The organism is Rheinheimera nanhaiensis E407-8 (assembly GCF_000296695.1).
GTDB classification, from domain to species: Bacteria; Pseudomonadota; Gammaproteobacteria; order Enterobacterales; family Alteromonadaceae; genus Alishewanella; species Alishewanella nanhaiensis.
In genome coordinates, this window is sequence record NZ_BAFK01000007.1 from 57,672 (window position 1) to 115,342 (window position 57,671).

At 50.1% G+C, this 57,671-nt stretch carries 50 protein-coding genes (2 of these 50 cut by a window edge); 19 read left to right on the top strand and 31 right to left on the bottom strand.

Annotated elements, in window-relative coordinates; genetic code table 11:
• The 3 genes from RNAN_RS07445 to RNAN_RS07455 all read right to left on the bottom strand — a co-directional run.
• Positions 1–379: the 5' portion of a GH36-type glycosyl hydrolase domain-containing protein gene (locus RNAN_RS07445; protein WP_008220372.1), read on the bottom strand. 2,075 nt of this gene lie to the left of the window's left edge; only the first 379 of its 2,454 coding nucleotides appear in the window; it begins with the start codon at positions 377–379; the stop codon falls past the left edge of the window.
• 27 nt (positions 380–406) lie between these two features.
• On the bottom strand, positions 407–1,795 hold the full coding sequence (locus RNAN_RS07450; RefSeq protein ID WP_008220373.1) for an MFS transporter: 1,389 nt from the start codon (positions 1,793–1,795) through the stop codon (positions 407–409).
• 76 nt (positions 1,796–1,871) lie between these two features.
• A complete protein-coding gene (locus RNAN_RS07455; protein WP_008220375.1) occupies positions 1,872–2,384 on the bottom strand; it encodes a gluconokinase in 513 nt (170 codons plus the stop codon).
• Positions 2,385–2,515: 131 nt separating this feature from the next.
• Between RNAN_RS07455 and RNAN_RS07460 the strand changes: the two genes are divergently transcribed.
• Complete coding sequence (locus RNAN_RS07460; RefSeq protein ID WP_008220378.1) at positions 2,516–3,517, top strand: LacI family DNA-binding transcriptional regulator; 1,002 nt, start codon at positions 2,516–2,518, stop codon at positions 3,515–3,517.
• Between the two features lie 84 nt (positions 3,518–3,601).
• Here the strand turns inward: RNAN_RS07460 and RNAN_RS07465 are convergent, their stop codons facing one another.
• Both RNAN_RS07465 and RNAN_RS07470 read right to left on the bottom strand, forming a co-directional pair.
• Entirely contained in the window at positions 3,602–6,076 is a 2,475-nt protein-coding gene (locus RNAN_RS07465) for a TonB-dependent receptor (protein ID WP_040551861.1), read from the bottom strand.
• A 309-nt stretch (positions 6,077–6,385) separates the two neighbouring features.
• The gene (locus RNAN_RS07470) at positions 6,386–8,095 is read right to left on the bottom strand and encodes an esterase/lipase family protein (RefSeq protein ID WP_008220381.1); all 1,710 of its coding nucleotides are present in this window, start codon (positions 8,093–8,095) and stop codon (positions 6,386–6,388) included.
• An 83-nt stretch (positions 8,096–8,178) separates the two neighbouring features.
• Between RNAN_RS07470 and RNAN_RS07475 the strand changes: the two genes are divergently transcribed.
• Positions 8,179–9,114 carry a GGDEF domain-containing protein gene (locus RNAN_RS07475; protein ID WP_008220382.1) on the top strand — a complete coding sequence of 312 codons (936 nt, stop codon included), beginning with the start codon at positions 8,179–8,181 and terminating at the stop codon, positions 9,112–9,114.
• A gap of 14 nt (positions 9,115–9,128) precedes the next feature.
• Here the strand turns inward: RNAN_RS07475 and miaE are convergent, their stop codons facing one another.
• Positions 9,129–9,893: a tRNA isopentenyl-2-thiomethyl-A-37 hydroxylase MiaE gene (gene miaE / locus RNAN_RS07480; RefSeq protein WP_008220383.1), complete on the bottom strand. Its 765-nt coding sequence runs from the start codon at positions 9,891–9,893 to the stop codon at positions 9,129–9,131.
• A 195-nt stretch (positions 9,894–10,088) separates the two neighbouring features.
• Between miaE and RNAN_RS07485 the strand changes: the two genes are divergently transcribed.
• Positions 10,089–10,688, top strand: coding sequence for a Yip1 family protein (locus RNAN_RS07485; RefSeq protein ID WP_008220384.1), 600 nt, complete (start codon positions 10,089–10,091; stop codon positions 10,686–10,688).
• 73 nt (positions 10,689–10,761) lie between these two features.
• Here the strand turns inward: RNAN_RS07485 and purF are convergent, their stop codons facing one another.
• The 10 genes from purF to cysB form a co-directional block, all read right to left on the bottom strand.
• Positions 10,762–12,273 carry an amidophosphoribosyltransferase gene (gene purF / locus RNAN_RS07490; protein WP_008220385.1) on the bottom strand — a complete coding sequence of 504 codons (1,512 nt, stop codon included), beginning with the start codon at positions 12,271–12,273 and terminating at the stop codon, positions 10,762–10,764.
• A gap of 21 nt (positions 12,274–12,294) precedes the next feature.
• On the bottom strand, positions 12,295–12,783 hold the full coding sequence (locus RNAN_RS07495) for a CvpA family protein (protein WP_008220386.1): 489 nt from the start codon (positions 12,781–12,783) through the stop codon (positions 12,295–12,297).
• A gap of 59 nt (positions 12,784–12,842) precedes the next feature.
• Positions 12,843–13,499: an SPOR domain-containing protein gene (locus RNAN_RS07500; protein WP_008220387.1), complete on the bottom strand. Its 657-nt coding sequence runs from the start codon at positions 13,497–13,499 to the stop codon at positions 12,843–12,845.
• Entirely contained in the window at positions 13,496–14,773 is a 1,278-nt protein-coding gene (gene folC, locus RNAN_RS07505) for a bifunctional tetrahydrofolate synthase/dihydrofolate synthase (RefSeq protein WP_008220388.1), read from the bottom strand. Before folC ends, RNAN_RS07500 begins: the two co-directional genes overlap by 4 nt.
• A gap of 7 nt (positions 14,774–14,780) precedes the next feature.
• Positions 14,781–15,656 carry an acetyl-CoA carboxylase, carboxyltransferase subunit beta gene (gene accD / locus RNAN_RS07510; RefSeq protein ID WP_040551862.1) on the bottom strand — a complete coding sequence of 292 codons (876 nt, stop codon included), beginning with the start codon at positions 15,654–15,656 and terminating at the stop codon, positions 14,781–14,783.
• Positions 15,657–15,783: 127 nt separating this feature from the next.
• A complete protein-coding gene (gene truA, locus RNAN_RS07515) occupies positions 15,784–16,572 on the bottom strand; it encodes a tRNA pseudouridine(38-40) synthase TruA (RefSeq protein ID WP_008220392.1) in 789 nt (262 codons plus the stop codon).
• 70 nt (positions 16,573–16,642) lie between these two features.
• Complete coding sequence (locus RNAN_RS07520; protein WP_008220394.1) at positions 16,643–19,285, bottom strand: FimV/HubP family polar landmark protein; 2,643 nt, start codon at positions 19,283–19,285, stop codon at positions 16,643–16,645.
• A gap of 309 nt (positions 19,286–19,594) precedes the next feature.
• Positions 19,595–20,617 carry an aspartate-semialdehyde dehydrogenase gene (locus RNAN_RS07525; protein WP_202802277.1) on the bottom strand — a complete coding sequence of 341 codons (1,023 nt, stop codon included), beginning with the start codon at positions 20,615–20,617 and terminating at the stop codon, positions 19,595–19,597.
• Between the two features lie 11 nt (positions 20,618–20,628).
• Positions 20,629–21,753 (bottom strand): 4-phosphoerythronate dehydrogenase, encoded by a 1,125-nt coding sequence (locus RNAN_RS07530; protein WP_008220396.1) that lies wholly within the window; start codon positions 21,751–21,753, stop codon positions 20,629–20,631.
• A 27-nt stretch (positions 21,754–21,780) separates the two neighbouring features.
• Entirely contained in the window at positions 21,781–22,758 is a 978-nt protein-coding gene (gene cysB / locus RNAN_RS07535; protein ID WP_008220398.1) for an HTH-type transcriptional regulator CysB, read from the bottom strand.
• A 140-nt stretch (positions 22,759–22,898) separates the two neighbouring features.
• Here cysB and RNAN_RS07540 point away from each other — a divergent pair, with 140 nt between their 5' ends.
• The gene (locus tag RNAN_RS07540; protein ID WP_008220399.1) at positions 22,899–23,591 is read left to right on the top strand and encodes a sensor histidine kinase; all 693 of its coding nucleotides are present in this window, start codon (positions 22,899–22,901) and stop codon (positions 23,589–23,591) included.
• Positions 23,592–23,664: 73 nt separating this feature from the next.
• A complete protein-coding gene (locus RNAN_RS07545; protein ID WP_008220401.1) occupies positions 23,665–24,429 on the top strand; it encodes a hypothetical protein in 765 nt (254 codons plus the stop codon).
• Positions 24,430–24,483: 54 nt separating this feature from the next.
• On the opposite strand, the gene topA is transcribed toward RNAN_RS07545, so the two are convergent.
• Entirely contained in the window at positions 24,484–27,069 is a 2,586-nt protein-coding gene (topA, locus tag RNAN_RS07550) for a type I DNA topoisomerase (RefSeq protein ID WP_008220403.1), read from the bottom strand.
• Between the two features lie 224 nt (positions 27,070–27,293).
• On the opposite strand from topA, the gene astB reads away from it, so the two are divergent.
• Positions 27,294–28,637: an N-succinylarginine dihydrolase gene (gene astB, locus RNAN_RS07555; RefSeq protein WP_008220406.1), complete on the top strand. Its 1,344-nt coding sequence runs from the start codon at positions 27,294–27,296 to the stop codon at positions 28,635–28,637.
• A gap of 61 nt (positions 28,638–28,698) precedes the next feature.
• Here the strand turns inward: astB and RNAN_RS07560 are convergent, their stop codons facing one another.
• Positions 28,699–30,984 (bottom strand): Ig-like domain-containing protein, encoded by a 2,286-nt coding sequence (locus RNAN_RS07560; RefSeq protein ID WP_008220407.1) that lies wholly within the window; start codon positions 30,982–30,984, stop codon positions 28,699–28,701.
• A 172-nt stretch (positions 30,985–31,156) separates the two neighbouring features.
• Between RNAN_RS07560 and RNAN_RS07565 the strand changes: the two genes are divergently transcribed.
• Positions 31,157–32,491 carry a dicarboxylate/amino acid:cation symporter gene (locus tag RNAN_RS07565; protein ID WP_040551863.1) on the top strand — a complete coding sequence of 445 codons (1,335 nt, stop codon included), beginning with the start codon at positions 31,157–31,159 and terminating at the stop codon, positions 32,489–32,491.
• Between the two features lie 18 nt (positions 32,492–32,509).
• Here RNAN_RS07565 and RNAN_RS07570 read toward each other — a convergent pair whose 3' ends face one another.
• From RNAN_RS07570 to RNAN_RS07580, 3 genes are all read right to left on the bottom strand, one after another.
• The gene (locus RNAN_RS07570; RefSeq protein ID WP_008220411.1) at positions 32,510–33,157 is read right to left on the bottom strand and encodes a thiopurine S-methyltransferase; all 648 of its coding nucleotides are present in this window, start codon (positions 33,155–33,157) and stop codon (positions 32,510–32,512) included.
• A gap of 1 nt (position 33,158) precedes the next feature.
• Positions 33,159–34,157 carry a protease SohB gene (sohB, locus tag RNAN_RS07575; RefSeq protein ID WP_008220412.1) on the bottom strand — a complete coding sequence of 333 codons (999 nt, stop codon included), beginning with the start codon at positions 34,155–34,157 and terminating at the stop codon, positions 33,159–33,161.
• A gap of 108 nt (positions 34,158–34,265) precedes the next feature.
• Entirely contained in the window at positions 34,266–36,650 is a 2,385-nt protein-coding gene (locus RNAN_RS07580) for a VolA/Pla-1 family phospholipase (protein ID WP_008220413.1), read from the bottom strand.
• Positions 36,651–36,874: 224 nt separating this feature from the next.
• On the opposite strand from RNAN_RS07580, the gene RNAN_RS07585 reads away from it, so the two are divergent.
• Entirely contained in the window at positions 36,875–37,618 is a 744-nt protein-coding gene (locus tag RNAN_RS07585) for a YciK family oxidoreductase (protein WP_008220415.1), read from the top strand.
• Positions 37,619–37,677: 59 nt separating this feature from the next.
• Here RNAN_RS07585 and RNAN_RS07590 read toward each other — a convergent pair whose 3' ends face one another.
• The 3 genes from RNAN_RS07590 to RNAN_RS07600 form a co-directional block, all read right to left on the bottom strand.
• Positions 37,678–38,208: an H-NS family histone-like protein gene (locus tag RNAN_RS07590; RefSeq protein WP_008220417.1), complete on the bottom strand. Its 531-nt coding sequence runs from the start codon at positions 38,206–38,208 to the stop codon at positions 37,678–37,680.
• A 94-nt stretch (positions 38,209–38,302) separates the two neighbouring features.
• A complete protein-coding gene (locus tag RNAN_RS07595; RefSeq protein ID WP_008220419.1) occupies positions 38,303–39,742 on the bottom strand; it encodes a phosphohexomutase domain-containing protein in 1,440 nt (479 codons plus the stop codon).
• Positions 39,729–41,147 carry a mannose-1-phosphate guanylyltransferase/mannose-6-phosphate isomerase gene (locus RNAN_RS07600; protein ID WP_008220422.1) on the bottom strand — a complete coding sequence of 473 codons (1,419 nt, stop codon included), beginning with the start codon at positions 41,145–41,147 and terminating at the stop codon, positions 39,729–39,731. Before RNAN_RS07600 ends, RNAN_RS07595 begins: the two co-directional genes overlap by 14 nt.
• A 192-nt stretch (positions 41,148–41,339) precedes the next feature.
• On the opposite strand from RNAN_RS07600, the gene can reads away from it, so the two are divergent.
• Positions 41,340–41,990: a carbonate dehydratase gene (can, locus tag RNAN_RS07610; protein WP_008220424.1), complete on the top strand. Its 651-nt coding sequence runs from the start codon at positions 41,340–41,342 to the stop codon at positions 41,988–41,990.
• Here can and RNAN_RS07615 read toward each other — a convergent pair whose 3' ends face one another.
• The gene (locus RNAN_RS07615) at positions 41,991–42,521 is read right to left on the bottom strand and encodes a hypothetical protein (RefSeq protein ID WP_008220427.1); all 531 of its coding nucleotides are present in this window, start codon (positions 42,519–42,521) and stop codon (positions 41,991–41,993) included.
• 65 nt (positions 42,522–42,586) lie between these two features.
• A complete protein-coding gene (gene purU / locus RNAN_RS07620; RefSeq protein ID WP_040551865.1) occupies positions 42,587–43,420 on the bottom strand; it encodes a formyltetrahydrofolate deformylase in 834 nt (277 codons plus the stop codon).
• A gap of 151 nt (positions 43,421–43,571) precedes the next feature.
• On the opposite strand from purU, the gene tsaA reads away from it, so the two are divergent.
• From tsaA to RNAN_RS07635, 3 genes are all read left to right on the top strand, one after another.
• Positions 43,572–44,282 (top strand): tRNA (N6-threonylcarbamoyladenosine(37)-N6)-methyltransferase TrmO, encoded by a 711-nt coding sequence (gene tsaA, locus RNAN_RS07625; protein WP_008220431.1) that lies wholly within the window; start codon positions 43,572–43,574, stop codon positions 44,280–44,282.
• Positions 44,251–45,318: a Kelch repeat-containing protein gene (locus RNAN_RS07630; RefSeq protein WP_008220432.1), complete on the top strand. Its 1,068-nt coding sequence runs from the start codon at positions 44,251–44,253 to the stop codon at positions 45,316–45,318. Before tsaA ends, RNAN_RS07630 begins: the two co-directional genes overlap by 32 nt.
• 64 nt (positions 45,319–45,382) lie before the next feature.
• Positions 45,383–47,110 carry a proline--tRNA ligase gene (locus tag RNAN_RS07635; protein WP_008220434.1) on the top strand — a complete coding sequence of 576 codons (1,728 nt, stop codon included), beginning with the start codon at positions 45,383–45,385 and terminating at the stop codon, positions 47,108–47,110.
• A gap of 73 nt (positions 47,111–47,183) precedes the next feature.
• On the opposite strand, the gene RNAN_RS07640 is transcribed toward RNAN_RS07635, so the two are convergent.
• Positions 47,184–48,614: a sodium-dependent transporter gene (locus RNAN_RS07640; RefSeq protein ID WP_008220436.1), complete on the bottom strand. Its 1,431-nt coding sequence runs from the start codon at positions 48,612–48,614 to the stop codon at positions 47,184–47,186.
• 196 nt (positions 48,615–48,810) lie between these two features.
• Between RNAN_RS07640 and RNAN_RS07645 the strand changes: the two genes are divergently transcribed.
• Positions 48,811–49,110, top strand: a complete 300-nt coding sequence (locus tag RNAN_RS07645; RefSeq protein ID WP_008220438.1) for a YciI family protein — start codon at positions 48,811–48,813, stop codon at positions 49,108–49,110.
• A 24-nt stretch (positions 49,111–49,134) separates the two neighbouring features.
• A complete protein-coding gene (galE, locus tag RNAN_RS07650; protein WP_008220440.1) occupies positions 49,135–50,151 on the top strand; it encodes a UDP-glucose 4-epimerase GalE in 1,017 nt (338 codons plus the stop codon).
• On the opposite strand, the gene RNAN_RS07655 is transcribed toward galE, so the two are convergent.
• Positions 50,148–50,792, bottom strand: coding sequence for a response regulator transcription factor (locus tag RNAN_RS07655; protein ID WP_008220441.1), 645 nt, complete (start codon positions 50,790–50,792; stop codon positions 50,148–50,150). The two genes, galE and RNAN_RS07655, sit on opposite strands and share 4 nt — an antisense overlap.
• Positions 50,785–51,927, bottom strand: a complete 1,143-nt coding sequence (locus tag RNAN_RS07660; protein ID WP_008220443.1) for a sensor histidine kinase — start codon at positions 51,925–51,927, stop codon at positions 50,785–50,787. Before RNAN_RS07660 ends, RNAN_RS07655 begins: the two co-directional genes overlap by 8 nt.
• A gap of 129 nt (positions 51,928–52,056) precedes the next feature.
• Here RNAN_RS07660 and RNAN_RS07665 point away from each other — a divergent pair, with 129 nt between their 5' ends.
• On the top strand, positions 52,057–52,821 hold the full coding sequence (locus RNAN_RS07665) for a hypothetical protein (RefSeq protein ID WP_008220445.1): 765 nt from the start codon (positions 52,057–52,059) through the stop codon (positions 52,819–52,821).
• 46 nt (positions 52,822–52,867) lie between these two features.
• Positions 52,868–53,671, top strand: a complete 804-nt coding sequence (locus tag RNAN_RS07670; RefSeq protein WP_040551866.1) for an SDR family oxidoreductase — start codon at positions 52,868–52,870, stop codon at positions 53,669–53,671.
• On the opposite strand, the gene RNAN_RS07675 is transcribed toward RNAN_RS07670, so the two are convergent.
• The gene (locus RNAN_RS07675) at positions 53,668–54,414 is read right to left on the bottom strand and encodes a sulfite exporter TauE/SafE family protein (RefSeq protein ID WP_008220448.1); all 747 of its coding nucleotides are present in this window, start codon (positions 54,412–54,414) and stop codon (positions 53,668–53,670) included. The genes RNAN_RS07670 and RNAN_RS07675 overlap by 4 nt on opposite strands.
• Positions 54,415–54,569: 155 nt before the next feature.
• On the opposite strand from RNAN_RS07675, the gene RNAN_RS07680 reads away from it, so the two are divergent.
• Genes RNAN_RS07680 through RNAN_RS07690 form a run of 3 tightly spaced genes read left to right on the top strand, consistent with a single transcriptional unit; the run spans position 54,570 to position 56,714 of the window.
• Positions 54,570–55,586 carry a hypothetical protein gene (locus RNAN_RS07680; protein WP_193385547.1) on the top strand — a complete coding sequence of 339 codons (1,017 nt, stop codon included), beginning with the start codon at positions 54,570–54,572 and terminating at the stop codon, positions 55,584–55,586.
• Positions 55,587–55,593: 7 nt separating this feature from the next.
• Positions 55,594–56,415 carry a formylglycine-generating enzyme family protein gene (locus RNAN_RS07685; RefSeq protein ID WP_052027265.1) on the top strand — a complete coding sequence of 274 codons (822 nt, stop codon included), beginning with the start codon at positions 55,594–55,596 and terminating at the stop codon, positions 56,413–56,415.
• Entirely contained in the window at positions 56,415–56,714 is a 300-nt protein-coding gene (locus RNAN_RS07690) for a hypothetical protein (protein ID WP_008220453.1), read from the top strand. The genes RNAN_RS07685 and RNAN_RS07690 overlap by 1 nt, the downstream gene beginning before the upstream one ends.
• 60 nt (positions 56,715–56,774) lie before the next feature.
• On the opposite strand, the gene rluB is transcribed toward RNAN_RS07690, so the two are convergent.
• Positions 56,775–57,671, bottom strand: the 3' portion of a protein-coding gene (gene rluB / locus RNAN_RS07695; protein WP_008220454.1) for a 23S rRNA pseudouridine(2605) synthase RluB. It continues 114 nt past the right edge of the window; 897 of the gene's 1,011 nt are visible here — the last part of the coding sequence; its start codon lies off the right edge, out of view; the stop codon is at positions 56,775–56,777.

Genomic DNA, 57,671 nt, shown 5'->3' on the forward strand with positions numbered 1-57,671 from the left:
AACCCTGCTGCTGCAGCTGCCAGCGAATATCGCTTTTACCGGCCGAAAACACAAAGCTGTCGGCTTGGCTGCGCACCGGCTCGTAGGGTACCGAGAACAGCTCAGCGCTTTGCTCATCTTTAATATAGACAAAGCGGCCCGGATGATGCGCATAGTACGGCTGCTCCGGCTGCATAAAGGTTTTTGCTTCAAGGTTTGGCGCATGGGCGTATTTGGCCGGCTCCGGTTGCATAAACTGCGCGGTGGCATAACCACGGCAGTTTAGTTGCACCATTAACTGCTTGTTCCATAAAAACGCCGCTGCCAGCGGCATGGTGGTCGGGCTGAATAAGTCATAACGCTGGTTATTGTCACCAGGTTGCATGCCTGTGGCTGCCATCAAAATACTACTCCGGATAAAATTAACTTATAGCGGGGCGGCTGCTGCCTTGCGCTGTTGCAGATCAAACTGAATTTTTGCCAGCTGCCGGTTGTCCAGGCTGTAGTAGCGCATAACAAAGGCCGCCAGCAGCGCTATAACCCCCGGGATCACCGAGATCAGCAGCACTATGCCGGTTTGCGAGCCTGTGCTTTGCTGCTCGTTGGCAACATAACCAATAGCCGCCAGCAACCAGCCAATTAACGCTGATGCGATAGCGCCACCGAGTTTTTGCGAAAAGGTGGCAGCAGCAAAAGTCATGGCGGTAGCACGGCGCCCGGTGCGCCATTCGTTGTAATCGGCCGTATCGGCATACATCGAAAACGCCAGCGGTGACTTGGGCCCCAACACAAAACCGATGGCCAGATTCAGTGCAAAAATAACGCCTACCGCATCGGCCGGTACAAAATACAAACTGATGGAAAGCATCCCTGCTAAGGACATCAGTAATACCATCAGGCGTTTTTTATCGATAAAGCGCGTCATCAGCGGGGTAGCGGCAGCCCCCAGCGCCAATGCCAGCATATAGGAAGATAAAAACTCGCCGACTAAATCCGGCCGCTCGACATAGTATTTAAAATAGTACACGCCGCTGCCGGCGCGCATGGTAATGGTGACCATAATGATCAGCGCCAGTGCAAATAACACCAACCAGGGTTTATTGTTTTTTAAGTCGATTAAATCCTGTCGCACCGCATTCGGTTGCAGGCTCAGCGGCGCGATGCGCTCTTTAGTGGTCAAAAATGTGGTTAAAAACATTAAGGCGGCAGCAATACCAAATACCAGCATGGTTAGCTGCCAGCCCAGTACGTCATCGCCCTGCCCCAACAGCGGCACTAACTTGGGTGTTAAATAAGTGACCAGGATGCCGCCGCTAAAGCCGCCGATAAAACGAAAACTGACCAACGTAGTGCGCTGCTGGCTGTCGCTGGTGATGACGCCGGACAGCGCCGAGTACGGAATATTAATGGCGGTGTACACCAGCATTAACAAGGTATAGCTGCCGTAAGCCCACACCAGTTTGCCGGTTTCGCCTAAATCCGGCGTGCTGTAAGTCAGCACGCCGGCCGCGGCCAGCGGCAGCGCCAGCCATAACAAATAGGGCCGGAACTTACCAAAGCGGCTGCGGGTACGGTCAGCAATGGCGCCCATTAACGGATCGGTAAAAGCATCAACTATTTTGGTGACCAGCATCATGGTGCCGGCCGCCGCGGCGGAGATACCAAAGACGTCGGTATAGTAAATCAGCAAAAAGGCTGAAATATTGGCCCAGTAAAAGTTAAACCCCATATCACCGAGGCCGTAACCGATTTTTTCGCGCAGCCGCACCGGGGCTGCACTGTGTTGTGTCAGGTGTTGCCTTGCTGTAACTGTCATACCCTGTTATCCGTTATTATGAATTGTTATCGCATCAGCTCTGCGGCTGAATATGATAGCGCAATCAGGTGTCGCTTCAGGCTGCTAAAAACTGTGTTATCTGCTGCACCAGCTTTGCGGCCGGCTGCGTGATATCCAGTATGCTTATATCATTTTCGTTGTCGCAACTTTGCATTGTCAGTAACTGGCTTTGCAACATAGCCGGCGGCATAAAATGGTTTTGCCGCTGTGCCAGGCGCTGTGCCAGCAAAGCGGCATCACCCTGCAGATAAAAGAAATGGGCGTTATCTGCGCTGCTGCGAATCTGCTGGCGGTGCCGGGCAATTAAGCCGGAGTAACTTAACACACAAGGCTGCTTTGCCGCTTTACAGGCGCTAAGCTCACGGCAAAGTGCCTGCACCCAGCTTTCGCGCAGATGCTCGGCCAGCGGTATGCCACTGGCCATCATCTGTTTGGCCTCGGGGCTGTGGTAGTCGTCGCCTTCAATAAAGCGCCAGCCCAGCTGCTGCGCCAGTAACTGGCCGACGGTCGACTTGCCGCTGCCGGCTACGCCCATAATCACGATAGTTCTGCTTACGGTAGCGCGCATAATAAGCTACTGTTTCCTGTTAGTGCTGCTTGTTGCCTTAAAGCTTAAACCAGCACCAATGATTGCGCAACCATTTTGACTAACAACCAGCAATACAGTATTGTCATGAAAAAGATTGCAGAGCTAAGCTTATGAGCAAAAAGCCAAATTTAAAAGACGTTGCCAAGGTTGCCGGTGTAAGCGCCATCACGGTATCGCGGGTACTGACAGATCCAACCAAGGTATCTGACAAATTACGCAATAAAGTAGAAAAAGCCATTCATGATATCGGCTACATCCGTAACCATGCTGCCAGTGCGCTGGCGTCAAAAAAGTCCGGCGTGCTGGCGGTAATTATTCCGTCGCTATCCAATATTGTATTTAACGATGTACTGCAGGGTATTTATCAGGCGGTTAAAGCAAAGAATTTGCAGGTATTACTCGGCGACTGCCATTACTCACCGCTGATAGAAGAGCAACTGATCGCTACCCTGCTCAGCCAGTCGCCGGAAGGTTTTATTGTTACCGGCACCGCGCAAACCGACTACGCCCGTAAGCTATTGTTGCAGGCCGATATACCGGTGGTACAGATCATGGAGCTGACCAACCAGCCAATAGATATGAACATTGGCTTTTCGCATTATCAGGCCGGTTACGATATGACTAAGCATTTGCTGCAGCAAGGCTATCGCGCACCGGCCTTTGTCGGCGCCCGCATGGACCCGCGCACCCAGCAGCGGCTGGCGGGCTTTAAACAAGCGATAGCTGACTGGCCAGAGCCGTGTCGTAGTTTTATTCAAACCACAGTACAGCCGTCGTCAATTAAACTGGGCGGCCAGTTATTACAGGCCGTGATTGCCGAGTCCAACAATCAGTGCGATGCGGTATTTTGCTGTAATGATGACCTGGCACTGGGCGCCCTGTTTGAAAGCAAACGGATGAATTTAAGCGTGCCCAAAGATATCGCCATTTGTGGCTTTAATGATTTAGAGGCCTCAGCATTAGTAGAGCCGGCCATTACCTCGGTGGCATCACCACGGGTGGAGATGGGCCGCCAGGCAGTAGAAATGCTGTTTAGTGCCGCCGGTAAGGGCCGCCATGCGGTAGCACCGGTGGATGTCGGTTACAGCATCAGGGTGCGCAGCTCAACCTGAGCTTTTAAGAAAAAGCCGCTGGTGTCAGCGGCTTTTTTATGGCTAATTTTACTAATATATTCCGGTTTAGCTATTCCGGCTCAGTTAGTCAAAGCTTACTTTTACCCGCACACCAAAGGTACGCGGCGATTGCCACATATAGTTAGGTACCGGGTTGCTGTTCCAGCGGCCCTGATCGCTTTTTATCGCTTTGTCAGTCAGGTTATTGACGAAAGCTTCCAGGCTCCAGCTACCGGCAGATGGCTGATAAACCAGGCTGGCGTCAAACTTGGTATACGCATCCTGACGGTCGATATCTGCAGCATAAGGCAGGTTACGGAAACCTTCCGGCCGATCGCCGCGGTTAGCCGGGTCAAACCAGATCTCTGACGAATAGCTACCACGTATACGCGGCCGCACAGTGGCGCCATTGCTTAGCTCAAAGAAGTGCTCGTAGCTTAGCGACATACTGAATTCCGGCGCCTGCACTAAATGGTTACCACTGAAATCCAGCAGATTAGGCAGGTTCGGGTTACCAGCTGACGGGTTAAAGGCGATGCCATCCGCGCCGTAGCTGGAGTCGGTCGTCAGGAACTCATCGTACTTCGCATCCAGGTACGCCATAGTGCCGTTTAACTCACCATTAGCGCCCACCAGCCATTTGGCTTCCAGTTCCAAACCATTAATCGTGGCTTTACCGGCATTGGTTTTACGCAGTAAGTCAGCACCGGTTTCGGTCGTCACATTACTGGTTACCTGTAAGTCGGTATATTCGGTAGTAAATAACGCGGCAAACAGCTGCAGCGTGTTATCCAGGAAAGCGCCCTTTAAGCCCAGCTCAATGCTGGTATTTTCTTCCGGCGCTACATAAGCGTGGGTGCCGGCCGCTTCATTGTTATTAGCGGCGATAATGGCGTCTAAATCTGCCTGGGTGAACGGACCTGTGCCGGTGTAACGGCCGCCGTCCTGAATAGTGCCGGATTTAAAGCCGGTAGCATAAGAGCCGTACAGCATCACTGTAGGCGAGAAATCCCACTCTAACCTTGCCATACCTGTGGTTTTATCCCAGCTTGGGCTGGTATCGTTGTAGGTATCAACCCAACATTGGCCGGGCTGTACCAGAAATTTATTTGGTGCCAGGCCATTGAGCAGATTGTCCGGGTCCAGCAGGCCAACATAATCGCTGTTTAGCGGCAGGTTTTCTGTGCGTTTTACATCCGGGCACATAATATTACGGCCGCCGATATCCCAACGCTCATCTTCGGTGTAACGCAGGCCGAGGCTGACGCGAAATACATCGGTCACCTTGTAGGTGCTTTGCGCATAAATACTGTTTGATTTTAAGCCGCGGTCCGGCTGGCGATAGGTAGACCATAAATTCGGGTTCGGCGTACTGCCACCTTCGTAATCCACATCCGGGTGCACTATATCAAAAATGGTGGCGTTATTTTCCTTAAAGTAAAAATAACCCACCATCCATTGTAAACGGGCGCTGTCTTCGTTTTTAATTTGCAGTTCATGCTGGGTAGCTTCATGAGTACATTCCACACAACCGCCCCACTCATATTTGTCCGGGCTCCAGCTACGCTCCCACACTGACTCGCGGGAAGAGTCGGTATAACCGCCGATATACGACAGCGTAATGCCACTGTCGAAATTGTAATTTAGCCGGGTACGCAGGCTGTCGATAACAAAATCATTAAAGCCCGGCTCCTGAATATAAGCCTCGCGATCTGAACCACCGGTTACAGTAGGAATATGGCCGGTGCCCTGATCGGTGAAATTTTCATATGACAGGAACCAATCAAAATTGTCATTTGGCTGCCACAAGGCACTAAAACGCGCGGCGGCTAAATCGGTAGAGCCATATTTTCTGCCCATCGCAGAGCCGGGTGCCATATCCACCACACCGTCCGATTTATCCACCGCCGCGGCCACACGAATAGCCAGCGTATCTGTCAGCGGTAAGTTAACCATGGCACGGGTGGCACGCCGATCGTAATTACCCAGAGTAAATTCGGCATTGGCTTCAAAGTAATCCAGCTTCGGCTTGGCAGTGTGCAGGTTAACTACGCCGCCGGTGGCGTTGCGGCCAAACAAGGTACCCTGAGGGCCACGCAGAATTTCTGCGCCTTCTAAATCAAACATCAGTGCTGATGCGCCCTGCGAGCGGGCGGAATAAACGCCGTCTACGTGAAAGGCTACTGCCGGGTCACCGCTTTCGGTTTGATCCGACGAGCCGATACCACGCAAATACACCATTGGCGTATTCTGGGTGCCGTTTTGCGCAATATGCAAACTGGGCACGGCACCTTGTAAATCGTCTAACTGCATGACATGGTTATCGTCCAGCGCATTTTGATCAAATGCCGTTACCGCCAGCGGGGTTTCCCGAATGGTAGTCACCCGCTTAGTGGCCGTTACCTGAATAACCTCTATCGCCCGCGACTCGCTGCTTTGTGAGGCTGTAGTTTGTTCACTAGTGCTTTGCGCTGACACATTAATACTGGCACCACACAACATGGCTGCAGAAATAAGAATATAACTTTGTTTTAATTTGCTACCCGGCTGAATCAACATAGTCTTTGCTCCCCTGTTCTCTGATTATCTCCGCAGCTCAGGTGCATAACACCAGGCCCGGTTATTGTTATCAACAAATTTGTTTGCGCTACCATAATCAACGCTTAAGCATGCTGCTAAATGCTATTTAAATACAGCTTATATACTGCAATATCTGATTCTAACTAGCGACAAAAGCAAAATGTTTGCGCAACCATTAATTGATAATGCGGCTTAAAGTAGTGCTAAAGCAGCTACCTTGTCAAGGAAAAAACCGCGCTTGCACCAACAGTTGTCCTATTGCGGTGCTAACAAGATTGGCGACTGTTGTTATTGCGAAGGTGCAGAGGTGAGTATATTTAAAATAAATTCAATAGCTTGTGGAGACTGGTAAGAGTTATGCTCTGAGGGTACAACGATTTCAGCTGCCGCAGCGTTTAAATGTGCACTTTTGTAGGGCACCACACTGTCGTTTAACCCAGGGCACAAAGCGAACGCTTTGCAGCGCTTGGGGTCATCGTTGCCGATAATTGAATATACCGGCGCCTGCAGCGGTAGCTGACTCAGCTGTTGCACTAACGGGTGCTTTGGCGATAACACATCCACACTGTTTGGGCCAAAGCCACGCATATAGCTGCGCATAGCGGGCTTAATATCTTCTTTAGTCAGTGCCAGCCACATCTGGTTAAACACGCTTTTCATGGTTTGCGGCAGCGTAATCATCATTGATGCCAGCCGGCCAATCCAGCCATCGGCGGTAGCAGCACCACGATGCGGCGTATCAATAAACACCACGCTTTTTACATAAGGCTTAGCCGCAAAAATAAAAATGTCCTCTAAGGTGCGCCGGGTGTCGTCATCGACCGGCAATTCAGCGGGCGACCGGTAAAACGTGGTATCCCACAACGCCATACCGCTGTTTTGCACAAAGGTTTTACTGATAATACCGCCCATACTATGGCCTACCAGTACCATATTATTAGCCGCTATTGCCTGAGCATCCGGCGAGAGGCGATGCAGCAGCTCATCGGTGCGCTTTCTTAACCGCATCGCATTAAAAAATGGTGGTGGGCCGGAGGGGTAAAACGCATGCCATACCTGATAGCGGGCCGACAACTGCGGGTTAGAAAATATCGCCCAGCTTAAGCGGCGCCATATCAACGGGCTGGAATTTAAGCCATGGATCATCAGTATCGGAATTTTATCTTCGCTTAGCGGCTCTATTGCATAGATCCCCAGCTTGTCTTCTACTCTGTCAGCATTAAACAGGCCGGTTTTTTCCAACTGATCAGCCACTGCCACTTCAACTAAACATAAATACGCCGATGCCGGATCGTAGTTCAGCGCATAATGCTGCCGGGCAACAGGCCACTGTTGCGGCTGTTGCATATAAACGCCGCGTAATGTCAGCACCGGCAGCAGCGGATTACTGTAATCCAGCTTAACCGGCATCACCGTAACTGGCCGGAAAATACCCTCAGGTGGAAAATAGCGGTCCAGTTCAGCGCCGGTGTTTTCACGCTGCCCTATCACAGCAATGCCTAAGCCATTATCCTGTTGGCGCAACATAAAAGGGTCATAGGTTTGTAGATCGGCAGCCAGAAAAAACTGCTCAAACGCCAGGCCGCTTTCATCGCTGTCGACCTGTAGCTCAAGCTGTAAATTCAGCGGCCTGGTATCCTGCCCGGAAATGGCAGCTCTGACCAGCGGCATTAAAGCCCGGTTGTAGTAGCCTATCGCCTGCTGACGCTGCTCGCCGGTTAGTGGCAACGCCAGCCAACGCTCGGCACAGCTTAGCTGCAACAAAAACAGCTGATACCCGGACGAGCGCTGCGCCGTAAGCTGCAGGCAGTAATCGGCCACCGCTTCATCCGCAACCTGATTTAAGCCAATATACTGATAGGCCAAAAAACCGGTTACGGCCTCTTCCGGTAGCTGTGCCGGCTGTTTCCAATAGATATATTTGCCCTGGCTGCAGCCCTGCAGTGCGATAACCAGCAGCAGAATTAACAGTGGCGCTGTAAGGTAACGCTGTAACATTATTGCCTCTGAGATTTAAATACAGGCCGAACTTCCGCTATGCTGTATTACTATAGCATTGTTATGTGTCAGGTTTTTTCAGTATGGAAAACTCATTTAAACATCATGCCGATAAACTGGCCGAGTTTGCCGATGCCAGCCGCGATGGCTATGCCATTTTTTCTGCTGACGATATTCTGCTTTGTGCCAATAAAGCCTTTTTGGAAGTGTTTTACCACCCTGAAGCTGAACTGATTGGCAAACGCTTTGCCGACATTATGCGCACGGCTTTTCGCACGCGAAAAGGCCCGCGTATTGATGCCGATAATATCGACAGCTGGCTTAGCCGGGTGCAGCAACTGCGGCGCTCGCGCGATTTTCGCCTGTTTGAAGTCGATTTAGTCGACGGCCGCTGGTTTTTATTCTCTGAGCAAACCCTGCCAGATGGCGAAATGTTGCTGCAAACTAAAGACATTACCAAGCAAAAAATTGTTGAACAGCACTTAAACGAGCACAGCAGAAAGCTCGCCGACCTTGCCCTGACTGATGAGTTAACCCAAATTGCTAACAGACGTAGCTTTGTTGCGTCGGTACAGGCTGAAATTACCCGCTGCAGTCGTCTGCATTGTGGTATGGCTTTTTTTCTGCTGGATATCGATCATTTTAAAAGTATTAACGATACCTATGGTCACCAGGCGGGTGATGAAGTGTTACGACAGATCGCCCGGTTAGTTAAAAGCACCTTGCGTGAATATGATATTTTTGGCCGTATCGGCGGTGAAGAATTTGGCATTTTTCTGTCTGAAACAACCCGGGCGACTGCGTTAGAGGTTGCTGAACGGCTGCGTCAGCAGGTTGCAGAAGAGACACTCTATATCGAAGGCAATACACTTGGTATCACTATATCGGTAGGTATAGCTCTGGCAAGGGATAAAACCAGCTTTGAGCAGCTTTACGCCGATGCTGATGCCGCGCTTTATCAGGCAAAACATAGCGGCCGTAACCGCGTAGTCGTGGCAGAATATTGCGTTATCCTGTGACGACGTACATTAGCTTACAGCGGTGCGCCGCTATGAAACTTAAAGTCGGTATCGGTGCTGGTTATCAGCTCAGCTTCAATGGCAGCAAAGAATGCGATACGGCCGCTTAAATCTTCGCCGGCCACCTGCGTGGCCAAAGTTAAATAATCCTGATAATGACGTGCTTCAGAGCGCAGCAACGAGATATAAAATTCACCGATGGCTGGCGGCAACAGTGGCGCCAGGCCAGCAAAACGCTCGCAAGAGCGGGCTTCAATAAAAGCACCGCAAATCAGTTTGTCGACCATCGCCGCTGGCTCATAGGTCCGCACATGGCGCAGCAGCCCCTTAGCATAACGGCTGGAGGTAATTTTCTGATAGCGAATACCGTTGGCCTGCATCACCTCTAATACCTGGTAGAAGTGGTGCAGCTCTTCTTTGATAAGCAGCACCATTTTATCGATAAGATCCTGCGTATAGGTATCAGCGGCTTTGGGCAGAATCGATTTTTTCAGGCTCAGCCCGGCTAATGCCTGCCAGTCGCCCTGCTCGCGGTAGGTAAAGTCTTCATAGGGTTTTAACCATTGCAGCAAGGCCTCACCACTTTGCTCATCTACCGCATAACGCCTAATCAGATACATGGCACTTTGCGCTGCTTTTAACTCACAAATTAAGTGATCCAGCAGCAGCACCGGCAAACTGTCTGGCTGTGCGGCTTTGGTCAGCCATGACACAGGTGTCTCGCAGGCTAAAAATTGCTTTACTGGTTGAATTAACTGACTTATTTCGGCTTTTAACATCGCTGGGCTTCAACACGCTAATAAGGCGGCCATTATAACCAATTGTGCTGCAGCGCGCATGTATTGGCCTGTGTAATCAGCCATGTTCAAATTTTATTCAGCCAGCTTGACGAAGTGCATTCTATTGGCCATAACTGATGTAACGGTTATAACGCTATAACCCGGTAGTTCATAGTAGTGACAAGGATAATAATTATGATATTGAATCACTTATGGGGACTGTATGCTCATCCGAAAGAAGAATGGCATACGATAGATGCAAGACATGAAAGTTTTCGTTACAGCTTAATTCATATACTGCTGGTAGCACTGATACCTTCAGTATGTGCTTATTACTCTGCAGTACACATTGGCTGGAGCATAGGGGTTGGCGATCGCATTATGCTCACCCACGACAGCGCGCTAATGCTATCTATTGCTATGTACATCGCATTAATCGGCGGCGTATTTGCCTTAGCGCTACTGGCACATTGGATGGCACATACCTTTGGCGCTGAACCTACCTACACCCAAACCTTAGAGCTGGCAGCTTACACCTCTACCCCGCTGTTTATGGTGGGTTTTGCCGGTTTATATCCTGAGCTTTGGGTGGTCATGACAGTAGGCTTAGTTGGCCTCGCCTACTCGGTATATTTACTCTATGTCGGCGTGCCTATCCTGATGCACATCCCTGAAGAGCGTGGTTTCATTTATGCCAGCTCTGTGGTGACCTGCGGCCTGGTGTTGCTGGTGTGCATTTTAACGGCTACCGCCATTTTATGGAGCTCGGGCTTTGGCCCCACCTTTACCCATTAACGCCTGCTAACTGCTAAAAAACAACAAAGGGAGCCCAGGCTCCCTTTGTTTTATGCGTTAAGACATAACGTTGTTAACCTTCGTTATAGGTTTCCAGGTTAGTCGCCATAGCTGCCACCGCTTTGGCTTTGGCATCATCACTGCGCTGCTGATCCAAGCGGTTTAAGTAATCCTGATCGATGTCATTGGTGACATAATTACCGTCAAATACCGAGGTTTCAAACCGCTTAATTTCCGGGTTTTCTGAGCGCACCGCGGCAATTAAATCGGGCAATGATTGAAAGATCAGGCCATCAGCGCCTATGGTATCGCAAATGCTATCAACGTCATGGCCGTGCGCAATCAGCTCATTTGCTGAGGGCATATCAATACCATACACGTTGGGGAAGCGGATTTCTGGTGCGGCCGAGGCAAAATACACCTTCTTAGCACCGGCTTCGCGGGCCATATCAATAATTTGCTTTGAGGTAGTACCGCGCACTATAGAGTCATCGACTAACAGCACGTTTTTGTCTTTAAACTCTTGTTTGATGGCATTGAGCTTACGTTTAACTGATTTTTTCCGCGCCTCCTGGCCTGGCATAATAAAGGTGCGGCCGATGTAGCGGTTTTTCACATAGCCCTGACGGTAAGGCAAGCCCAACACAGTCGCAATTTGCAGCGCGGCATCGTTACTGGTTTCCGGAATAGGAATAACCACATCAATATCTAAATGGCCCCATTCGCGCTTGATTTTTTGTCCCAGCATAGTGCCCATGGCGACGCGTGAGGCATACACCGAAATGTTGTCGATGGTCGAGTCTGGCCGGGCAAAATAGACATATTCAAAGATACAAGGTGTGTAGCTTGGATTCTCAGCACACTGAAAGCTGTGCAGCTCGCCCTGCTCGGTAATATAGACCGCTTCACCCGGAGATACATCACGCAGCACAGTAAAACCATCTGCGTCTAAAGCGACGCTCTCAGAGGCCACCATATATTCCGTGCCGCGCTCAGTTTCGCGCTTGCCCATCACTAAGGGGCGAATACCGTTAGGATCACGAAACGCCAGCAGACCATGGCCGATGATCAGGGCAACAACGGCATAGCCCCCTTTCACCTTACGATGCACATTGGCCACAGCACGGAAAATATGCTCAGCTTGCAACTCCATCACCCCGGTATTGTGCAGCTCATGCGCCAGTACGTTTAACAACACCTCCGAATCTGAGGTGGTGTTTACATGCCGGCGGGCAATGCGGAAGATTTCTTCTTTTAAAATATGCGAATTGGTTAGGTTGCCGTTGTGTGCCAGCGCTATACCGAACGGGCTGTTGACATAAAACGGTTGCGCTTCGGCGGTACTGGATGAGCCCGCGGTTGGGTAACGCACATGGCCAATACCCATATTACCGGCCAGACGCTGCATATGGCGCACTTCAAACACGTCTTTAACCAGGCCGTTCGCTTTACGCAGACGCAAGGTGTTGTTATCTACGGTCACAATACCGGCGGCGTCCTGGCCACGATGCTGTAGCACCGTTAAGCCATCATACAGTGCCTGATTAACCGGATATTTCCCAACAATTCCAACAATACCACACATGGATTTTCTTCCTCGCCAGCGTTAGGGCTTTTGCATAAAACTGGAATGGTTCTGCAGATAGTCGAAGAACCATTCGATAATAAAACCAAATTCGGGGATAAGTACTGAGCTTTGCCACCAGCTGGCGTTCGCTGCCGGGGTAAAGGCGTCCATAAAAAACAGTATGGCACTGACAACCAGCACGCCGCGTAGCGCACCAAAAATAAGGCCAAGTAAGCGATCCGTTCCCGACAAGCCGGTAGATTGCACCAGTTTGCCAATAACATAATTAATCAGCGCGCCTAAGATCAGGCTTAAGATAAACAGAATAGCGATGGCAGAAGCACTGCGCAGGGTGTCGTCCTGCATAGTGGTAAAGAAGCCCGCCAGATGCGGATAGTAAGTGCTGGCAATAAAGAATGCCAGGATCCACACCGCCAGCGAAATGGCTTCTTTGACAAAGCCGCGGATCAGGCTGATAACAGCCGATAACGCTATGATTGCCAGAATGGCAAAATCAACCCAGACCATTTGCTACCAAAGGTTGTTTGATGACGGCGCGCATTCTACCAAACCCAGCGCAGGCTTGGCTAATTATTTTCTGCCGGCTGATAGCTCATTACCGATAAACGCTCAATGCCGGTAAGCTGCTGCAGCCGCGGTAGTTGCTGCTCCAGCTTGTCTTTACGCAGCTCTGGGCCTACCAGCACACTGGTCAGCTGCAGGCCCTGAGTGTTGGTAATTTGCCGGGTAAAGGTAACAAAGCCGGCCTGGCGTAACTTTAACATCAGGGCATTAGCGTTTTGCTCTTTACTAAAGCTACCCACGCGCACCACCCAGGCAGCCTGCTCCAGTGCAAGTTGGTTGTGGTTCGCGCCAGCGCTTTGTGTAGCAGGCTTTTGCGTTGTCTGTTTCTGCTCTGGGGTTACGGTAACCTGAGCATATTGCTGCGAAGGTAACTGGGCGTCATTGCTGCTATCAGCGCCAGCCGCGGCGGACTCATTGTCCGCATCCAAAGCGTTTTCAGCAACTGCCTGCTGTGCCAGTTGCTGTTCCAGCTGGGTAAACTGTGCACTGTCCAGCACCTGTTGCTGCTGTACACCACTGAATTCCGGCCGGTTGGGGATCACTTTAAAATCATCTTTTACTACCTGCTTTTCACCATCGAGCAAGTCTGGCAGAAAAATGATACCGGCCATTACCAGTATGGCTGTGCCCAGTAAACGATGCTTAAATGCGGGTGTCACTTTGCCTCCTGCAGGCCTGCCAACACGGCTGACACAGTAAAAAAAGACCCAAAAACGACCAGCAGCTCATCAGGCTGCATAGCAGCAACGATCTGCTGATAAGCCTGCTGCACGTCATCATGCAGTTGTAGCTCTGTAGGCACCTCTGCCAGCACCTGAGCCAGTTGCTGTGCTGTGGCGCCCCTGGGTCCGCTCAGGCTGACAAGATGCCATTGATCAAACAGCGGCGTCAAGGGTTCCAGGCTGTGGGCGATATCCTTGTCTTTGAGCATACCGCTCAGTGCCAGCAACTTTTTATAATGCGGCTTTAACTGGCTAAGCTGCTGCGCCAGATAGGCGGTAGACTGCGGATTGTGTGCGACATCAACGATAACGGCTGGCTGACGCTGCAGCCACTGCATACGTCCGGCTAACGTTAGTGTAGCTAACACCTGTTGCAGTTGCGCCTCGCCTGGCAGCATATCCAGTTGCTCCAGCACCGCCAGCGCACAGGCAGCATTCTGTAGTGGAATAGCCGGCTTAACTAAAGCGCTGTAATGCTGCTGAAGCCCTTGCCACTGCCAGTGCTGGTCGTGCTCGGTATAGTGATAATGTTGTAACACCTGTATTTTGCGACAGCCCAGCTGTTCAGCCTGTTGCAAAACAGACGGCGGCGCAGCCAAATCGCCAATAACCGCAATTTTACCCGGGCGGAAAATACCGGCCTTTTCAAAGCCGATGCTGTTACGGTCATTACCCAGCCATTCCTGGTGATCTAAATCGACGGTGGTAATGACACTGATATCCGGCGCTATAATGTTGGTAGCATCTAAGCGGCCACCCAGGCCAACTTCAATCAGGCAATAATCGGGCTGTTGCTGCTGCAAAATACGAAACGCCACCAGGGTGGTAAACTCAAAGTAGGTCAACGCTGTCTGCTCACGCAGCTGCTCGACAAAAGCAAAGGCGGCCACCCAGTCAGCGTCTGCGACGTCGTTACCATCGATGCGCAGCCGCTCATTAAATGCCAGTAAATGCGGTGAGCTATAAACGCCAACGCGTTTCCCCTGAGCTAACAGCAACTGCTCGATGGCTCTGGCGGTAGTACCTTTACCATTGGTGCCACCGATTAAAATTACTTTACCTGGCAGTAAGTGCAAATCGGCACCTGCGGCAACCTGCCGCACCCGCTCCAGGCCCAGTTCAATTTGATGAATAGGATGGCTTTGTTCAATATAACAAAGCCAATCGGCCAGGCTGTGGCACGATTGGCTGGTAGATATCGCAGTAGACATGAAACCCTTAAGCGGCGTCGTGCTCCGACACCGGAGCTGGCAGCTGCATAAACTTAGCAACAAGACGCGCAATTGTATCGCGCATTTTGCGCCGGTCAACAATCATATCGATAGCGCCGTGTTCCAGCAAAAATTCGCTGCGCTGGAAGCCTTCCGGCAATTTTTCCCGTACCGTTTGCTCAATCACCCTTGGGCCGGCAAAGCCAATTAATGCTTTTGGCTCACCGATATTGATATCGCCAAGCATGGCCAGACTGGCCGACACGCCGCCCATGGTAGGGTCAGTCAGTACCGAAATATACGGCAAACCGGCTTCGCTCATTTTTGCCAGCGCCGCACTGGTTTTAGCCATTTGCATTAAGGAGAACAGCGCCTCCTGCATACGCGCACCACCACTGGCTGAAAAACAGACAAAAGGCACTTTGTGCTTTAATGCGTACTCGACACCGGCAACAAATTTGGCGCCTACCACGGAGGCCATAGAGCCACCCATAAACTCAAATTCAAACGATGCGGCAACAATCGGCATACCTTTTAAGGTGCCGTGCATCACCACCATCGCATCTTTTTCATTGGTGTCTTTTTGCGCTGCACTGATGCGATCTTTATAGCGTTTGCTGTCTTTAAACTTCAGTAAATCCTGCGGCTCCAGCTCTGCTGCCAGCTCTTTTACGCCTTGGGTGTCAAGGAAGCTGGTTAAACGGGCGCGGGCAGAAATACGCATATGATGGTCGCACTTGGGGCATACGCCAAGGTTACGATCTAAATCGGCTTTGTACAGCACCGCATCGCAGGCGGTACATTTAGTCCAGACACCTTCCGGGATATTTCGACGCGCGGAAGAAGAGGATGTTCTGGGCAGGATCTTTTCTAACCAACTCATATATTAGTCCTATTACAAACGACACCGCGTGGCCGCCATGTCGAAAAAACGTTAAAAAACGCCGAAATTCAGTAAACCGGCGCTATTAAAGCACAAAACGCCCTGTGACGAATACAGAAAACTGGTCTTAGTAGTCAGGTAAAAACAATGGGCCGGGGGCTGCTTTGGGTAGCGCAAAATGCGCCGGGTATTCCACGTCCACTAAATACAGGCCACCGGGTTTGGCGGTGGCGGCAGCCAGATTGCGGTCTTTTGCCGCCAACAGTTCGGCAATCCACTGCGGTGGCTGGTTTTGCATACCCACTTCCAACAAGCTGCCGGTAATGTTGCGCACCATATGGTGTAAAAAAGCGTTGGCTTTTATATCCAGCACGATGTAATCACCACGGCGTTCAATCTGCAAATGATGCACATTACGAAACGGCGTTTTCGATTGACACTGCACAGCGCGAAACGAGCTGAAATCCTGCTCGCCCAGCAAAAAGGGCGCCGCCTGTTGCATCAGCTCAATATTTAACTGCTGGTGATAGTGGCTTAAGCCGCTGCGCAAAATGGCCGGGCGGTATTTATGGTTATAAATAATGTAGCGGTAACGGCGCGCCGTGGCGCTAAAACGGGCATGAAAATCAGCCGGTACCTCTTTAGCCCAGCGTACAGCTATGGCATCCGGCAAGCGGCTGTTAGTCCCCATGACCCAGGCTTTATCATCACGTATGGCGTCGGTGTCAAAGTGCACCACCTGACCGGTCGCATGCACGCCGGCATCAGTGCGGCCGGCACAAAACAGCTCAACCGGCTGATTGGCCACGGCTGACAACGCAGTTTCCAGCTCCTGCTGCACGCTGTTCACTTCCCGTTGCCGCTGCCAGCCGTAAAAAGCTGAACCGTCGTATTCAATACCTAACGCTATGCGCATGCCACCCCCTTAGTCTAACCGGCGGCGATTATAGCGCAAGCCAAGCCTGAATACAGCGCCAGCCGGCCGGTTATTGCCGTAAGCTTTGCGCCTCGGCTTTAACATGCTCGGGCGCATCAGAGGCCATAATGTCATCCAGCAGCTGAGTGGCGCTTTCATTGTCATCCATTTCAATGTACGCCCGCACCAGATCTAACTTGGCAGAGTAGCCATTATCTTCAACATCGACATCCAACTGCTGATGCTCGCCAATAATATCGGCATAATCTTCCAGCCCCACATCGACATTTAACTGATTAAAACGCTCACTATCCTGCTCCGGCTGCCCCGCGTTGGCCAGCAATGTATCAATTTCGACAAAATCATCGTCGCTAAAATCAAAAGCACTGCCATCGTTGGTTTCAGTTTGCTGCACACTGCTGCCATCAGACTGCTGCTCCAGCTCTTGCTCAGCCGCATCCAGATTATCTGCCATTGCCTCAAGTTCCGACATCAAAGAGTCAAACTGCGCGTCTGGCATCGGGTCCAGCTCCAGCTCGATGGCATCTGTATCGCTAACCTCGTCTTGTCCGTCTAACTGGTCCAGTTCAGACAGCAACAGGTCAGGGTCAAGCACTGCCGGGGGTTCATCGTCGCTTAGCTCTAATTTGGGATACTGCTCAAGCATTTTGCTGGGGTTTTCTACCGATAACGCCGCATCGGTGGGCATTACCACAGACTCATCATCCTGGGTGGTCAAATCAAGCAGCACCGGCTCACTGGCCTGCTCTGGTTGTAACTCCGCAGCAAGGTCAAAGTCATCCAGCAGCGCCGCGTCGTGTTCAGTCAGGTCGATAATGCCGGCATCGTCGTCGCTAAACGCTGTCTGCCCGTCAGCAGTGGCAGTTTCCGCCGGCATCGGTTCTGGTTGTGTAATCTCTTGCGAGCTGTCCTGCTCTGCCTGATCCAGCAGCTCGGTCAACTCGGCATTTAGCGCATCGATATCCGTCTCTGCTGCGACACTATCTGCCATAGCATCAACACCTGTCAGACCGGGCTCCTGTTCGCTGGCCAGGCTTTCGGCAAAGGCATCTAACTCAGAGCTGTCAAAAGCCGACTCTTCACGGGCAGCCACTTGTACTACTGCACTGTCTTCGGCAGGCCCGGCACTTGCCATAGCGCGGCTTAACTGTTGTTCCTGCGTCAACGTCTGCTCATCAAGCGTCGAGTCAGCTTGCTGTTCAGGCTGCCGGTTCACCGGTAAGGCGTCGTCGGATGAAGGCACATCAGGCAACGCTTCGCCCGCCAAGCTTGTGTCAGGCTCTGCCGCTTCAGTGAAGGCCGCAGACTCAGCCCGCATTGGCGCATCCTGCTCGAGCTGATCCAGGTCTACCTCTTCAATTAGCTCATCGATATCAAACGCATCAAGCTCTGGCTCGTCGCTTACTCGCGCTTCAGGGGGGGCTGCTGAACCATCGGTATCACTGGTAGCAGGAAGCTCTCCGGCATCTAACGGCTCGTCGGCCAGCTCTATCGCATCATCGTCATCAGCTGCGGCTAATAATGCACTTAAGTCATCGTCTGACAGGATATTATCCGGGTCGAACTCATCTAACGCATCATCAGCGGCTGTGTTATTACCAGCGGGGGCATCTGGCGGTAACAGGCTATCATCTTCAAACGACAGCGCATCATCATCAAAGGCCAACAGGTCATCATCGTCAGCCGCTTTTTTCGCGGCAGGTTCAGGTTCGTTAAAAGCATCTTCCAACAGCGCGTCGTCTATCTCAAACAGGCTGTCATCGATATCAGAGGTATCCAGCGGTGGCAATGGCGACTGATAGCCCGGGTTAGCTGCGCTCTCCTGTATCGCCGCGCTCACCACTTGCTCGGTATGCTGGCTACGCTTTTTTACCCATAACAAAATACTAAACAAAATCAGCAGGGCCGGAATACAGGCCGCCAACACCCAAGCCAGCGGGTGTTTTAACCATTGTTGCCAGTCGGTTTCCTGCGCAGCTTCAGCATCGGCGGCCGCTTTTGCCGCTAACAACTCGGCCTGCTGCTTTAACAGTAATTCAATTTGCTGCTGTATCACCTCGTCATCGCTAAGTTGGGCTTTAATCAGCTCAAGCTCCTGCTGCAGCTTTGCCAGACTGGTTTTAAGCTGCATGTTTTCATCGACCATGGTGTCAACCAACTGCATAGAGTCGGCAAACTGACTACGCAGGACATCCAGATCCTGACGTTGTTGGGCAGATAATTTCGCTAATTCGGTTTGCAGTTGTTTGTTGTCTTCGATAGCAGCCGCCGCAGGCTGTGCTGCCGGCTTGGTAACTGCCCTGGCAGTTTTTTGCCGCTCGGCCCAGATTTTATCATCCTGCTCTGATTTAGCCCTGGCCAGCGCCAGATCGACCTGACGCATTTCCTGCGCACTGGGCACTATCAGCACAGCGCCCGGGCGTAAATGGTTTAAATTGTCCTCCAAAAAAGCATCGGGATTTTTCAGGTACAACGCATACATCACCTGATACAAACTGATACTGGCATCCGGGCGGATGCGCTCAGCGACACGCCACAATGTATCAGCCGGGCTCAATGGCCCTATGGTTTGTGGCATAGGGGGGGCGTCGGTGCTGCGCGGGCCACGGATCTGAGTCGAGGTTTCCTGCGCCAGCACCGCCGACGGGAAATTGACAACTAGCGCAAAGAAAATCAAAAAAAACACAGGCATTAACGGTTCCTACCCCAGTTCAGGCGCGTCTACTTTAAGGATGTCGGCAGCAATGGCGGACAGCTTTAGACTCTTCGCACACAATGTTCACTCGCCACCAAGGTTGCAAAGCAAACACTGTTCCAACTTTGTTGGTTATTGCTCTGGGCTAAAATATAAAGCACTGACAGGATTCTGACCAGTGTTTAAAAGCGCTAGGCAAAACAATCGCTAAGCTTAAAAACGTGTCGGCCAAAGCAGGCTGTGGTTATCCCGCTACGGCCGATACAGAAATAAACAGGTCGCGGCGCGATAAAACGCCGCCGGCTGTTACAGATAATCGCGGATCAGATGCTCTGCGATTTGAATGCTGTTGGTGGCAGCACCTTTGCGGATATTGTCTGCCACCACCCACAGGTTCAGGCCATTTTCATGTGACAAGTCCTGCCGGATGCGGCCGACAAACACCTCGTCTTTACCGGCAGCTGAACATACCTGGGTCGGAAAATCAGCATTGTTTTCCAAAAGCACCACACCTGGCGCATCCGCCAGCAGCGCTTTGGCCTGCTCAACGCTAATCGGCATTCGGGTTTCTATATGCACCGCTTCTGCATGACCAAAAAATACCGGCACCCTTACCGCTGTTGCATTGACGGCAATGCTGCTGTCACCGAAGATTTTCTGCGTCTCCCAGTGCATTTTCATTTCTTCTTTGGTGTAGCCGTTATCCATAAACACATCAATCTGTGGGATCACGTTAAAAGCGATTTGGCGGGCGAATTTACCGCTATTTTCAATTGGCCGGCCATTCATTAACTGCGCGGCTTCGTGCGCCAGAGCTTCAACCGCTTCCTGGCCGGCACCGCTTACCGACTGATAGGTCGCTACGTTAATACGGCTGATGCCGACAGCGTCATAAATAGGTTTTAATGCCACCAGCATCTGAATGGTTGAGCAATTCGGGTTAGCAATAATATTGCGGTTGCGATAATCAGCAATAGCATGGGCGTTCACCTCTGGCACCACCAGCGGAATGTCGGGCTCGTAGCGATAATGTGAGGTGTTATCAATTACCACACAACCGGCATCGGCCGCCTTAGGAGCATAAATGGCGGATACACTGCCACCGGCAGAAAACAAACCAATTTGCGCCTGTGACCAGTCGAACGTTTCGGCATCAATGACTTTAACTTTCTTACCCTTAAACGTCACAGTGCCACCGGCTGAGCGGCTGCTGGCCAGTGGAAATAATTGCGCGACCGGGAAATCACGCTGTTCCAGAATTTCAATTAAATGTTGGCCAACCAGACCTGTTGCCCCTAAAACAGCAACATTGTATTGCGACGCCATGATAGTTCCTCTTGTTATTGTGCGAGGCTAAACCCTAATTGCAGCAAATAATCTGGTATGACTTTGCCACTAAGTTGCAACGAGCTGAATTCACGCCGGGGCGGATAAGTTTTACGGATCCAGTCAAACCCCTTAACCGAAAGGGCATGGCGAAAAATAGCATCGTCACGGCGCACATCATATAACAGTCTTGCCAAATTTTGGACATCTGGAAGCCCAAAATTTGCACTAATCTGTAATTTTTCCATCGCAGGCTGTGCCAGCAGCTGCTGCAACTGCCACTGAACCGGCTGGCCGAGCAACTCGCAGCAGCGCTGGTACAGCATTTGCGTACCGCGCGCCTTACCCTCGACGCTATGACCGGCAATATGTGCGGTGGCAATATCGACATAAGGCAATAATGCGCTCAGAACGTCGGGCTCATTTTCCCAAACATCCAGCACCACAGCACGCCGCTGCGCTTTGGCGGTTAAATCATCCAGCAGTGCAGCGTTGTCAATGACACCACCGCGAGAGGCATTAATAATGGCACAATCAGGTTTCAGCCTGGCTAGCGAGCGTGCATTGAGCAGGTGCCGGCTTGGCCATTTACCCTCTTGGGTCAGCGGGGTATGAAAACTGATAATGTCAGCCTGCTGACACAGGCTGTTAAAATCAGTATGAAAAAAATTGCTCTCAGCCTCCTCGTGCCGCAGCGGGTCACACTGCAGCACCTTAAGCCCCAGCGCCGTTAAGCAGCGCACCAGCAAGCTGCCAATATTACCAACCCCAACAACGCCAATGGTTTTATCGCTTAACTGCCACTGATAGTGTTCAGCCAGGTACCACAAGCTGCTAAGCACATACTCCACTACCGACTGAGCATTGCAGCCAGGGGCACTGGCAAAGGCAATATTACGGCTGGCAAGATAAGCCTGATCAACATGCTCAGTGCCTATAGTGGCGGTGCCAACAAAGCGCAGCTTGGTGTTTGTGTCGAGCAAGCTGGCATTCACCGTAGTAACAGAGCGGACTAACAGAATATCGGCATCGGCAAGCTCTGTTGCAGTCACCTTGCGGCCATCGAACAGCACCACTTCGCCCAGATGTTGAAAAAACGCCTGTACCAGCGGCATGTTTTCATCAGCATAAATTTTCATAGCGCAATTATCTTATAAGGTAGGCGGCTAGCGCACCGGCAACTCAAAGCGGGCAAACATACGGTCAATTTCATCCTGATTGCGTAGCATATTGGCTTTTTCCACCACGTCCTTTGTCAGGTGCGGTGCAAAACGCTCAATAAAATCATACATATAGGTTCGCAAAAACGCGCCTTTGCGAAAACCGATTTTGGTGGTTGAGGCGTCAAATAAATGGCTGGCATCAATCGCCACTAAATCTTTATCCAGTTCCTTATCCATCGCCATAGAGGCAATAACCCCCACGCCCAGGCCCAGCCGGACATAGGTTTTTATTACATCAGCATCGGTGGCGGTAAAGACAATTTTTGGCTCTAAGCCTTTGGCGGCAAAAGCACGGTCTAATTCCGAGCGGCCGGTAAAGCCGAACACATAAGTCACTATCGGGTGCTGGGCGACATCCTCTACCGCAATCTTGCGGCCAAGCTGCAATAACGGATGATCCTGACGCACAATAACACTGCGGTTCCAGTGATAACAGGGCAGCATCACCAAGTCGTTATACAGGTGCAAAGCTTCTGTGGCGATGGCAAAGTCTGCATCTCCGCGCGATGCTGCCTCGGAAATTTGCTGTGGTGTGCCCTGATGCATATGCAGTGACACCTTAGGATATTTCTGCATAAAGCCGCTGATTACCGGTGGTAGTGCGTAGCGTGCCTGCGTGTGGGTCGTGGCGATATTCAGCTTACCCTGGTCCGGCAAAGTATGCTCTTTGGCCACGGCTTTAATACTTTCAACTTTTGCCAGAATTTGCTGGGCAATGTCGATCACCTCACGCCCGGCAGGTGTTACATGCGTTAAATGCTTACCACTGCGGCCAAATACCTGTATGCCCAGCTCATCTTCCAGCATACGCACTTGTTTACTGATGCCCGGTTGCGAGGTATAAAGACTTTCAGCCGTTGAGGAGACATTCAGGTTATGGTTCAGCACTTCAACTATATAACGCAGCTGCTGCAATTTCATGGGCACAAATCCGGTAATGGCTTATCACTGCTCAATATACCTGTAAAGCAGGATATTCCAACTAATTTTTAAATTGGTTAATGCTATAACTAATCGTAGCTAAAAGTAAGGCTGCTGCCAGTACAGTGAACGGAGAATTTATGCGACCTAAGCTTCCTGCGATAGACTTTGCCTCGGTGCTGGCCTCCACCGTACACGATATGAAAAATTCGTTGTGTATGCTGATCCAGGCCATTGAACTTATTCAGCAGGAAAGCCTGCAATTATCCCCCCCGGCACAGGATGAACTGGCGCGGCTTAACTACGAGGCAAACCGGCTAAACTCTAATCTGTTGCAGTTATTATCGTTATACCGGCTGGAGCGTAATCAACTACCGGTGCAAATTGACCAGCATGTTGTGGCAGACGTGACAGAAGAAGTGCTATTGAAAAATCAGTTTTTCAGTGAGCAGCAAAAACTGCAGATCACTGTAGAGCAACCGGATGATGTGTATTGGTATTTCGACTATGACCTGATTGTTAACCTGCTAAACGATGCCGTTGCCAATGCGCTGCGCTATTGCCGGCAACGCATTGCGCTTATCGTCACAGCACAGCAGGATCAACTGGTCATTGAAGTGCACGACGATGGCAAAGGTTTTCCCGATTTTATGCTAAACGCCGCCCCTTTTAATATGAATACGCCCGATTTGGCGAATAATCACACCGGACTTGGAATATTTTTTGCTACGCTTATTGCCACAGCACATCAAAATAAAGGTAAACATGGCAGTGTCGAACTGGCAAATGGTGGCCGCTTTGGTGGCGGTGTATTTCGCCTATGCCTGCCCTGAGTAAAACGGGCAGCTGTTATTTAAACTGTTTTATGATTAATATGCAGATGTAAGTCACAAAAACGAGGTTTCAATGCTGTTAACCTTAATAATAACGCTGGTAGTAGCACTGGTGGTCATCGCCATCATTGTCAATGCTATACAGCAACATAAAGAACGGCTTGCCACCTTAAAACGTGCTGAGTTCAGTAAGCTCAGAACCATACTGGAAGACACCGAAGAGCTGATTGTTAACTCTGCCAACGTCCCGTTGTCGCCAGCCTTAAGCCAAATGCTGTTAAAACGTATCGCCTTCGCACTGCGGGCTATGGTAGAGCTGGAGCCGGGCGCCCGAGATATTAAGCAGCGGCTACAGGAAACCGAAAAACGCTTAAGTGAAGGCAATGCGGATAGCTGTAGCTTTAGCGATGGCGTAACCCTGCCGGATAACGATCAGCAGCTTATCGGCATGATTAAAGGTATTAAGCGCCTGCGCACAGTGCTGCGCGCCGAACACGCCCGCGGTAATGTCGACACCCAAATGGTGATCCAGGAAGATAAACGGCTGGAAGTACTACAACTGCGGATAAACGTTGAGAGCCAAATTAAACGTGGTAATCAGGCCAGAAGTAACAATATGCTGGGCTCTGCCCGGCAGTACTTTGAAAAAGCCTTAACCGCACTGTCAAATACGCCGCACCAGGACGATTATACGCTAAGCCGTAAGTCTGAAGTGATGCAGGCACTGCAGGATATTGCCACCTTGTTAAAAGAAGGCAACCTGCGCGACAGAGAGAAAAAAGAAGAAAAAGAAAACAAAGATTTGGACGAGCTGTTTGCGCCCAAGCGTAAGTGGTAATCAACTAGGTTGTAAAAAAGCAAGGCCGCTACTGCGGCCTTACTTTTTATTCGTTTAGGCTTTCGCCACCACCCATTTACCATTTTCAAACCAGGCTGACCAGCCTGTGGCTTTACCGTCTTTTTCCGACATTACATACTGCTGTTTGGTTTTACGGCTCCAGCGCACTATCGCAGGGTTGCCATCCGGATCTTTTACCGGTGCATCGGCCAGATAATAAAACTTCGGCGATAATTGACTGCGGTACTTTGCCAGCTCTGCGACTAAAGGCGCGCGCGTTTCGCGTGATTTGGGAAAGGTTGACGCGGCTAAAAACAAACCAGCTGCACCATCACGCAACACAAAGTAAGCGTCTGATTTTTCGCATTTCAGCTCAGGCAAATGCACCGGATCTTCTTTTGGTGGCGCGGCCTCACCGCTACGCAGTAACTTACGCGTGTTTTTACACTCGCTGTTGGTGCAGCCAAAATACTTACCAAAGCGGCCCGACTTTAACTGCATGTCACTGCCGCATTTATCACACTCGATCAGCGGGCCATCATAGCCTTTAATTTTAAAGGTGCCCTGCTCGACGCTAAAACCATCACAGGCCGGGTTGTTACCGCACACATGTAACTTACGGCCTTCGTCAATGAGATAGCTGTCCATCGCGGTGCCGCACTTACTACAGCGCTTTTTCTGCCGCAGTGCTTCGGTTTCCAGCTCGTCCTCGTCGCTGACACTCACTGCCACATCACCCGCTACCAGGTTCATAGTGGTGGTACAACGCTCTTTGGGTGGCAAGTTGTAACCGGTGCAGCCTAAAAATACACCGGTAGAGGCCGTTCTGATGCCCATAGGGCGGCCACAGCTGGGGCAGGCAATATCGGTCACCACCACCTGATTTACCCGCATGCCACCCTGCTCGGGGTCGTTTTCGGCGGTTTTCAGCTTCTGGGAAAAATCGCTGTAAAAGCTGTCCAACTCTTTGCGCCACTGTGCCTGACCATTGGCAATATCGTCCAGCTTCAACTCCATATTGGCGGTAAAATCGTAGCTCATCAGATCGTTAAAGTTCTCGACTAAACGGTCTGTGACAATCTCGCCCATTTTCTCAGCATAGAAGCGTTTGTTTTCCACCCGCACATAACCGCGCTCCTGGATGGTGGAAATAATGGCAGCATAGGTAGACGGCCTGCCGATACCGCGCTTTTCCAGCTCTTTTACCAGGCTGGCTTCACTAAAACGGGCCGGTGGCTTGGTAAAATGCTGTGCGCTGTGCAGTTGTGCCAGCGTTAAGGTTTCGCCGGGTTTCACGTCCGGCAATTCGTTTTCTTCTTCATCTTTACGCTTTTGCGCCGGCTGTACCTTGGTCCAACCGTCAAAACGCAATACCCTGCCTTTGGCCTTAAGTTCAAACTCACCGGCCTGTACGCTGATATTGGTAACATCATACAAGGCAGGTGGCATCTGACAGGCAACAAACTGGCGCCAAATCAGCTCATACAGTTTACGGGCATCGGCTTCCATGTCCGCCAGGCTACCGGCCAGCACTTTAACATCTGACGGCCGTATCGCTTCGTGCGCCTCCTGCGCATTGGCTTTACTACCGTAGCTAAGAGGTTGCTCAGGCAAATACTTAGCGCCGAAGTGGCTGCTGATATATTCACGACAAGCCGCTACTGCATCAGCACTCAAATTGGTTGAGTCGGTACGCATATAAGTGATATGGCCAGCTTCATACAGCCTTTGTGCCAACATCATGGTTTTTTTCACGCCATACCCCAGCCGGGTGCTGGCCGCCTGTTGCAGCGTAGAGGTGATAAAAGGCGCCTGTGGCTTACTGCTACTGGGCTTATCTTCGCGCTCAGTTACCTGATAACGGGCTGCCTGCAGCAGTGTCAGAGCGGCATCGGCCTGACTTTTATTGACCGGTTTGAAGGCTTTACCACCTTGTTTTACCACGTCCAGTTGCAGCGCTTTAGCTGCTGCTGTCTGGGTATCGGCGGCGATAGTCCAGTATTCTTCCGGCACAAAGGCTTTTATCTCACGCTCGCGCTCAACCACCAAACGCACCGCAACCGACTGCACCCGGCCGGCCGACAGACCGCGCGCCACTTTTTTCCACAGCAGCGGCGAAACCATAAAACCAACCACCCGGTCTAAAAAGCGGCGCGCCTGTTGGGCGTTCACCCGGTCAACATTGACTTCGCCCGGTTCTTTAAACGCATTTTGAATGGCATTTTTGGTAATTTCGTTAAACACCACCCGCTTAAAGCGCTGCTCGTCACCACCGATAATTTGCTGCAAATGCCAGGCAATCGCTTCTCCTTCGCGGTCTAAGTCCGTTGCCAGGTAGACAGTGTCAGCTTTTTCCGCCAGCGCTTTTAACTCTTTCACTACCTTTTCTTTGCCGGGCAAAATCTCATAGCGGGCCTTCCAGCCATGCGCCGGATCTATGCCCATACGGTCGACCAGTGCCTGATACTCTTTTTCTTCTTTGCTCAGCGTTTTCTTACTGGCGGCCTTTTCTTTGCTGCTACTGGTGGGTAAATCGCGGATGTGTCCAACACTGGACTTAACGATAAAATCGTTGCCCAAATACTTATTGATCGTTTTCGCTTTCGCCGGTGACTCTACTATAACCAGTGATTTCGCCATCTTAATACCAGGATCCCTAACATTTAATGCATGTCTGTAATGCTGCTTTTTTAACGTATATCCGTAAACCGCAGTTGTGACAAGTGAATAAACTCATTATTATGCAAACCAGCTCATTTTAAGAGCTGTCTGGCGAAAGCTTCGCCAGAACGAATGAAGCATCCTAAGCGGCCGCAAAAATAATAATAACAGTGCCCATCCCAACTAAAGGATATAAAGCAAAAATGAAATTCTTTGAAGCGAACTTCGATGGTCTGGTAGGACCAACACATAACTATGCCGGTTTATCTATCGGCAACGTTGCCTCGTTATCTAACGCTAAAAACACCTCCAGCCCGCGCCAGGCAGCTAAACAAGGCTTAAGCAAAATGAAAGCCTTACATGATCTTGGCATGGTACAGGGCGTATTAGCACCACAAGAGCGGCCTGATGTTTACACGCTACGCCGCCTGGGCTTTAGCGGTTCAGATGCACAGGTGATTACTAATGCGGCTAAACAAGCCCCTGCGGTGTTTAAAGCAGTCTGCTCAGCTTCCAGCATGTGGACGGCCAATGCAGCTACCATATCACCCAGTGCCGACACTGCAGACGGTAAAATTCACTTTACCCCAGCTAACCTGACCAACAAGTTTCACCGCTCGCTGGAGCCTGTGACCACCGGCAATATTTTGCAGGCGATGTTCCGTAACCAGGAGCATTTCGCGCATCATACCCATTTACCGGACAATGATCACTTTGGCGATGAAGGCGCGGCTAATCATACCAGACTTTGCAGCGCTTATGGCAAGCGGGGTGTGGAACTCTTTGTCTTTGGCCGCTATGCCTTTGACAGCAGCAAGCCGGCGCCTCAGCGTTTTCCGGCCCGCCATACGCTGGAAGCCTGTGAAGCGGTAGCCCGTTTACACGGTTTAAGTGATGAGCATGTGGTCTATATGCAGCAAAACCCCGATGTGATTGATCAGGGGGTATTCCATAACGACGTTATCGCCGTTGGCAATCAGAACGTGCTGTTTTATCACCAGCAAGCCTTTGTCGATAGCCAGACGAAACTTAATGAGCTTCAGCGTAAATTTGGTAATGACACAGAGCTTTTTCTGATTGAAGTGAAAGACAGTGAAGTGTCAGTAGCTGAAGCGGTGAAGACCTATTTGTTTAATACTCAGGTAATCAGCTTACCTAACGGCGAAATGGCGATTATTGCGCCTACTGAGTGCCAGGAAAGCGCCACCGTATCGGCTTACTTAAATGAGCTGAAACAGCGCAATACGCCGATTAAACAAATTCATTACTATGATGTAAAACAAAGCATGCGCAATGGCGGCGGCCCTGCTTGTTTGCGCCTGCGTGTCGCCATGAGCGAGCAGGAAAAACAAGCGGTAAACCAGCATGTGCTGATGAATGACCAGCTGTTTGCCACGCTTAATCAGTGGGTAGACAAGCATTATCGTGATGAAATTTCAGAAGCAGATTTAGCCGACCCGCAATTGCTGCAGGAGTCCCGCACGGCTTTGGATGAGTTAACGCAGATCCTAAACTTAGGTTCGGTGTATCCGTTCCAGCGTGGCTAGTTCGGTATTGCACTAACACAAAGGGAGCCAAATGGCTCCCTTTTTTAATCAAATCATTTAATCAGTTTGCTGTTGCACAGTTAAATGCAGCGCCAAACGGGTTTGCAGGTGGAGGAGAAGTTTCAGTCGTCACATCATCTGCTGCAACAGGTAGACTGTAATGACTGTAAGTGACATTTTCGGTACCTGCTGAGAAACCAGACACCTGCAAACGTACATCAAGCCATGTAGCGACATCTTGAAAATATGTGATGTTGAAAGTAGCGATGCCATTGACGTCAGACGTCACGGTTGCTGGCACAGATGCCCGATTTCCAGGTGTAAGTTGGCCATCACCATTTAGATCTTCACCTGTACCAGGAATAACGTCACCATTAACATCAAAAAGTGGGTCCAGTACGCCATTTAGATTAGCATCCTCATTCTCACAGTTTGCATTTACTTGTGGCACCCAAACTTTAAATGCTGCGGGTGCAGGAGGTGATGCAACCCATATACCCTTGCGATAGCCTGTTGGCACAACGGCTACATTAAGAGCCTGGTTTGGTACAGGGTTGCCCGAACTATCAGTTACAATAACAGAAAACTCTTTTGCATAAGTACTTGCACTGGGTTTAGTAATCACATTGCCGGTACCAAAACGGAAGAATAAAGTTCTTTTACCAACAGCAATATCCGTTTCATCAAAAATTAAGTTATCATCTTCCAGTGCAGCCCTCACAATCAGGTTTTCACTATCTACACCTGCACCTGTGGTGCCATCAGCAGTAAACACTGTTGAAGCGATACCTTGGGAGTTAGTTAATGCGACTCCAGAACTGAGCACTCCGCCGGCGGCATTCTGAAGTGAGAAGATTACATACTCGCCTTTTACCGGGTTATTGTCGTTATCACGAACCACGGCCCTGATAGCACTAGACTCTCCAGCTCCGACCTGTGCTGGAAATGATTGGACCTCTACTTTAGTTGGATTTTTCGATACAAACTCTATAACCTTTTTTGTGCTGACTGCTGTCGTTCCCTCACCACCTGTAGCACTAATTGTAGTAAAGCCGGCAAACCTAGAAAGCACTGCAGCCTTTGCAACACCGTCACCGTCAGTGTTGTCTTTACTGGTCACCGAACCATCAAAAACTGGAGCTTGAGGAGGCTCGACATTTGGAACGTTTGTAATTTCACCTCGAGTAGTATTAAAGGTTACCTCTGTACTTGGAGCTTTGGGTGTGCCATTAACCAACCACTCAACTGCAACTTCATGAGCTGTATTCAAATTAACTTCCTGTACTTCGGCTTCATCTGCGCCGACTACAAATGCAAACTCATCTGCACTAACATTTAAAGTTATTGTGCTTACAGCACCTAAAGCGGCCACGGTTAATGTATCAACACCAGAATTAACTGCGGTATAAGTAAAGGTTGCCTTACCTGCAGAGCCGACAGTTGCCGGACTGGTATCGCTTAAAGTGTTGCCAAGAGCTGATACCACTTCAATTTCGGTGTTGGCAATACCAATATCATCTGAGTCTGTTAAAAATACATCAATTAAAGTTGTATCGTTCAAGACCACAGAGCTAGGTGCAGCAACTTCAATGGATGTGCCAGAAACAGCTACAATTAACTGTGATGTCTGCTGCCCCACTGTTGCAGTCAACACAATGTCGCGATTATTTTTATCAGTTTGAGTCGTTAAAGTAGCCTTTGCAGTTCCGTTAGCAGCAGTTACTCCATCATGCTCCACCAATTCGCCAGAATCACTTGCGAAAGCAACGCGAACTCCGGGTATTACAACATTACTTGAGTCACGAACCAACGCCGTCAGCTCAACCTTGGAAGACGCACCTGTACCTAACACCACCGTATCGGCTAACAAAGATACACTACCGACAACAACATCAACCTGCTCACCACCATCCCCAGCAGACTCAAATGCAGCTTCTGCTGATGTATCGTTGTAACTTGCAGTCACTACACCAGCACCGCTACTACCTCCAGCCAGTAAAGTGATAGTTGCAACACCATCGGCATTGGTAATCGCAGTACCTGCTGTGTTACCAAAGGTCGCCAGAGCGGTATTGCTAAGTGAAAACTCGATAAGACGCCCAGAAACCACACCGTTATTGGTTGCAGTTAATGTGGCAGTCACCGTTAAAGGCGTAGCCTGGGCTAATGCTGTCGATGCATCACCATTAGCGTTGCTTAACGCTACGCTGAGTGAGAAAACCGGAGTCGTTCCACCAGTTCCACCGCCGGTACCACCATCACCACCGGAATCAAGAGTACCACCGCCACCACAGGCGGCCAGGGTTGTAACAACTAGCGCAACGAGCAGTTGCTTAATGCTTCGCATGAAAACTCTCCCAAGCTGTTTTTATTATATAGTTTTTGTTAATTCTGTATCTTAAACCATTAATCTGGCAAACGTCACAGCTATTTTCAAAAAAAATTTAGCCGAATCTGCCCTTAGCCTCAGCAACCTGTTAGGCTAAGCACCATTCTGTTTTAATTACTTGCCTAGTGTTATGACTATAAATACAAAACTGGGGTTAACTGCCCGCATCGTAATCGGCATGGCAGCCGGCATTCTTGTTGGTTTTTTCTTTAAATGGCTGTTAGCCGGCCAAGATGAACGAATGTTGTATCTGCTGGGCATGGGCATCCCGCTTAAAGCCTTGTTTGTTGACGGGATTTTCCATATTGGTGGTGAGATCTTTATCGCCAGTTTAAAAATGCTGGTGGTACCGCTTGTGTTTGTGTCTCTGGTTTGTGGTACGTGCTCGTTGTCTGATACCACTGCGCTGGGACGCTTGGGCGGCAAAACCATAGCGCTCTACCTTGTTACCACAGCTATTGCTATTAGTTTGGCTATTTTTGCTGCTTTATTAATAAACCCTGGCATGGGTGTTGAAATGCAGTCAGATGCCAGTTTTAATCTGAGTGAAGCCCCATCTTTATCACAGGTTTTTATTAACATTTTCCCCAGCAACCCAATCGAATCGATGGCAAAAGGCAATATGCTGCAAATCATTGTTTTTGCTGTATTGTTCGGCATTGCCATGGCGATGAGCGGCAAAGCGGGTGAGCGTTTAAGTGCAGTGTTTAATGATTTAAGTGGCGTGATTATGAAGCTGGTGACGCTGCTGATGAATCTTGCTCCCTATGGTGTATTTTTCCTGATGGCAAAGCTGTTCACTACCCTGGGTTTTGAAACCATTGCCAGCCTGGCGAAATATTTTGCCGTGGTAATGGCTGTGCTCGTATTACACGGCCTGGTTAGTTACGGCGTTATCCTAAAGTTGCTAACCGGACTTAACCCACTGATTTTTTTCCGGAAAATGCGTGATGCCGCACTCTTTGGCTTTAGCACCTCCAGCAGCAACGCCACTATGCCGGTGACCATGGAAGCCGTGACGAAAAAGATAGGCGTAAAAAACAGCGTGGCGTCTTTTACTGTGCCGCTTGGTGCAACGATTAACATGGACGGCACGGCTATTATGCAGGGTGTCGCCACGGTGTTTATCGCCCAGGTGTTCGCTGTTGATTTAACACTAAGCGATTACTTAATGGTTATTCTTACGGCCACGCTGGCATCGATTGGTACCGCGGGCGTGCCCGGTGTTGGTCTGATTATGCTGGCGATGGTATTACAACAGGTCGGCTTGCCGGTAGAGGGTATAGCATTGATCATCGGTGTAGATCGTTTGCTAGATATGACCCGCACAGCCGTTAACGTCACAGGCGATGCGATGGTGTCCTGTATAGTGGGTAAAAGTGAAAATGCTTTTGATGAAGCCGTGTTTAATGATGTAAACGCCGGCAGTAAAGAAGAGAGCGTCGACTTTCACCACCTGCGTTAAGTCTGCGATTAAGGCTGCTTACGGCAGCCTTATCCTGTAAGCCCTTTCGATTAAATAACTGGTGACAAACCGGCGTCTGGCGAAACCTTTGCCGGTTTGTTCAAGCTCTGCTAATAGCTCAATGTCGCTACCGGGGAACAGCTGGCCAATTTCTGCTGCAGTTACACTAAACGGCGGCCCTTGCTTTTCATGCTGCGGATACTCCAGGCTAATCAATAACATTGTGCTGCCAGCTGGCAATAGCTGTCGCAATTTAGCCGCGTACTGCTGACGCATTTGCTCAGGTAGCGCTATCAGAGCGGCTCTATCGTACACTAAACTGGCGCCCTCTAGTTCAACCGGGCTTAAAGCAAAAAAATCGCCCTGCCATAACGTTATGCGCTCGCTCATATAGCAGCGAAACGACGGTGCGCACAGCAGCTGATACGGCTGTTGGTACGCACTGAAAAAATCATCACAGGCAATTTGCGACAGCTCTACTCCGCTTACCGGCAAAAACGTGGCCAGATAACACATATCCAACGATTTACCGCATAGCGGCACTAATACCCGTTTGTGTTGGTCAAGCACCTGCTCCAAGCACTGTTGTAATAACGGATGCACCTGATCCAGCTGAAAACCCAGCTCATTATTTTGCCAGCGTGCCAGCCAAAAGTCGGTATCCATCCTAACGCAACCAGCTTTGCGGCATCAATTTTTGCCACCAGTGCGATAAAATAGCCGCTGAGCCCATGCCTACTTTCTCAGCCAGTCCTTTGCGGACATGATACTTAACCTGAAACAATTGGTGGTTTGGCAGTTGCGCCAGTAGGTAATCATCACTGGTTTGAATAGCATCGATAAGCTTGAGCTCCAGCGCCTGATAACCAAACCAGTGCTCTCCCGTTGCGACTTGCTCCATGTCCAGTTGCGGCCTATGCTGCTGCACAAACTGCTTAAACAGCTTATGGGTTTGCTCGAGCTCCTGCTGAAATTTCTGCCGGCCTTTATCGCTGTTCTGGCCAAACAAGGTGACGGTACGCTTATATTCTCCGGCGGTAAACTGCTCAAAATCGATGTTATTTTTTTGCAGCAACTTATAAAAATTCGGCAGTTGGGCAATCACGCCAATAGAACCTAAGATGGCAAAAGGCGCGGCCAAAATTTGGTTGCCAATACAAGCCATCATGTAGCCACCACTGGCCGCCACTTTGTCTACTGCGACAGTCAGTTTTATACCCTGCTGGCGCAAACGGTCCAACTGTGACGCCGCCAGACCATAGCCATGCACCACACCGCCGCCGCTCTCTAATCGCAGCAGTACTTCGTCTTGCGGGGTTGCCACAGACAAAATAGCCGTTATTTCTTCCCGCAATGAGGCGGTTTCGCGCGCATCCATACTGCCGTCAAAGTCGACTACAAAAAGTTTGGCTTTATCTGTGAGCTCTGCATCTGCCTGATCTTTTTGCCAGCGTTTAAACTGCTTTTTTTCCAGCAATTGCTGTTGCAGTCCGGCCTGCATCTGCCGGTATTGCTTGCTTAAATCAGTAAATTCCAGTTGGCCCTTCTTCGTTTTTTCTTTGGTATTTACTGCGGCAGCGGCAATCAGACCAACCACAATAGCGACTGCCAGCACAAAAGTTGCGGCTTTGGCCAGAAATAAACCGTATTCGTATAAAAATTCCAATGCTGTCCCCTATCACTTTGGCTAATAACCACACTTATGTCGTGATTGTACTGCCTGCCGATAAAAGAAAAAGCCCGGCGAGCCGGGCTTTTCATCATTTCGCTTAATTTAGTTAGCTGGGGCTAGTACCGCAGGGTTAGCCACTGACACTACCGCGCCCTGTGTTGTCAGGAAAGACGCCACATGTGTTTGCATTTCCGTTGTTGCTGCAGCGCTGCCGGCATTAGGATCTAGCAATGAGCTGTGGCTACCAGCGGTAAAGCGGGCAATTACGTTACCAGCCAACTGCTGTGGCCCTGCCACTGCGTCCAGTGCGGTTGCACCTAATAAGCGGGCCAGAGGCTCTGTACCACCCAGCGGCATACGGGTTGTCTGGTTTGGAATAACCCGATCTGAGGTTGCAGAGTTAATACCTGAACCAATCACTTCAGCGATATACACCGGCGTTTCACTGGCGACTAACAGCTGAGCATAATTGTTTGGATCGCCACTGTCCGTGATGGTTTGTGCGGCAAAAGCAAACTGTGCAATGGTCGCCTGAATAGCAGCCAGGCTTGCGGCCTGAGTTTCATCTTCAGCCAGGCTTGTCAGATAAGCATCAACAAACTGTGCAGCACAGCCGGTAAAGCTGGCCTGGTTGTCAGTAAGCTCTAAACAAGGTGACTCTTCCTGCTGTAAATATGCCATAAAGCCTGGCGCCAGGTTCTCTGCACCTAAAATAACGCTGGCACGAATAAGCGCACCAAAACTGGCAGACTCTAACAAGAAGTTTGCTACTGCACCGCCAGGTACAGATAACGCCGCAGACTTCATATTGTAAGCAGCATCCAGCTGGGTTGAACCACTTGGTGTATTAGCCAGTGCAACAGCAGAAGCTCCGGTGATAGAGCCCAGTGATATACCCAGCAACTGTACGTTAGACATGTCCAGGCTAATACCTTGCACACTGTTTAACGCCAAGCGCAGTGCTAATATATCGGCCACGCTCTGACGCAGGTTATCACGGGTAACTAATAAGTTTGCCAGGTTCATATACACCGTGGCATTACCGTTTTCTACTCCACAGCTACTACCTGATGCGTTTATACCATTGAAACCGCGATCGCCATGTAATGGCTGGTCAATTGCGACAGTAGCAAAACCTTGCTGAGTCAGGGCAGCGGTTACTGCCAGCATATTTTCCTTACAGGAAGTAATACCGTGTGCCAGAATCACCACTGGCCAGCCCCCGGTTGGAGCTGCAGCGTTGGGCGCAGTCATAATAACCGGCACTGTTTCAACAGAGTTAATTTTAGGGATAGGGTTAAATTTGGTTAAGTGACGGCGTGAATCCAGGCCAAGATCGCGCAATTGCACTGCTTGGGCTTGTGTTAATGCCATACACAAACCATCATTGGCAGACTGAGGCGCTTCAGGAATTACGCCTTCTGGTGCTTGCGCCAATATCGCGCCGCTATCGCAAGCTGCTGTCCAACGCGTGTTAAGAGGTGCTGTTGGCGCCTCAGCCGTTTGGCTGCCCAGATAATACGGCACACCAAACTCACCTGTGTACAGGATAACGTTATCAAACATAGCGTTACCCGTCAGTGGAGTATTCGGGATCATAGATATCGGTGCGACAGCCGCCACTTCTAAAGTTGAAGGCGCATAAGGCGAGCCCGGCGCTGCCATCAGTGATTTTACCGTTGCCAGCACGTTAGAGGTTGACTGTGTTGTCATTGCCGCCGTGTAGACGATGGTGTCACGGTCAACGCCTTCTGCAGAGATAACATCTTCAAAACTATTGATTAGTCGCTGCAGTGACAATTGCGATGGCGTGTTCAGTGGCAAGGTTTCATCATCTTGCTTTACCAGCTCATAGCTAGTTGATGGCGCCAACGAGCTGCCGTTTGAGTCTTCAATTAAAGAAGTCAGCACCGTCATATAGGTTGTTGCCGGTTTAAGTGGACGCAGCGGCACCACAGCAATATTGTTACCACTGACCGCAGTAACGAAATCCTGACCAAATACTAGTTCAGACACTACCTGGCAAGCAAAACCCTGGTTGGCTGTCTGGCATTCTTCAACGGCAGAGGTTGGCCCTTGCATCACAACTTCGAACAGGCGCACAGCACCGGGTTGTTGCACTGTAGAAGGCTCAAGTGTAGCACCTGCTGCCACATCAACCGCGATAGTATAAGGGTTCTGGGTTGACCAACCATCTAACGCACCTAAAGCAGTCGACGGGTCACCGGCATAGTTGGGTGAATCTAATGGCACGCCAGCAGCGTTACGCTCACCTGGCATATTCAAAGTACCATCGGTAGTACCCTGAAACAATAAATCGTTTGGTACAGATAAACGAGGGGTCGCAGCGCCCGGATCAAACACCACACGCGAAACCGGTTTTACGCTACCTGCTTCTTCCTGCTTAATATCTTCTAAAGACTCGCCACCGCAGCCGGTTAATCCTAAAGCGAGTGCGACAGCTATGCTAAGTGCCAGCTTGTTCATAGTTTCTCCCCTATCCTGACTTTTATTTTTTATTTGCAAAGCAGTTGCTTACCTTGCTTATTAGAAACCTGTTGCCAATATAGCTGTAACAGCTACGACCAGTTAAAGTTAACTCAAACCAACAGAAATCGCTAGCTGAAAAATACAGATTCCGCGAAGAAAGGTGCAAACTTAGCCGTTTGAGCGTATGCTTGCGCCGTTTTTGCAGCAACAGGTAAAATTTTATGCAAAATTATCAAGCAGCTAAGGATGCCCTTAACGATAAAGTCATACTGGTTACCGGCGCCGGTGATGGCATCGGTAAAGAAGCCGCGTTAAGCTACGCCCGTCATGGCGCCAGCGTTATTCTGCTTGGCAAAACGGTTAATAAGCTTACCGCCGTCTATGATGAAATCATCGCCGCCGGAGGCAAAGAGCCGGCCATTATTCCGCTGGATTTAAAAGGCGCCACCGCCCAACATTATCGTGATATGGCAGCGACCATTCAGGCCGAGTTCGGCAAACTAGACGGTGTATTACACAATGCCGGTATGCTTGGCGTGTTAAGCCCGTTTGAACATATCGACTTGCCTACCTGGCAGGATATTATGCAGGTAAATGTGACATCCGCCATGTTGATGACACAGGCCTTGCTGCCAGTACTGAAAAAAGCGCCACGGGCTTCCGTGGTGTTTACCTCGTCAGGTGTGGGCCGCAAAGGCCGCGCCTTCTGGGGGCCGTATGCGGTATCCAAATTTGCCACTGAAGGCTTAATGCAAGTTATTGCCGATGAATATGACAACAGCAGCATTCGTTGTAACTGTATCAACCCCGGCGCTACCCGCACTAAGATGCGCAGCCGCGCGTATCCGGGCGAAGATATTAACCTGTTAAAAACGCCTGCCGATTTAATGTGGCTTTATCTGTACCTGATGAGCGACGACAGCATTGCTGTCAATGGCCAGTCACTGGATGCACAAGTCAAATAAGCAAAAACCCGGCGCAGCGCCGGGTTTACTATATTCATTAAACTGGTTTTCTGAACTGGTTATTTTTTGCTAAGAATTTCTTCGCCATTTGCAGCGGCCCACTCATTCCAGGCATCTACTTTGGCATTAAAATTTTCTACCGCTTGCGCAGTGGCTTCGGCAATTAAACTGTCAATTTGCTTGGCATACTTTTTATCTACTTTGCTCACCGGCACCACATCGATACCACGCTCTTGCAAACCTTTTTTCATGGTGTGGGTACGCAATAGCTGCAGCTGGCCCGCCTCGACATAAAAGTACTGGCTTTCTTTATTAATGGTTTTAAATTTAGGCTTAGTCGGACGCTTATCCGATTTTACAGCGCTTACCGGAGTATCAGTAACTGCAACATCATTACTTAACTTATAGCCCAGTTGCTCCAGCGTAAACCCTTGTGATTTGGCCAATTGCTCTAACTGACTAATCAATTCCACTTCTTTTTGCCGCTCAGCCAGTACACTGTTTAAAGTGTCAATCACGTCAGTCAGCTTTACCAGGGTTAGCTCTTTGGCGGCTTTTTTCAGTTCACGCTTATCTAATAAAATCGACATTGCCATCTCCTCTAATTAAGTGTTGGAAAGGATAAGCAATTTAGCGGATGAAATAAAGCACATAACAATAGTTAAACCAAAAAAACAATATCATTTATTCAGCTTCAGTTAAGATTGCAACAATCTCAGCGGTTTTTTGTTCCATTAACTGCACATTGTTACGCGATTCGACATTTAATCTCAGCACGCTCTCGGTATTTGAACTGCGTAAATTAAAACGCCAGTCAGAGAAGCTCATACTTAGGCCATCTGTAAAATCAAGCGCCAGTGCAGCAGGTTGATAATGTTGTTGCACCTTAGTTATTGCAGCTGTCGGTGACGCAATATGGAAATTCAACTCGCCGGATGAAGGATAGTTTTCAATCATTTGCGCCACTAATGCCGACAACGGTTGCCGAGTTAATGACACCAGCTCCGCTACCAGCAGCCAGGGGATCATGCCACTGTCGCAATAGGCAAAATCACGAAAATAATGATGAGCACTCATTTCGCCGCCGTACACCGCATCTTCGCTGCGCATCCGCTCTTTAATAAAAGCATGACCGGTTTTACTCATTACCGCCAGGCCGTTGTGCTGCTGTGCAACTGCCTGGGTATTCCAATATAATCTCGGGTCGTGAATAATCTTTTGTCCGGGATGTTTTGTTAAAAAGGCTGCACATAACAAGCCAACAATATAGTAGCCTTCGATAAAACAGCCTTTTTCATCAAATAAAAAACAGCGGTCGAAATCACCGTCCCAGGCAATACCAAAATCGGCCTGATGTGCCACTACCGCCGCGGCAGTAGCAGAGCGGTTTTCTGGCAACAGCGGATTAGGAATACCATTTGGAAATGTAGCATCGGGCTGATGGTGCACTTTAATAAACTTTACCGGCACCCCAGCCGTTTCAAACTGCGCTTCAATGGCATCGACTACATGGCCGGCAGCACCGTTACCGGCATTGACCACTAAGGTTAATGGCTTAAGGTTCGCCGGTTCAATAAAGCTCAGCATGGTCTTAACATAAGCCGGCAGCAACGACTGACGTTGCCAACTGGCGTGCTGCCAGCTGAAATGATCGCTACTGCGGGTAAGGGCGAGAAAATCATTAAACTGCTGCGTGTCAAACGGCTCGGCTAATAACAAAGCCGTCTGCTGTTTAATATCCAGCAAACCGGTATCACCACTAATAGGGCGGGCCTGGTGGCGTACCAGCTTCATACCGTTGTAATCAATAGGGTTGTGGCTGGCGGTGACTTCAATAGCGCCGTCTATATCCAGATACTGGGCGGCGAAATACACCTCTTCAGTGCCGGTCATGCCAAGGTCAATCACGTTTACCCCTTCGCTTAGCAAGCCCAGCGCCAGTGCGCATTTTAATGGTTCTGAGGTGGCGCGTACATCAGCCCCCAGCGCCACGGTGCGTGGCTTCACCACTTTGGCAAAAGCGCGGCCAATGCACCAGGCCAGTTGCCCGGTCAGCTCTTCGTCCAGTTTGCCGCGGATATCATAGGCTTTAAAACAGCGCAGCAGGTTATCAATTGCGGCCATACTTGTCCTCAAAGCGAATAATGTCATCTTCACCTAAATAGCTGCCAGATTGCACTTCAATCAACTCCAGCGGAATTTTGCCAGGGTTTTCCAGTGAGTGAATGGTGCCTACCGGGATAAAGGTTGACTCGTTCTCAGTGACTAAAAACTCCTTGTCACCGTTGCGTACCAACGCCGAACCACTGACTACCACCCAATGCTCTGCCCTGTGATGATGCATTTGTACCGACAATTTAGCGCCAGGTTTTACCGTAATATGTTTAACCTGATAACGGCCGCCACTATCCACCGAATCATACTTGCCCCAGGGCCGGAACACTTCACGGTGTAAATCCACTTCTGTACGGCCATAGCTTTGCAGCTTAGCGACAATATTTTTTACGCCCTGCAACTGACTTTTATGCGCCACCAGTACTGCATCTTTGGTTTCTACCACCACCACATCGTCCAGCCCTATCGCAGTCACTAAACGCTGCTCAGCGTACACATAGCTGTTGTGGCACTGCTCCAGCAGCACATCACCGCGACAGGCGTTGCCCTGTTCATCTTTTGCCATCACCTGCCACAGTGCATCCCAGCTGCCGACATCACTCCAGCCGGCATCCAGCGGCACCATAACGGCATTGGCAGATTTTTCCATTAGCGCATAATCAATAGAATCGGATGGGCTGGCGCTAAAAGCCGCCTTATCCAGCCGGATAAAGTCCATATCAATACTGGCTTTGGCCAGTGCCTGTTCAGCAGCCGTCACGATATCCGGCGCAAACTGTTGCAATTCAGCCAGTAAGCGGCTGGCTTTAAATAAAAACATGCCGCTGTTCCAGTAATACTCACCGCTGTCAACAAACTGGCGGGCGGTGGTTGCATCCGGCTTTTCATAAAACTGGGCCACGCCGCTTACCCCAGCGGGTAAGGCTGCGTCCATCACACCGGCGCGGCGAATATAACCGTAACCGGTGTGAGCACTGGTGGGCACTATACCAAAGGTGACCAACTTGCCTTGATTTGCTGCTGGTATTGCCAGCTCTACCGCCTGGTGAAACGCTGGCACATCTTTAATGGCATGATCAGCCGCCAGGATCAACAGTAAAGGGTCATCCCCTTGTTGCATGGCTTTAAGGGCTGCTACTGCTATGGCGGGCGCCGTATTGCGCCCTTCTGGCTCTAACACTATGGCCGGGTTGGTAATGGCCAGCTCACGTAGTTGCTCGGCCACCATAAAGCGGTGGTCCTCATTGCAGATAATAAGCGGGGCACCCAGCCCCGCTAAGCCTTTCACCCGCAGTAAGGTGTTTTGCAGCATACTTTTATCATTAAGTAGCGGCAGAAACTGCTTGGGCTTTTTTGCCCTCGACAGTGGCCACAGCCGGGTGCCCGACCCGCCACTCAGAATAACTGGTATCATGCTGACTCCTTTCAATAATTATCCGGTTAATCATCTTGCTGCTCAGTATAGCCATAGTCAGCCTTGCGCGTCAGCAGACAGATGCAGATCAGCGCAGAGAAAAACCCACTGCAGACAACTTTTTGCTGGTCGGTGCTCTTTAAGTAGGTAAAATCGGCTATGGTGTCGCGATTTTCAACGTAGGGTAAAGTTATGCCAGATTTTAAACAGTTGTTTGTTAACAATAAAAACTGGGCAGATCGGATAGAGCAAGAGCAGCCCGGTTTTTTTAAGCAGTTATCTGAACAGCAGGCACCGGAATATCTGTGGATTGGCTGCTCTGACAGCCGGGTGCCGGCCAATGAAATTGTCGGTTTACTGCCCGGTGAGCTATTTGTGCATCGTAATGTTGCCAATCTGGTCGTGCACTCTGATATGAACTGTCTGTCGGTATTGCAGTACGCTATTGATATCTTAAAAGTTAAGCATATTTTAGTGGTTGGCCACTATGGCTGCGGTGGCGTTAAAGCGGCTATGACCAAGCAGCGGGTGGGTTTTGTCGATAACTGGCTGCGTAATGTCAAAGATGTCTATGTGATGCACCGCGATAAAGTTGACGGCCTCAGCGACGAAAACGAGCGGTTAAACCTACTGATAGAGCTAAATGTAATGGAGCAGGTGCGTAATTTATGCCACACCAGTTTTGTGCAGGAAGCCTGGGAGCGAGGTCAGGAACTGACGGTACACGGTTGGGTATACAGCTTACGCAACGGCCGGGTAAAAGACTTGCGAGTCAGCCACTCCTGCAATGATAAAATCGACGATATTTACACCGTCGATTTAGCTGAATTTATTAAAAAATAATTATTTAAAACGGATTGGCTGCGCCGCCACCGGCTGATAGGTGGCACTGTGGCCATCAACCCAGTTACCATTTTGCAAATAGCTGGATTTGGTCTGTAAAGTGCCATCCGGTAAGATACGACTGAGTGACTTTACTTGCGTAATGCCGTTTTGGTTATTTTCGACATTTTCAAGCGCCATTATTTCACCGCTTTGCACATTAAACTCCATAGTGCCATGGGTATAAAAACCGGCAGTGGTGAAATAATAATAAGCCAGGCTTTGCTTTTTCTCGTCCCAGAAAATAAACGACTCGCCACCATATTCGCCGTTATTAATCGAGTGCACGGTTTTTATCGCCTGGCCGTTTAATGCTCTACTCCATAAGGCGCGGTCTATCACTTTTTCTGTTTTGCCCGGCTGGGTTAAATCGCCCTGCCAGTGCTGGTTCAGATAGGGCCGGAATGGCTCCAGTTTGGCGTGCAGTGGCTGGGTTTCATTGGCACTGGCTAAGGCGCTAAGCAGTAACAGGCTGATCAGGAGAAATTTCATCGCGTTGTCTCAGTTTGCTATTTTGCCAAGTATTAAATATAACAGCGACAAAGTAAAACCTGCCGTTACAGGATCACTGTTTTATTGCCATGCACAAACACCCGGTCTTCCACCACCAGCTGCAACGCTTTACTTAACGCCGCTTTTTCCACATCGCGGCCGGCGCGGGCCATATCTTCCGCGCTAAAGTTGTGATCCACCGGTGCCACCATCTGCTCGATAATCGGGCCTTCGTCTAAATCATCATTTACAAAGTGCGCGGTAGCACCAATAATTTTTACCCCGCGCTCAAATGCCTGCTGATAAGGGTTAGCGCCAATAAAGGCCGGTAAAAAGCTGTGATGAATATTGATAATTTTTTCCGGAAACTGCGCGACAAAGGCCGGTGTTAAAATACGCATAAATTTGGCCAGCACCAGATATTCTGGCTGATAGGGTTTTATCACCGCCAGCAGCGCTGCTTCATGCTCGGTGCGGCTTAAGCCCTGATGGCTGACATAGTGATAAGGTAAATCAAAACGGGCGGCCAGTTGCGCCAGCTCAGGGTAATTCCCCACTACCGCCGCAATATCCAGCGCCAGTGAGCCGTCAAATACTTTGATTAAAATATCGCCCAGGCAATGCGCTTCTTTGGTGACCAATATTACCACCCGCTTAGCACGCTGGCTGACTAAACTGCGCTCTGAGCCCGCCGGCAATGCGCGGTCTAAATCAAACAGTAAGGTGGCATCATTAAATACACCTTCTAATTCGGTGCGCATATAAAAGCGGCCACTGACCGGGTCAACATATTCGGTATTGCGAATAATATTCAGCTGGTGCTTGTAGCAAATATTGGTAATTTGCGCAATCAGGCCTTTAGAATCAGGGCATTCCGTTAATAAAATCTTGCGTTCCATATCTGTTATCTGTCGTTGAGAGTAAAGCTGATGTTTTACCGCATCTTTAGCTTCAGCGTCAAAGACATTTAGACGTCTTTGACTTAACTTGTTGTTTTGGCAAAAAACCGCATAATACCGCTGTATTACTCCCAACGCTTAACAGGAGCCTATGGCGTCGTTTCAGTTTAATGTGGTCGGCTATATACAATCGCCGTACAAACAAAAATTTGCTATTCCGCGCCAGCCTGGGCTAATCCCGGAGGCCATCGGCTATCTGGAGCTGGAGCCGGGTTACGATGATGACACCATTTTGCGCGGTATCGACAGCTTCAGCCATCTGTGGCTGTTGTTTGTGTTTCATGAAACCGCAGATAAGGGCTGGTCACCGATGGTGCGGCCACCACGCTTAGGGGGCAATACCCGCAAAGGTGTGTTTGCTACCCGCGCCACCTTCAGACCCAACCCGGTTGGGCTGTCAGTGGTAAAACTGGAAGGGGTTGAACGTAAAAACGGTAAATTGTGCTTAAAGCTAAGCGGCATTGATTTATTACATGGCACGCCGGTTATCGACATTAAGCCCTACCTGCCCTACTCTGATGCTTTACCAGAGGCCGCTGGTGGCTTTGCCGACAGCGCACCCGAAACAGCAATGACAGTAAGTTTTTCTGAGCAGGCCAGCGAATTTTGCCGCCAACAAAACCACTATCCCGATCTACAAGTATTTATCGAGAAAGTCTTAAAGCAAGATCCCAGGCCTTCGTACAAAAAACAACGCGACACCGAGCAAAGCTATGGCATGAGCTTGTACCACTACAATATTAAATGGACCGTAACCGGAGAGCATAACCATGTTACTGAAATTCATCAGCTGCAGCCTTAAGCTGACCGCTGCAGCAACCTGTGTTGCCCTATCGGCCAGCACCCTGCCAGACTTACCCGAACCGGTAACTAATAATGCCGTGGCCAGCACCAGCATTCGTGGCAAAACCTATATCGTTAGTTTTATGGGTATAGGGCCAGGCAAGCAGCACAGCGATATTCATAACAAGGTGTTTATGCACACGTTGGGCGAGTTTGGCTGGCAAACCCTGCCGCCGGTGCCGAGCCAGCAGCGCTTAAATGGCCGCGTTGCGGCCAGTGCTGTGGCGCTGAACAATAACTTTTTTGTGTTCGGCGGTTTTAGTGTCAATGCCGATGGCAGCGAACAACCCGCCAGCGACAGTTACCGGCTGGATCCTATTACCCGCCGCTATACCAAGCTCAATGATATCCCGGTGCCGGTAGATGACGCTGTCGCCCTGACATACCAAAACCGCTATATCTATCTGGTCAGTGGCTGGAGCGATCATGGTAACGTTAATCTGGTGCAGCAATTTGATAACTTTACCCAGCGCTGGTCGCAGGCCACGCCGTTTCCCGGTAAGCCGGTATTTGGCTTAGCTGGCGCTATGGCCGGCAATACTATGCTGTTATGCGATGGTGTAGCGCTTAATTACTACAGTGATAAAAAGCCCAGTTACCAAAGTGAGCCGGCCTGTTATCTGGGTATTGTAGGCGATAATGCCAATAAAATAGACTGGCGCCTGATAGCGCATCCAACCGGTACAGCGCGTTATCGCATGGCCGCTATTAACAGCCAAATAGACGGCAAAGACATGCTGGTGTTTATTGGTGGCAGCACTAACCCTTATAACTACAACGGCATAGGCTATAACGGCCAGCCGTCTGAGCCTGACAGCAAAGTGTGGGTATTTTCGGTTGCCGAAAAACGCTGGTTAAAAGCGGCTGATACCACGGCTGTGATGGACTTACGCTCGTTGATTGAAATAGACGGCCAGATTTACTCGGTCGGCGGTATGCAAAGCGGCCAGCAAGTTAGCCCCCGGCTTATCCATCACCCGATAAAACTCCAATAGAATTGCCCCTGCCGCCTTGCTAGAATGGCGGCAATTTTTTATTAGCACGACATACGAGAATACGATGCGCAGCAGTCAGTACTTACTATCTACCGTAAAAGAAACCCCGGCCGATGCCGAAGTGATTAGCCATAAACTTATGCTGCGCGCCGGCATGATCCGCCGCGTCGCCTCAGGCATGTACACTTACCTGCCCACTGGCGTGCGGGTGCTGCGTAAAGTTGAACAAATTGTGCGTGAAGAGATGAATAAAGCTGGCGCCATTGAAGTATTAATGCCGATGGTGCAACCGGCCGAGCTGTGGCAAGAATCTGGCCGTTGGGAGAAAATGGACGCCGAATTGCTGCGCTTTAAAGACCGCCACACACGCGATTTTGTGCTTGGGCCAACCCACGAAGAAGTGATCACCGATTTAGTGCGCCGCGAAATTACCAGCTACAAACAGCTGCCGCTGAATTTATATCAAATTCAGACCAAATTCCGTGACGAGCGCCGGCCACGCTTTGGTGTAATGCGCGCCCGCGAGTTCTTAATGAAAGACGCCTACTCGTTTCACTTAAGCCAGGACAGCCTGCAGCAAACCTATGACGCCATGTTCCAGGCCTACTGCAATATCTTTACCCGTTTAGGGCTGGATTTTCGCCCGGTACTGGCCGACACCGGCGCTATCGGTGGCAGCATGTCGCACGAGTTCCATGTGCTGGCCGCTTCAGGTGAAGATGCTATCGCCTTCTCCGATAGCAGCGATTACGCCGCCAATATCGAGATGGCTGAAGCGCTGGCACCTGCCGGTGAGCGCCCGGCTGCCAGCCAGCCACTGAGCGAAGTGGCTACCCCTAATGCCAAAACTGTGGCGGAAGTCGCCGCCTTATTAGGCCAGGACATCAAACAGGTGAGTAAAACCCTGATTGTGTATGGCGTAAAAGGTGACAACGATAAAACCCAGCCGTTGGTAGCACTGGTGCTGCGTGGCGATCATGAATTAAACGAAATAAAAGCCGAGAAATTGCCGCAGGTACAAAGCCCGCTGGTATTTGCCAGCGAAGAAGAAATCCGCGCGGCCATTGGCGCCGGCCCCGGTTCTTTAGGCCCGGTAGCTATGCCGCTGCCGCTGATTGTCGATCGCAGCGCGGCACACCTGGCCGATTTTAGCTGCGGTGCCAATAAAGACGGCTTTCACTTAACCGGCGTGAACTGGGACCGTGATGCGAAAAACTACAGCGTGGCTGATTTGCGTAATATCGTCGAGGGCGACCCAAGCCCGTGCGGTAACGGCAAGCTGGTGATCAAACGCGGTATTGAAGTGGGCCATATCTTCCAGTTAGGCGATCGCTATTCACAGGCATTAAAAGCTGGCGTGTTAAACGAAGAAGGCAAACACCAGATCATGACCATGGGCTGCTACGGCGTTGGCGTATCGCGTATTATCGCCGCGGCCATTGAGCAAAACCACGATGATTTCGGCATTATCTGGCCTGATGCAATAGCCCCGTTTCAGATTGCGCTTATTCCAATGAATATGCATAAGTCGGTGCGGATTGAAGAGGCCACAGTGCGCCTTTACAACGAGCTAACTGCCGCTGGCTTTGAAGTGTTGTTTGATGACCGTAAAGAGCGCCCTGGCGTAATGTTTGCCGATATGGAACTGATGGGCATTCCGCACAGTATCGTGATTGGTGAGCGCAACCTGGATAACCAGCAGGTAGAATACAAAAACCGCCGCAGCGGCGAAAAAGACATGCTGGATATTCCGTCTGTCGTGGCGGCCATGCAGCAGAAACTGGCAAAGTAATAGCGGTTAGCATCTAACCGAGATAGTAAAAAAGGGCAGAAAAATCTGCCCTTTTTTATTTGTAACTTTTCGCTTAAAACAGCAGGTTTTTACCGAAGAAAATGGTCGATACGGTATTAACGAAAATCACCGCCAGAATAAACGGAATAAAGGTACCCAGCGAGAAATTAACGTATTTTTGCAGTAATGAGCCGGCAAAGGTGGCGTTGCCCTGGCTTATTTCCGCATCGAAGTTATGCTTTTTCCAGCGGTAAATCACAAACAAACACAACAACAAACCGTTTAATGGCAGTATGGTTTCGTAGAAGATATCGTATACCAGATCGAAAAACGATTTTACAATTGGCTGGCCTTCAGCATTTAAGCCATAACTGGTTAAACTGCTAAACAGCTCTACCCGGCCAAACGACAAAGCACATACCACTGCCAGCGTTATCATCACCGCGCCCAGCGTGTATAGCGCCTTACGCCGAGACACGCCTTTGCCGTCCATCAAACTGGCTACAGGCACCTCAATAATAGATACCAGTGAGGTTAAAGCAGCGAAAAACACCAGCAGGAAGAAAAAGCTGGCGACAAAGGAGGCGCCGAAATAGCCAATATCGGCCTGCAGTGCCAGGAAAATTTTTGGCAGGAACATAAAAATCATGCCGATGCTGGATTCCGACAGCTCACTTAACTGAATATCCGGGTTGAAAGAAAACACTGCCGGCAATATCAGCAGGCCAGAGCAGGCGGCCACCAGTAACGACAACGCGGCCACCATTTTACCGGCATGCACTATGTCATTGTTTTTCTGAATATAAGAGCCGTAAGTAATTAAAATACCCATAGCCAGCGATAAGGAGAAAAACGCCTGTGCCAAAGCGCCGTTTAATACCTTGCCGGTTAACTTATCAAACTCTGGCACCAGGAAAAACTTTACGCCCAACATGGCGTTATCCAGCGTAAACACATAGATCACTAAGGCGATAAGCATAATAAACAGCATTGGCATTAATACCCGGGCCGCTTTTTCAATGCCCTGCTTTACCCCGCCTTGTAAAATAGCGAAGGTTAAGCCAATGACGATGGCCATATAGATAAACAGCTCATTGCTGTTAATAAAACTGCCGAAGCTGTCTGGCGCGGCCAGTTCAGTTAATTGCCCCATAACCGATTTGGCCAGATAGCCAAAAATCCACACCGTAATCACCAGATAAAACACGCCAATCATAAAAGGCGTTAACACCGACAGCCAGCCAACTGTGCGCCAGGCGCGGTTCTGGCCAATTTCGGTATAAGCCCCTAGCGGGTTTTGCCTTGTATGACGGCCCAGGCTCATTTCAGCGAGCATGACCGGCAGGCAGATAAAGAACACAAAAAAAGCATACATTATTAAAAAGGCGGCGCCGCCATTTTTGCTGGCCATCACCGGAAAGGCAACCAGATTACCGATACCTACGGCCGAACCGGCTGCGGCCAGTACAAAGCCCAGGCTGGAGCTAAATTGTTCACGTTTCATTAGTACGCGGACTCCCTGAATCTTTCTTATTAGAATAATTGAGCTGTGCTCATTTTTTTGTAAGCGCCCTGCATGCTAACAGGCTGTTACGCTAAATCCTAGTGCTGTACTGCTCCGATGCGTTTAACAGCGTTGGAACCACGCTTAGGATCTGCTATCGTGCGCCGCATAACGAAGGCTCGTGTAGGATTAACTTATGTTTTATATGATTTACTCTGAAGATGTAGCAAACAGTTTAGAAAAGCGCCTGGCAACAAGGCCTGCGCATCTGGCACGTTTAGAGCAGCTGAAAAATGAAGGCCGTCTGCTGCTGGCCGGGCCCCTGCCGGCGATTGACAGCCTGGATCCTGGCACGGCAGGTTTTACCGGCTCTTTAGTTGTGGCTGAATTTGCCAGTTTAGCCGACGCGCAAAGCTGGGCCGATGCCGACCCTTATCTGGCCGCCGGTGTGTATGCCCGCGCAACAGTAAAACCGTTTAAAAAAGTGCTGCCTTAAGGCTGCAGTAACAAGGACAGTAACATGGGTTATATCTTATTGACCGGCGGTGCCGGTTATATTGGCAGCCATACGGCACTGGAGCTGTTAAACGCCGGCTTTTCGGTGTTAAGTTTTGATAATTTTAGCAATAGCTCAGCTGAAGCGCTTAACCGGGTGCAACAGCTAACGGGCAAAAATCTTATCAGCATCCAGGGCGATATTCGTGATGAAGCCGCGCTGCGCCAGCTGTTCAGCCAATATGCTATCAGCGCCGTAGTGCATTTTGCTGGTTTAAAAGCCGTGGGTGAGTCCACCCAGCTACCGCTGCATTACTATGACAACAATGTTGCCGGCACGGTAACCCTGTGCCGGGTAATGCGCGATTTTGGTGTAAAAAAGCTGGTATTTAGCTCCTCTGCTACCGTCTACGGCGATGCCAAACAGGTGCCTATCCCGGAAACGGCGCCACGCTCTGCCACCAACCCGTACGGCCAAAGCAAGCTGATGATCGAGCATATTCTTGAGGATCTGGTGAAAGCCGAGCCAGACTGGGGCATAACCTTGCTGCGCTACTTTAACCCGGTCGGCGCCCATGACAGCGGCCGCATTGGTGAAGACCCAAGCGGCATTCCCAATAACTTAATGCCGTTTATCTCGCAGGTGGCGGTGGGTAAAAGAGCAAGCCTGAGTGTATTTGGTAACGATTACCCCACCCATGATGGTACCGGTGTGCGCGACTATATCCATGTGGTCGATTTAGCCCGTGGTCATGTTAAGGCATTGCAATATCTGCAGCATAATACTGGTATAGAGGCCATAAATTTGGGCACCGGCACAGGTTATAGTGTGCTGGATATGGTAAATGCCTTTAGCCGGGTCAATGCTGTGTCAGTACCCTTTACCATAGCGCCGCGCCGGCCCGGTGATATTGCCACCTGCTATGCGCAGCCTGGCAAAGCTAAAGCGCTACTGGGCTGGCAAGCTGAAAAAACACTGGATGATATGGTGCGCGACAGCTGGCGCTGGCAGCAGGCCAACCCTAATGGTTATAGCCGCTAGCTAATTAGCCCAAGCTCTAACGCCAACAGCACAGCACGGGTGCGGTCACGCACCCCCAGCTTGGCTAAAATAGCAGAACACTGGTTTTTTACTGTGCCTTCAGATTTATACAGCGCAGAGGCAATTTCTTTATTGCTATAACCTGCCGCCATCAGCTGCAGAATTTCTAACTCTTTGTCAGTTAACGGCTCCAGCTGCGCTGGCATAGCAAAGTCGCTGCTGCCGGCGCGCACACTGCCTAACAAGCGCTCGGTAATATTGGGCGCAAACCAGCTACCGCCATTGGCCAGCGTGCTTATCGCCTCGACCAGGGTCTGCAGCGATACATCTTTTAATAAAAACCCGCGCGCGCCCAAGGAAATACTTTTAAGCACCAGCTCATGCTCATCAAAGGTGGTCAGGATAAGTACCGGCGTGCTGATCCCTTCCTGCTGTAAGGCCGCTAAGGTTTGTACACCATTCATTACCGGCATCGATAAATCCAGCAGAATAACTTCTGGCTGATATTGCCGGCAGGCATCTACCACTGTGCTGCCATCGGCACATTCCGCTACCACCGCTACTTTGCCGGACAGCCCGAGTAAGCTTTTAATACCATCGCGGATCAGCTTCTGGTCATCTACCAGCAGTACCTTATGCATTATCACTCTCCTGATACGGCAGGCTCAGGCTTAGCTCAAGCCGTTGCTGTACTGTATTCACGGTTAAACTACCGCCGCATTCTGCTGCACGCTCCTGCATACCGGTTATGCCATTGCCCTGCCGCCAGTGCGGGTTTACTTTGCCATTATCGCTTAGCGTCAGCTGTAAGTTCCCGTCACTGATATGGGCGTTAATTTGCATTTCGCTGGCACCGCTGTGTTTTAAGCTGTTGCTGATAGCTTCCTGCACTATGCAGAGCAAATGCTGCGCCTGTTGCAAATCATGCAGCATTATATCAGCGGGGATCTGCAGCTTAACCTTAAGCTGTTCGGGTATCAGTGCCACTAACGGCTGCACCGCATCCAACAACGTAACGTCTGCATACTGGCGCATAGTGCTTACCGCTTCACGCACATCAGCCAGCAATAATTTGGCCAGCTGATGGCATTTATCCACCTGGCTTTTGGCCTCACCGCTGCTCAAATGGCCGGCTACCTGTAGCTGTATCGTCAGCGCGGTTAAATGATGGCCGACTAAATCGTGCAAGTTACGGGCAATGCGGGTGCGTTCACTCTGGCGTGAGGCCGCCTGCAGTAATTGCTGGGTGGCTAACAGTTGCTGATGTTTTTGCTCCAGCTCGTCTCTGGCTGTTTCAGCATCACGGCTGGCACTTTGCACCAGCACAGCAAACAAATGGAAGCTGCCATACAACAGCGCAGTAATCCACACAGTGCTGCCAGTTTGCCAGCCAATCAGTGTATACCATGCCGCCACTACTACAGCGCTGAGTAACATGGCGGCAGACGTGGGCATGACAAAAGGCAGCATCGCCGCCCAGATAATGGTCAGAATAGACAGAAAGTCAAAGTAACGCCCAGGCAGTAACCATACCAAAGCAAACGCCAGCAAAAGCTGCACACCAAGCAGCACAGTGCCAAAACGGCCGCGTAACGAATAGGCACCCTGCTCCCGTGTCAGTACAATAAACACAGCGCCGTACAGCAAAAACAGCAGATGCACCAGCCACTGGCTGTAGCCGGGCTGGACTTTGTGCAGGATAAAAATACTAATGCCGTATACCAGTAACCAGGTCAGTACCCCAGCCAGGGTGGCAAAATCAAATTTTCTGTTCATCCAGGCATTATGCGCAGCTTTATACCAACTGCAATAGGCCAGAAGTCATAGTCTGAAATCCTGACTTTCGGCACCTGCGCGCCAACCTCCACCAGCGTAAGCTGCTGCTATCAACCAAGGAGGTTTAGCATGTTAACCCTACATACCGCTTTACTGTATTTACACATCGTATTAGGTGCCATGGCACTGCTGGTGTACTGGCTGCCAATTGCTGCCCGTAAAGGCGGCGCTTTGCATATCAAGGCCGGTAAGGTGTTTTATTATCTGATGCTGACGGTAGCCGGCTCTGGCATAGTGCTGTGTATCATCCGCTTATCGGATCCGGTCGGTATTTATACTGCTGGGCAGCACATGACAAATGAGCAAATTCAGCAGATGTTAGTATGGAGCATACCATTATCACAGTTTCTGTTATTACTGAGCTTGCTTACCTGGGTAACAGTACGCCACGCCATTGGCGTGCTAAAGGCCAAAGATAACCGCGCTGTGCTGCGCCGCTGGTACTATCAGGGCCCGGTGTTTTTAATGTTCCCGTTAGCCGGGTTCGTTGCCTACAAGGGTATCAGTATCGGTATGCCACTGCTGATTATTTTCGCTGCGGTTAGCCTGGTTACCGCCACCACCATCAGCCGGTATGTTTACCAAAAAACGGTTAGCCCGCGCGCCTGGATCATCGAGCATTTCAGTAGCATGGTCGGCAGCGGCATTGCGGTTTACACCGCCTTTTTTGCCGCTGGTGGCCGGCGTATGCTGGCAGAGATATTACCGGGCAACTGGCAATTGGTCAGCTGGCTGGCAGCACCGGTAATTGGTATGGCCGCACTGCTGCTGTTAACCGGGTACTACAAGCGCCGCTATAAAGTTGTGCCAAACAAGGCTTTACAACAGGGTTAAAACTTGCTTAATGTCATGCCAGATAAAGCAGCAAAATAGCCGTAATATGAAAAATTCAGCAGTACAGCATAAAGTAATTTGGATCACCGGCGCCTCGGGCGGTATTGGTGAAGCCCTGGCCCGCGAGCTGGCCGCCGACGGCGCCCGCTTAGTATTAAGCGCCAGGCGGCAAACTGAGCTTGAGCGGGTGCGCGCCAGCTTAGCCAATAGCAGCCAGCATCTGTTGTTACCGCTGGATATTACTGACGACATGGCAGTAGCCAGTGCCATTGACACCATACAACAACAAATCGGTGGCCTGGACTGGCTGATCAATAATGCCGGTATCAGCCAGCGCGCGCTGATTGTCGACACCACAGCCCAGACCGACCGTAAATTATTTGAAGTCGATTATTTCGCCCAGGTCAATTTAACCCGCCAGGCACTGCCGTTATTGCTGGCCGATGGCGGCGGCAAGGTGGTATTTGTTTCCTCCGTTGCCGGCTTGGTCGGTACCCAGTATCGCGGCAGTTATTCTGCCGCCAAAGCTGCGTTGCACTTATGGGCCAATAGCCTGCGTGCCGAGCTATTTGCCCAGGGCTTAACAGTGGCGACTATCTTCCCGGGCTTTGTTAAAACCGATGTATCGCGCAATGCACTAACCGGCGATGGCAGTGCGCTGGGTAGTATGGATGATGCCCAGGCCAATGCCATGAGCGCAGATGCCTTTGCCGAAAAAGCGGTAAAAGCGCTGCTAACAGGCAAAAGCTATATTGTTATCGGTGGGCTAAAAGAGCGCCTGGGTGCCCTGATGTCACGTTTATCACCGGAGCTGCTGTACAAAATGGTGCGTAAAAGTAAGGTGCGTTAGGCACTCAGTGCCTGATAAATCAGCCGGCTACCGAGCAGCAGCATGCTGATACTGATCAGCTGATAAAACGCTTTCTCGCTAAATTTATGTTGTAACACTACGCCAAGCTTTACCCCCAGCCAGACCAGCGGCAGGCTAAGCAGCGCATAACCAAACAAGGCGCTATTAAGCTGCCCCAGCAATAAGTACGGCGGCAGTTTCAGCAGGTTTACCACTGCAAAAAACACCACCGCTGTGGCCAAATAGTGCTGTTTCGGCATACCCTGTGGCAATAAATACATATTTAGCGGTGGCCCGCCGGCATGGGCAATAAAGCTGGTAAAGCCGCTTAACGCGCCAAGTGCACGGCCCGCCCACGGCGACGTAAAACGCGTCTGGTTTACCAATTTTAGCAGCATATTCAGCGCAAATAGCAGCGTAATCACCCCAAGTAGCAAGCGTAAACTGGCTTCATCTAACCAGCCGAAGCTGATATAGCCAACAATTATGCCGAGCAATGCTGCCGGTAGCAGCAGCGCTAAATGCTGCACATTGTGCTGCCCCCACCATTGGCGCAGGCTCAGCACATCGGCAATAATCAGGATCGGCAGCAATAACGCCGCTGCCAACAGCGGGCTTATCACTAAAGACATCAACGGCACGGTAATACCTCCAATAGCACCGGCAAAACCGGACTTGGAAATACCGGTTAACAACACCGCCAAAGCGATAACCAGCAGGGTTAATATATCAATATCAGGCACTATTCAGTCTTTTTAGTAGGTGTCTTCCAATGCAGTCAGTGTAAAACTTAACAGTACTACTCAACCAGCTTTTATCACCTGCATAAGTTAGTACACTTTCAGCACCGGCAAAATTAACAATTAATTAATTTACAGTTATCAGATGACACCGTAAAATGCGTCAATTTATTGCAAAAGGAATTGATATGGCTCTTGCTGCATTACGCTTCGCTGGTAACTATCAAGAACAAAAAGTTAACCAGCTTTTCCCCGATACCAAGTTAGAGAAAATGTATGCGCAGTTAGATAGCGATCCTGAATTTTACGGTGCCGGTGTCACTTTTATCGGTTATAACTCTGAACTGTCAAACTACCTGATTACTGGCATTGAGCGTGAATCATTATTTTTTGCCCGAGTACTGCGCTATAGCTGCAGGGCCGATGGAAAAACCATTTATATTCGCGAAATAAAACTGCCTAAATATCAATCAGCTGAAAAAGCACTCCGAACTGCAAAATCAAGTATTGGCTCTGAATTAAAAGGTGCAGGCCTTAGTTGCGCCGGCGCAGCAATCGGTTGGGTATTATTAGTGGTTGAGGCTGGCGGCGGCACAGTCACCGTAGGTGCGGCCTGGACCGCCATGCCGTTAACGCTAACGGCTACTGCTGCCGCAACCTTTCAATGTGGTACCGGCATCGGTCGCTCTTATAATGCGGTGTCCGGCAATGCACATTACAACGACTACCTGGATGAATCGCCATTATTTAATGCATTAATAATCGCAACTGACGTTGCACAATTAGCTGATGTAACTAAAACACTGGGTAATCAGGCTATTCTCGTCACAGCGCTACGCAAACGCGGTATTGGCAAAGCCGGACTGCTCAAAATGTACAAAGCGTTATCCAGAGCGGAGCGCAAACGATTAGCAGAAGAGATATTAAAACTGGAATATCGTCAGTTAGAAAAATCAAAGAAAGCGCTTAAAGCAGTTATGTTGCACGGTAAACTGCTGGATGACGGCACTAAGGCGACTAAAGTCTTTTCGCAAAAGCAGGTTCAAGCTCTGCTTGGCACCAAGTTTCTGGAATTAGTTGGTGCCAGTGTTACCAGCTATGGCAGTGGCTCCAGTTTGGCCGGCAAAGCAGAAAGCGCACGTAGCTTTATTATCGGTTACAGCATTAATGAATAGGAAAAATATGTCGTTGCCTGCAAAAGCATTCGCAGTGTTAGTGCTGCTTTTATCGATTGTTTCATGTGGCGAAAGCGCTTCTTATACTGCTGAGTTTTTTACCGATAAACTCAGCGACGGTACTAATGGTCCGCAGCTGAGTGTTATCCCGGCCGGGAAAGGTATTGCCGGTGAAGAATACACTTCTTCCACCGGTTATCTAGGCCCACAGCGCAGCATAAAGACCAGTAAGGCGTTTGCCATAACTCAAGCTGAAATTACTTTCGCGCAATATGATAAGTTTGCCAACGCTACTAATCGCACTTTACCGGACGATAGAGGCTGGGGCCGGGGTGATATGCCGGTGATTAATGTCAGTTGGATGGACGCTACAGCCTACGCTAAATGGTTAACTGAACAAACTAACCAGTATTACCGTTTACCCTCTGAAACAGAATGGGAATATGCCGCCCGGGCAGGTACAAAAACAGTGTATTGGTGGGGCGAAGAGTACATTCAGGGTAAAGAACACTGTGATCGCGACATTGGTAATTGTACAGCCGGCACCGAAGCAGCACAGCCATGGATATCTGGCCGCTATAACGCAAACCCTTATGGCCTGTATGACATGTCATCTAATGTAGCAGAGTGGGTACTGGATTGTGATGATGAAAAAATTCGTTCAGATGATACAACACCGGTAACAACCGGCGATTGTGAATATCGCATTGTCAAAGGTGGCAGTTACTCAGACAGAGCACGCAACACACGATTATCAGCCCGGGATGCTTTATCTATTGATGCTAAATATCCGTCAGTTGGTTTCAGATTGGTAAGGGAAATACACTAATGAAAACGCTGCTATGCCCTGCCTGCAGAAACAAAGTCAGTTTAAAGCAGGCTGCAGCAACGAAAAAAGTTAACGGTATTTTAATGTTGCAATGCGCTAACTGCCAACAATGGAGCCATGAAAACCAGAAGGCGGCAGTGGTAAAAAAACTTGGTTTAATACTACTGATAACCGGCTCAGTGATGGGGTATTTCCAGCTTGGTGGCACTATCACAGGTCCACTGATTGCAGTCATCGGCGGCTTAATTGCGGTTACTACACTACTTGCTATACCCAGAGTGATTTATAACGGCACTTAACGTCTGCTGGAGTGTGTTCCAGACACTACAAAGGCGCTTTCGCGCCTTTGTTTATGCTGATTAACCCCTGCCTTCGCGGCTGGGCTTTTTGCCGGTAGGCTGGCGCTGTGGCCGGCCTTTGGGTGTGGCCGGGGTTTTGCGACTTGTCGGCTTTTTGCCTTCTGGCCTAACCGGCTTATCTTCAGCTGGCTTGCGCTCTTTGGGTGTACGTGCCGGCGTTTTAGCAGCGATATCGTGCTTACGCACTGCGCGTTTCATGCTGGCCATACGGCGGCGGCGTTCGTCACGGTCTTCCGGTTTTACTAAGGTAGCCACTTCCGGCGCTAAACTGACTAGCTTACGCAGGTAGTTAACTTCATCCAGCGGGTACTCGGCGTAGCCACCGGCCGGTAAGTGCTTGGGCAGCAGTAAATCGCCGTAACGTACGCGGATTAAACGGCTGACCACAGCGCCTTGTGATTCCCACATACGGCGCACTTCGCGGTTGCGGCCTTCGGTAAGCACCACATGGAACCAGCGGTTGATACCTTCGCCTGGCAGCGCTTTGATTTTCTTGAAGTTGGCTTTACCGTCTTCCAGCTCGACGCCGGTGCGCAGGCGCTGGATCATCGCATCGTTAATCTCGCCAAATACCCGTACGGCGTATTCGCGCTCGACTTCAAACTTGGGGTGCATCAAACGGTTAGCTAATTCCCCGTCGGTGGTAAACAGCAATAACCCTGAGGTGTTAATATCGAGCCGGCCAATGGCAATCCAGCGCGCGCCTTTAATGTTTGGCAGGCGGGAAAATACCGTTGGCCGCCCTTCCGGATCGGTACGCGAGCAAATTTCGCCTTCCGGCTTGTGGTAGGCCAGCACGCGGCAAATTTGCTGCTCTTCGCTGGCAATTTGTACCGGGTGGCCATCTACACGTACCTGTTGTGTTGAGCTTACGCGATCGCCCAGCGTCGCCGGTTT

Bases quoted from the DNA above. Each gene is read 5' to 3' on its own strand.
- RNAN_RS07450 (WP_008220373.1), bottom strand. From the start codon at position 1,795: ATGACAGTTACAGCAAGGCAACACCTGACACAACACAGTGCAGCCCCG.
- RNAN_RS07455 (WP_008220375.1), bottom strand. From the start codon at position 2,384: ATGCGCGCTACCGTAAGCAGAACTATCGTGATTATGGGCGTAGCCGGC.
- RNAN_RS07460 (WP_008220378.1), top strand. From the start codon at position 2,516: ATGAGCAAAAAGCCAAATTTAAAAGACGTTGCCAAGGTTGCCGGTGTA.
- RNAN_RS07465 (WP_040551861.1), bottom strand. From the start codon at position 6,076: ATGTTGATTCAGCCGGGTAGCAAATTAAAACAAAGTTATATTCTTATT.
- RNAN_RS07470 (WP_008220381.1), bottom strand. From the start codon at position 8,095: ATGTTACAGCGTTACCTTACAGCGCCACTGTTAATTCTGCTGCTGGTT.
- RNAN_RS07475 (WP_008220382.1), top strand. From the start codon at position 8,179: ATGGAAAACTCATTTAAACATCATGCCGATAAACTGGCCGAGTTTGCC.
- miaE (WP_008220383.1), bottom strand. From the start codon at position 9,893: ATGTTAAAAGCCGAAATAAGTCAGTTAATTCAACCAGTAAAGCAATTT.
- RNAN_RS07485 (WP_008220384.1), top strand. From the start codon at position 10,089: ATGATATTGAATCACTTATGGGGACTGTATGCTCATCCGAAAGAAGAA.
- purF (WP_008220385.1), bottom strand. From the start codon at position 12,273: ATGTGTGGTATTGTTGGAATTGTTGGGAAATATCCGGTTAATCAGGCA.
- RNAN_RS07495 (WP_008220386.1), bottom strand. From the start codon at position 12,783: ATGGTCTGGGTTGATTTTGCCATTCTGGCAATCATAGCGTTATCGGCT.
- folC (WP_008220388.1), bottom strand. From the start codon at position 14,773: ATGTCTACTGCGATATCTACCAGCCAATCGTGCCACAGCCTGGCCGAT.
- accD (WP_040551862.1), bottom strand. From the start codon at position 15,656: ATGAGTTGGTTAGAAAAGATCCTGCCCAGAACATCCTCTTCTTCCGCG.
- truA (WP_008220392.1), bottom strand. From the start codon at position 16,572: ATGCGCATAGCGTTAGGTATTGAATACGACGGTTCAGCTTTTTACGGC.
- RNAN_RS07520 (WP_008220394.1), bottom strand. From the start codon at position 19,285: ATGCCTGTGTTTTTTTTGATTTTCTTTGCGCTAGTTGTCAATTTCCCG.
- RNAN_RS07530 (WP_008220396.1), bottom strand. From the start codon at position 21,753: ATGAAAATTTATGCTGATGAAAACATGCCGCTGGTACAGGCGTTTTTT.
- cysB (WP_008220398.1), bottom strand. From the start codon at position 22,758: ATGAAATTGCAGCAGCTGCGTTATATAGTTGAAGTGCTGAACCATAAC.
- RNAN_RS07540 (WP_008220399.1), top strand. From the start codon at position 22,899: ATGCGACCTAAGCTTCCTGCGATAGACTTTGCCTCGGTGCTGGCCTCC.
- RNAN_RS07545 (WP_008220401.1), top strand. From the start codon at position 23,665: ATGCTGTTAACCTTAATAATAACGCTGGTAGTAGCACTGGTGGTCATC.
- topA (WP_008220403.1), bottom strand. From the start codon at position 27,069: ATGGCGAAATCACTGGTTATAGTAGAGTCACCGGCGAAAGCGAAAACG.
- astB (WP_008220406.1), top strand. From the start codon at position 27,294: ATGAAATTCTTTGAAGCGAACTTCGATGGTCTGGTAGGACCAACACAT.
- RNAN_RS07560 (WP_008220407.1), bottom strand. From the start codon at position 30,984: ATGCGAAGCATTAAGCAACTGCTCGTTGCGCTAGTTGTTACAACCCTG.
- RNAN_RS07565 (WP_040551863.1), top strand. From the start codon at position 31,157: ATGACTATAAATACAAAACTGGGGTTAACTGCCCGCATCGTAATCGGC.
- RNAN_RS07570 (WP_008220411.1), bottom strand. From the start codon at position 33,157: ATGGATACCGACTTTTGGCTGGCACGCTGGCAAAATAATGAGCTGGGT.
- RNAN_RS07580 (WP_008220413.1), bottom strand. From the start codon at position 36,650: ATGAACAAGCTGGCACTTAGCATAGCTGTCGCACTCGCTTTAGGATTA.
- RNAN_RS07585 (WP_008220415.1), top strand. From the start codon at position 36,875: ATGCAAAATTATCAAGCAGCTAAGGATGCCCTTAACGATAAAGTCATA.
- RNAN_RS07590 (WP_008220417.1), bottom strand. From the start codon at position 38,208: ATGTCGATTTTATTAGATAAGCGTGAACTGAAAAAAGCCGCCAAAGAG.
- RNAN_RS07595 (WP_008220419.1), bottom strand. From the start codon at position 39,742: ATGGCCGCAATTGATAACCTGCTGCGCTGTTTTAAAGCCTATGATATC.
- RNAN_RS07600 (WP_008220422.1), bottom strand. From the start codon at position 41,147: ATGATACCAGTTATTCTGAGTGGCGGGTCGGGCACCCGGCTGTGGCCA.
- can (WP_008220424.1), top strand. From the start codon at position 41,340: ATGCCAGATTTTAAACAGTTGTTTGTTAACAATAAAAACTGGGCAGAT.
- RNAN_RS07615 (WP_008220427.1), bottom strand. From the start codon at position 42,521: ATGAAATTTCTCCTGATCAGCCTGTTACTGCTTAGCGCCTTAGCCAGT.
- purU (WP_040551865.1), bottom strand. From the start codon at position 43,420: ATGGAACGCAAGATTTTATTAACGGAATGCCCTGATTCTAAAGGCCTG.
- tsaA (WP_008220431.1), top strand. From the start codon at position 43,572: ATGGCGTCGTTTCAGTTTAATGTGGTCGGCTATATACAATCGCCGTAC.
- RNAN_RS07630 (WP_008220432.1), top strand. From the start codon at position 44,251: ATGTTACTGAAATTCATCAGCTGCAGCCTTAAGCTGACCGCTGCAGCA.
- RNAN_RS07635 (WP_008220434.1), top strand. From the start codon at position 45,383: ATGCGCAGCAGTCAGTACTTACTATCTACCGTAAAAGAAACCCCGGCC.
- RNAN_RS07640 (WP_008220436.1), bottom strand. From the start codon at position 48,614: ATGAAACGTGAACAATTTAGCTCCAGCCTGGGCTTTGTACTGGCCGCA.
- RNAN_RS07645 (WP_008220438.1), top strand. From the start codon at position 48,811: ATGTTTTATATGATTTACTCTGAAGATGTAGCAAACAGTTTAGAAAAG.
- galE (WP_008220440.1), top strand. From the start codon at position 49,135: ATGGGTTATATCTTATTGACCGGCGGTGCCGGTTATATTGGCAGCCAT.
- RNAN_RS07655 (WP_008220441.1), bottom strand. From the start codon at position 50,792: ATGCATAAGGTACTGCTGGTAGATGACCAGAAGCTGATCCGCGATGGT.
- RNAN_RS07660 (WP_008220443.1), bottom strand. From the start codon at position 51,927: ATGAACAGAAAATTTGATTTTGCCACCCTGGCTGGGGTACTGACCTGG.
- RNAN_RS07665 (WP_008220445.1), top strand. From the start codon at position 52,057: ATGTTAACCCTACATACCGCTTTACTGTATTTACACATCGTATTAGGT.
- RNAN_RS07670 (WP_040551866.1), top strand. From the start codon at position 52,868: ATGAAAAATTCAGCAGTACAGCATAAAGTAATTTGGATCACCGGCGCC.
- RNAN_RS07680 (WP_193385547.1), top strand. From the start codon at position 54,570: ATGCGTCAATTTATTGCAAAAGGAATTGATATGGCTCTTGCTGCATTA.
- RNAN_RS07685 (WP_052027265.1), top strand. From the start codon at position 55,594: ATGTCGTTGCCTGCAAAAGCATTCGCAGTGTTAGTGCTGCTTTTATCG.
- RNAN_RS07690 (WP_008220453.1), top strand. From the start codon at position 56,415: ATGAAAACGCTGCTATGCCCTGCCTGCAGAAACAAAGTCAGTTTAAAG.